38 protein-coding genes are annotated in these 46,879 nt (G+C 49.3%); 28 read left to right on the forward strand and 10 right to left on the reverse strand.

Annotated features, from left to right (window positions below; translation table 11 throughout):
• Positions 1–319 precede the first annotated feature (319 nt).
• The 3 genes from CAG64_RS01960 (at position 320) to CAG64_RS01970 (ending at position 2,702) form a co-directional block, all read left to right on the forward strand.
• Positions 320–1,624, forward strand: a complete 1,305-nt coding sequence (locus CAG64_RS01960) for a TolC family outer membrane protein (protein WP_161448017.1) — start codon at positions 320–322, stop codon at positions 1,622–1,624.
• Between the two features lies 1 nt (position 1,625).
• Positions 1,626–2,237, forward strand: a complete 612-nt coding sequence (locus CAG64_RS01965; RefSeq protein ID WP_161448019.1) for an OmpA family protein — start codon at positions 1,626–1,628, stop codon at positions 2,235–2,237.
• A gap of 108 nt (positions 2,238–2,345) precedes the next feature.
• Complete coding sequence (locus CAG64_RS01970) at positions 2,346–2,702, forward strand: DUF2750 domain-containing protein (protein WP_021705594.1); 357 nt, start codon at positions 2,346–2,348, stop codon at positions 2,700–2,702.
• Positions 2,703–2,749: 47 nt separating this feature from the next.
• Here CAG64_RS01970 and queC read toward each other — a convergent pair whose 3' ends face one another.
• Both queC and queE read right to left on the reverse strand, forming a co-directional pair.
• Positions 2,750–3,442 (reverse strand): 7-cyano-7-deazaguanine synthase QueC, encoded by a 693-nt coding sequence (queC, locus tag CAG64_RS01975; RefSeq protein ID WP_161448021.1) that lies wholly within the window; start codon positions 3,440–3,442, stop codon positions 2,750–2,752.
• An 11-nt stretch (positions 3,443–3,453) separates the two neighbouring features.
• A complete protein-coding gene (gene queE, locus CAG64_RS01980; RefSeq protein WP_161448023.1) occupies positions 3,454–4,104 on the reverse strand; it encodes a 7-carboxy-7-deazaguanine synthase QueE in 651 nt (216 codons plus the stop codon).
• Positions 4,105–4,278: 174 nt separating this feature from the next.
• Between queE and CAG64_RS01985 the strand changes: the two genes are divergently transcribed.
• A complete protein-coding gene (locus CAG64_RS01985) occupies positions 4,279–5,088 on the forward strand; it encodes a Cof-type HAD-IIB family hydrolase (RefSeq protein WP_161448025.1) in 810 nt (269 codons plus the stop codon).
• A 33-nt stretch (positions 5,089–5,121) separates the two neighbouring features.
• On the opposite strand, the gene CAG64_RS01990 is transcribed toward CAG64_RS01985, so the two are convergent.
• The 8 genes from CAG64_RS01990 to CAG64_RS02025 all read right to left on the reverse strand — a co-directional run bounded on the left by CAG64_RS01990 (position 5,122) and on the right by CAG64_RS02025 (position 15,769).
• Positions 5,122–6,561, reverse strand: a complete 1,440-nt coding sequence (locus CAG64_RS01990; RefSeq protein ID WP_021705590.1) for an NUDIX domain-containing protein — start codon at positions 6,559–6,561, stop codon at positions 5,122–5,124.
• An 11-nt stretch (positions 6,562–6,572) separates the two neighbouring features.
• Positions 6,573–7,052 carry a GNAT family N-acetyltransferase gene (locus CAG64_RS01995; protein WP_021705589.1) on the reverse strand — a complete coding sequence of 160 codons (480 nt, stop codon included), beginning with the start codon at positions 7,050–7,052 and terminating at the stop codon, positions 6,573–6,575.
• A 110-nt stretch (positions 7,053–7,162) separates the two neighbouring features.
• Positions 7,163–9,040 carry a propionyl-CoA synthetase gene (locus CAG64_RS02000; protein WP_161448027.1) on the reverse strand — a complete coding sequence of 626 codons (1,878 nt, stop codon included), beginning with the start codon at positions 9,038–9,040 and terminating at the stop codon, positions 7,163–7,165.
• A gap of 25 nt (positions 9,041–9,065) precedes the next feature.
• On the reverse strand, positions 9,066–10,259 hold the full coding sequence (gene prpF, locus CAG64_RS02005) for a 2-methylaconitate cis-trans isomerase PrpF (protein WP_161448029.1): 1,194 nt from the start codon (positions 10,257–10,259) through the stop codon (positions 9,066–9,068).
• A gap of 14 nt (positions 10,260–10,273) precedes the next feature.
• Positions 10,274–12,853 carry a Fe/S-dependent 2-methylisocitrate dehydratase AcnD gene (gene acnD, locus CAG64_RS02010; protein ID WP_161448032.1) on the reverse strand — a complete coding sequence of 860 codons (2,580 nt, stop codon included), beginning with the start codon at positions 12,851–12,853 and terminating at the stop codon, positions 10,274–10,276.
• Positions 12,854–12,912: 59 nt separating this feature from the next.
• Entirely contained in the window at positions 12,913–14,043 is a 1,131-nt protein-coding gene (gene prpC / locus CAG64_RS02015; protein WP_021705585.1) for a bifunctional 2-methylcitrate synthase/citrate synthase, read from the reverse strand.
• Positions 14,044–14,169: 126 nt separating this feature from the next.
• Positions 14,170–15,063 carry a methylisocitrate lyase gene (gene prpB / locus CAG64_RS02020; RefSeq protein ID WP_021705584.1) on the reverse strand — a complete coding sequence of 298 codons (894 nt, stop codon included), beginning with the start codon at positions 15,061–15,063 and terminating at the stop codon, positions 14,170–14,172.
• A gap of 10 nt (positions 15,064–15,073) precedes the next feature.
• Positions 15,074–15,769, reverse strand: a complete 696-nt coding sequence (locus tag CAG64_RS02025) for a GntR family transcriptional regulator (protein ID WP_021705583.1) — start codon at positions 15,767–15,769, stop codon at positions 15,074–15,076.
• Positions 15,770–16,321: 552 nt separating this feature from the next.
• Between CAG64_RS02025 and CAG64_RS02030 the strand changes: the two genes are divergently transcribed.
• The 24 genes from CAG64_RS02030 to CAG64_RS02145 all read left to right on the forward strand — a co-directional run bounded on the left by CAG64_RS02030 (position 16,322) and on the right by CAG64_RS02145 (position 46,309).
• Positions 16,322–18,304: a type VI secretion system Vgr family protein gene (locus CAG64_RS02030; RefSeq protein WP_161448034.1), complete on the forward strand. Its 1,983-nt coding sequence runs from the start codon at positions 16,322–16,324 to the stop codon at positions 18,302–18,304.
• Positions 18,304–18,873 (forward strand): DUF6931 family protein, encoded by a 570-nt coding sequence (locus tag CAG64_RS02035; RefSeq protein ID WP_161448036.1) that lies wholly within the window; start codon positions 18,304–18,306, stop codon positions 18,871–18,873. The genes CAG64_RS02030 and CAG64_RS02035 overlap by 1 nt, the downstream gene beginning before the upstream one ends.
• A 4-nt stretch (positions 18,874–18,877) precedes the next feature.
• Positions 18,878–19,180, forward strand: a complete 303-nt coding sequence (locus tag CAG64_RS02040) for a PAAR domain-containing protein (protein WP_161448037.1) — start codon at positions 18,878–18,880, stop codon at positions 19,178–19,180.
• Between the two features lie 221 nt (positions 19,181–19,401).
• A complete protein-coding gene (locus tag CAG64_RS02045; protein ID WP_161488748.1) occupies positions 19,402–20,760 on the forward strand; it encodes a type VI secretion system protein TssA in 1,359 nt (452 codons plus the stop codon).
• 28 nt (positions 20,761–20,788) lie between these two features.
• A complete protein-coding gene (locus CAG64_RS02050) occupies positions 20,789–21,310 on the forward strand; it encodes an Hcp family type VI secretion system effector (protein WP_021705578.1) in 522 nt (173 codons plus the stop codon).
• A gap of 19 nt (positions 21,311–21,329) precedes the next feature.
• Positions 21,330–21,836 carry a type VI secretion system contractile sheath small subunit gene (gene tssB / locus CAG64_RS02055; RefSeq protein ID WP_021705577.1) on the forward strand — a complete coding sequence of 169 codons (507 nt, stop codon included), beginning with the start codon at positions 21,330–21,332 and terminating at the stop codon, positions 21,834–21,836.
• Entirely contained in the window at positions 21,833–23,311 is a 1,479-nt protein-coding gene (gene tssC / locus CAG64_RS02060) for a type VI secretion system contractile sheath large subunit (RefSeq protein ID WP_161454042.1), read from the forward strand. The genes tssB and tssC overlap by 4 nt, the downstream gene beginning before the upstream one ends.
• Positions 23,312–23,343: 32 nt before the next feature.
• Positions 23,344–24,747, forward strand: coding sequence for a type VI secretion system contractile sheath domain-containing protein (locus CAG64_RS02065; RefSeq protein WP_161488759.1), 1,404 nt, complete (start codon positions 23,344–23,346; stop codon positions 24,745–24,747).
• Positions 24,744–25,166 (forward strand): type VI secretion system baseplate subunit TssE, encoded by a 423-nt coding sequence (gene tssE, locus CAG64_RS02070; RefSeq protein WP_161488749.1) that lies wholly within the window; start codon positions 24,744–24,746, stop codon positions 25,164–25,166. The genes CAG64_RS02065 and tssE overlap by 4 nt, the downstream gene beginning before the upstream one ends.
• On the forward strand, positions 25,159–26,910 hold the full coding sequence (gene tssF / locus CAG64_RS02075; RefSeq protein ID WP_161488750.1) for a type VI secretion system baseplate subunit TssF: 1,752 nt from the start codon (positions 25,159–25,161) through the stop codon (positions 26,908–26,910). The genes tssE and tssF overlap by 8 nt, the downstream gene beginning before the upstream one ends.
• Positions 26,901–27,836 carry a type VI secretion system baseplate subunit TssG gene (locus CAG64_RS02080; RefSeq protein WP_021705572.1) on the forward strand — a complete coding sequence of 312 codons (936 nt, stop codon included), beginning with the start codon at positions 26,901–26,903 and terminating at the stop codon, positions 27,834–27,836. Before tssF ends, CAG64_RS02080 begins: the two co-directional genes overlap by 10 nt.
• Positions 27,837–27,872: 36 nt before the next feature.
• Positions 27,873–30,479, forward strand: a complete 2,607-nt coding sequence (gene tssH / locus CAG64_RS02085; protein WP_161488751.1) for a type VI secretion system ATPase TssH — start codon at positions 27,873–27,875, stop codon at positions 30,477–30,479.
• A gap of 9 nt (positions 30,480–30,488) precedes the next feature.
• Positions 30,489–33,038, forward strand: a complete 2,550-nt coding sequence (locus tag CAG64_RS02090; RefSeq protein ID WP_161488752.1) for an MFS transporter — start codon at positions 30,489–30,491, stop codon at positions 33,036–33,038.
• The gene (locus CAG64_RS02095) at positions 33,035–34,024 is read left to right on the forward strand and encodes an ABC transporter substrate-binding protein (RefSeq protein WP_161488753.1); all 990 of its coding nucleotides are present in this window, start codon (positions 33,035–33,037) and stop codon (positions 34,022–34,024) included. The genes CAG64_RS02090 and CAG64_RS02095 overlap by 4 nt, the downstream gene beginning before the upstream one ends.
• A 23-nt stretch (positions 34,025–34,047) precedes the next feature.
• A complete protein-coding gene (locus CAG64_RS02100; RefSeq protein WP_161488760.1) occupies positions 34,048–34,749 on the forward strand; it encodes a transporter substrate-binding domain-containing protein in 702 nt (233 codons plus the stop codon).
• Between the two features lie 3 nt (positions 34,750–34,752).
• A complete protein-coding gene (locus CAG64_RS02105) occupies positions 34,753–35,688 on the forward strand; it encodes an FHA domain-containing protein (RefSeq protein WP_161488754.1) in 936 nt (311 codons plus the stop codon).
• Complete coding sequence (gene tssJ, locus CAG64_RS02110; RefSeq protein WP_161488755.1) at positions 35,688–36,173, forward strand: type VI secretion system lipoprotein TssJ; 486 nt, start codon at positions 35,688–35,690, stop codon at positions 36,171–36,173. Before CAG64_RS02105 ends, tssJ begins: the two co-directional genes overlap by 1 nt.
• 23 nt (positions 36,174–36,196) lie before the next feature.
• Positions 36,197–37,528, forward strand: coding sequence for a type VI secretion system baseplate subunit TssK (gene tssK, locus CAG64_RS02115; protein WP_161488756.1), 1,332 nt, complete (start codon positions 36,197–36,199; stop codon positions 37,526–37,528).
• Between the two features lie 4 nt (positions 37,529–37,532).
• Positions 37,533–38,729, forward strand: a complete 1,197-nt coding sequence (gene icmH / locus CAG64_RS02120; protein ID WP_161488757.1) for a type IVB secretion system protein IcmH/DotU — start codon at positions 37,533–37,535, stop codon at positions 38,727–38,729.
• Positions 38,729–42,121, forward strand: coding sequence for a type VI secretion system membrane subunit TssM (gene tssM, locus CAG64_RS02125; RefSeq protein WP_161489221.1), 3,393 nt, complete (start codon positions 38,729–38,731; stop codon positions 42,119–42,121). The genes icmH and tssM overlap by 1 nt, the downstream gene beginning before the upstream one ends.
• A complete protein-coding gene (locus CAG64_RS02130) occupies positions 42,118–42,918 on the forward strand; it encodes a protein kinase domain-containing protein (protein WP_161457906.1) in 801 nt (266 codons plus the stop codon). The genes tssM and CAG64_RS02130 overlap by 4 nt, the downstream gene beginning before the upstream one ends.
• 153 nt (positions 42,919–43,071) lie before the next feature.
• The gene (locus CAG64_RS02135) at positions 43,072–44,043 is read left to right on the forward strand and encodes a tripartite tricarboxylate transporter substrate binding protein (protein WP_021705561.1); all 972 of its coding nucleotides are present in this window, start codon (positions 43,072–43,074) and stop codon (positions 44,041–44,043) included.
• A gap of 205 nt (positions 44,044–44,248) precedes the next feature.
• Positions 44,249–44,761: a tripartite tricarboxylate transporter TctB family protein gene (locus tag CAG64_RS02140; protein ID WP_161457905.1), complete on the forward strand. Its 513-nt coding sequence runs from the start codon at positions 44,249–44,251 to the stop codon at positions 44,759–44,761.
• 21 nt (positions 44,762–44,782) lie between these two features.
• Positions 44,783–46,309 carry a tripartite tricarboxylate transporter permease gene (locus CAG64_RS02145; RefSeq protein ID WP_021705559.1) on the forward strand — a complete coding sequence of 509 codons (1,527 nt, stop codon included), beginning with the start codon at positions 44,783–44,785 and terminating at the stop codon, positions 46,307–46,309.
• Positions 46,310–46,879 lie beyond the last annotated feature (570 nt).

Genomic DNA, 46,879 nt, shown 5'->3' on the forward strand with positions numbered 1-46,879 from the left:
ATACGGTCAATAGAAAGTCAGAACGCAGTATTCATTAACAATTCAAGATCAAAAATCTGAAAAGGCCCACACTTTTTGTGAATGAACATCACGTTTTTTATTTGTAATACAAAATTATCAATAATATTCATCAGATCAATTCACTATCTGGCCACTTTTTGCTCAGTCTCATTTTTGTCTCATTGTTTTTTACAAACTTATTATGCTTTTAGTTTTATTGGTGTTATTTTATTGACGTTTTCGATGTCTTACCGTGAATATTCAGACATCTGGTATAGATCTGCCCACTGATCCGTGGTTCCTTTTAAGGAGATCGAGAGTGAACTGGAATAAAATGAAAACTCTAAGCTGTTTGATCGCTCTGAGTTTTCCGGCGCAAAGTCAAACATTAGAACAAGCCGTAGCCAATGCGCTAGCTACAAACCCAAATATAAAAGCTTCTTATAACGAGTTTGTTAGTAAAAAATACGACGCAGATGCTGCAACGGGAGCCTACCTGCCTAAATTAGATTTAGATGCGGGAATTGGCTACGAGAACGTTGATCTGACTTCAGGTACAGAAAACGAATTAACCCGAAAAGAAGCGTCTTTAACCCTGACCCAATTACTGTGGGATGGTAATGCGACTCTAAATGATATAGACAGAACGTCTGCCGATGCAGAATCTGTTAGATTTCAGTTGATCGCAGATGCTCAGGATATCGCTTTACAAATCGCCAAAACGTATTTAGACGCGACCAAAGCGTTTGAAGTATTACAATTGTCTGAAAGCAATCTTCGCGTGCATGAAGATATCTACGAAGATATTAAAAAACGCGTGGATTCAGGGATTGGTTCAACCGCGGATCTTTCTCAGGTAGAAGCTCGTCTGGCGAAGGCGCATGGTAATCTTCTGGCCGCCCAGAACAACCTTTATGATACGCATACCCAATTTAAAACTTTGGTCGGCGAGACGCCACAAGGGTTAACCTTCCCTCGTGCGGATCATGCAAAATTACCATTTACGGTTGATGATGCCCTTTCCAACGCATACAAACATCACCCAGTTATCAAAGTTGCGCAGGCTGATGTTGACTCGGCTCGTTTCCAGTATGAGCAATCGAAAGGTGTTAATTATCCGACCCTTTCTGTTGAAGCGGCACAAAGCTGGCGCGATGATGCCGCGGGGATTGAGGGAGAAAGCAAAGAGTTCTCTGCAATGTTGCGTATGCGTTACAATCTCTATAATGGTGGCTCAGACGCAGACCGTACACAAAGTGCGGCATACCAAATGAATAAAGCCAAAGATTTCCGCGATCGTACCTATCGTAGTGTGGAAGAAGGCCTGCGTTTATCCTGGAGTGCATTGACCTTCACCTCGAAACAAAAACAGTTTCTGGCGAATCACGTGGACTCCGCCTCGGACACCGTAATTGCGTACGAGAAACAATATAAACTTGGCAAACGTACACTGTTAGACGTGCTCAACACTGAGAATGAATTGTTTGACGCACGCAAAGGTTACTTGGACGCAAAATATGATGAGCAGTACGCCAAGTATCGAGTGTTGAACGCGACCGGTGGCTTGCTGGATGCCCTACTGGTTGACACACCAGAAAAATGGAATAAGCCGGTGGAGTATTAATATGAATAAACTACTATTGCCTGCACTGATTGCATCTTTGGTTGTCGCAAGTAACGCCAACGCGGAAGATGAATACGAATATACGCCGACCCCGGAAGCAACTCAGGTGTCTGATCTGCAAGACGACGACAACGATGGTGTCGTCAACGCGCGTGACCTTTGCCCAGAGACTCCGGAAGGAGCAGAAATCGATAACAATGGATGTGAACTTTATATCAATCAGTCCGAACAGCTACAGCTGCATATTCTGTTTGCTAACGATTCTTCCGTTATCGAACCTTTGTTCTATCGTCAGATCGATGAAATGGCAGACTTTATGAAGGAATACCCTGAGACAAAAATCGAAATTCAGGGTTACGCGAGTAAAGTCGGCTCAGCCAGCCACAACCTTGCACTGTCAAAACGTCGCGCGACGGCAGTTGAGCAGGTTCTGTTGCGTGAAGGTGTAGAACCCAATCGTGTAAAAATCGTCGGCTATGGCGATACCCATTTGTCAGAAATTGGCACCGATGAAACCAGCCATGCAATGAACCGTAAGGTCGTGGCCCGGGTTGTCGGCCATAAAGGCACATACAAAAAAGAGTGGACAATCTTTACCAAACGCGGCCAATAAGCCCGGACAAGAAAAGGAGCGCGAGTCGCTCCTTTCTTTTTATTTGGTAATGTGTTCCGAGCTTGAAAGTGTTACTCTTACGGCGTTTTTCACATCGAGAATTTCAAAATGAGCAAACTGACTGCAGATATCGAAGCAAACCTGAAACTTTTCATCGAAGAGACCAAACAAAGTAAACTGGTTTGGGGCCTGAGAAATGAAGACGGTTGGCTGGCTTGTGACTCTACTGAATTTGAAAACAGTGAAGTGATGCCTTTCTGGTCATCGAAAGAAGATGCAGTAACCCACAATGTTGAAGAGTGGGCAGACTTCGAAGTCCTGGAAATTCCACTGGATATTTTTGTTGAAGACTGGTTGATCACACTGGACGAAGACGGTGTTCTGGTTGGAACCAACTGGAATGCAAACCTGGAAGGCAAAGAGATGGAGCCAGCAGAGCTGGCAAAACTGTATCTGGCTGACTAACGAAACGCGTATTTGTGATAAAAAGCCTCTCAATTGAGAGGCTTTTTTTAATTCGCTCGTTGTTTTCTCAACAGCTCAGTCATCACGGTTTCGCGATTGTCCAGATAATCGTTCAGACCTGCCCTGCGCAGATCACACGATGGACAATCACCACAGCCATCACCGATGATGCCGTTATAGCATGTGAGCGTTTTCTCACGAATCAGGGATAACGCGTCATATTGATCGGCCAGCGCCCAGGTCTCTGCTTTATTCAGCCACATTAACGGTGTGCGGATCATCAGTTGACGATCCATGCCCTTAACAAGAGCATCGTTCATAGACTTCACGAATTCATCGCGGCAATCCGGATAGCCAGAAAAATCTGTTTCACAAACGCCGGTGATAACACAATCCGCGCCAATCTGATACGCATAGATACCAGCTAACGTCAGAAACAGAATATTGCGACCAGGTACGAACGAATTCGGCAGGCCATTCTCCTGTAATTCATGCGATACCGGAATATCATCACGTGTTAACGAACTGATCGCCAGTTCATTGAGCAGGCCAACATCCATCACTTTGTGAGCCTTCACCCCCAACTCACTTGCCAGCTTTTGTGCCACTTCAATCTCTAGCTTGTGACGCTGTCCATAATCAAAAGTGATGGCATGCACTTCATCAAACTCTTTGAGCGCCTGCACCAGACAGGTTGTCGAGTCCTGTCCACCGCTAAATACAACGACTGCTTTTTTCATGACGTGTTCCTTTATGCGATGCTTAAATATTTGTGTGTCTGAATCGACAGGCGCCAGTTGCGTTCAATACAAGTATCGATACACAGCTGCGTCGCGCGTGGTTTTTGACTGATTGGCTGTAAAGCTATGGGTGTCGATTCAGGCACTCCGGCACGCTGTAAGAGCACGTCAAGCTGATCGATGTCCTTTTGCGTCGCCACGGGATGTTTTACTTCATTCGCACGCAACAACGCGCTGTCGAGTACTGGCAGTTTTCCTTTCATGGCCACCTTGGGTGACACTGTCACCCAAGTTTTCTCTGACGTTAACACTTCAGATGTACCACTGGTTTCAATTTGACATTGACAACCGATCGCCTCGAAAGCTTCAGACAAAGGCCTCAAATCATAAATACATGGCTCACCGCCAGTGATAACAATATGCTTTGCACGATAGCCTTGCTGTCTATACGTAGCAACAATCTGTTCGGCCGTTTGTCGACACCAAGTGGGCGAATCTTCCGTTTTCAAAAGAATATCCCCGATTGTGCGCTCATCCTCTGCTTCCGCTGTCCAGGTTTGCTTAGTATCACACCACGCACATCCAACAGGGCAAATTTGCAGACGAACGAATACAGAAGGCACACCGGTAAAAATACCTTCCCCCTGAATGGTCTCGAACATTTCGTTAACTTTGTACAACTTACACTCAGCCTAATCAGTGATTCAAATTAGCAGGACGGAGACCTTAAATGACTCTCCGCACCAGGTCAAATTAAACCAGTGAGTATTTCATTATTTGATCCAAATCTCACTCTAAATTAAGCTGCAAGTTCTTTTTCATTTTTCGGGTAAGTCATGTTTAAACTCATCGCTCTGGATATGGATGGCACCTTGCTGAACAGCCAAAAAGCCATCTCTCCCCGCACTAAAGACGCTATTGCCAAAGCACGAGCGGCCGGGGTCAAAGTCGTACTGGCATCAGGTCGCCCATTAGAGGGCATGCAGGACAAACTGGATGAACTGGGTATTTCCGGTGATAACGAGTTTGTTTTGTTCTATAACGGCTCCATGGTAAAAGAACTCGGCAGTGGTGCCATTATCCACCAGAAAATCATTGATGGGCGTGCCGCTAAGCAAGTTGCCAAACTGGCTCAAGAGCTTGGTCTCAATACACATGCGTTTAGCCAGATTCACGGTTTAATTACGCCAAAGACCAGTGAATACACCCAAGTGGAAGCCAGTATCAATGACCTGCCAGTTACCGAAATAGACTTTGACACTTTGGAAGATGATCACCCGATCGTTAAAGCCATGATTGTCGCTGCGCCAGATAAACTTACCGCCGCGATCAAAACACTGCCACAAGAACTGCACCAAGATTTCACCATCGTGCAAAGCGCACCGTTCTTTCTCGAATTCCTCAACACTGGCAGCAACAAAGGTGTCGGTATTCAGGCAATCGCGGAACACTTAGGTATCCGTTCAGAAGAAGTGATTTGTATGGGCGACGCTGAGAACGATCACCATATGCTGCGGTATGCGGGATTGGGCGTTGCGATGGCCAATGCAATGGAAGAAACCAAAGCGATTGCTGACTACATTACGCTCAGTAACGATGACGATGGCGTCGCCTATGTGATTGAAAAGTTCGTCCTGAATATCTGATAGCAAAAAGCCTCGCTTCGGCGAGGCTTTTCATTATGCTGATTGTACGCTGAGACGCCTGACGCTCAATGCAAAAACCAAAATCAGTAACGGGAAACGAATCGCTTCCATCACCAAAGAATAAATACTGCTGTAAGCAACAAACCCAGCCATGTACAAAATCACCTCATTGAGCAATAGCAACAACAAGACCATAGAGATAAGACTTCGCCCACCAACCTGCCCCTCGGATTGATTCACTGTCACCACCAATCCTGTCATCGTCACCAAAATTGCCAGCCAGGCCGTAAACACTGGCAACGGCCAGATTGCCGTCAGGGTCGCCGCAGCTATCGTCAATGCGATCCATAAACCATTAGAGCAAAGTAAGGCGTCCACGTTGATATCCGGCTTCTTTTCCAAACGGATGACATGCCACGCCGTCAGAACACCGAGTAGGATTCCAGCCAGCATATCACTTAAAAACGCAGCACCAAGGTAAAACTTCGCCAATACCAGCCAAAACAAACTGGCGAGACTCAACGCGGTATAACGATTGAACGTTAATTTATCCAGCCCGTTTAAAACCAGCGTCACCACGCAAAACCACACCGCTACCGGTAAGCTTGGAAAACCATTGCCAAAACTTGAGCTCATCTGCAATTCAGGCACATACACATGAGGTCGCGGTAACGCAAACCCTTGCTGAGCGACAAGACACAACAGTGAGGTCAACGTAATGGCAAACATAGTCCGGTAGCACATTGCCTTACCAAATCGCCAATACAGAGCCGGAAAAATAACAATGAAAATCCACGGCTGAGCCAGTTGATTTCCCAGCATCATCAGTGCATTAACACCGGAAGCAATGTGTGGCGAGAACTCGGCAACCAGGCCCTGAAGCGTTGCAATCCAGTTAAGCTCAACCTGATGCCATGCCGGAGCAGCGTCTGCCAACTGGTTTACATAAGTCACCGACTGTTCTGTTGCTGCGTCAAACATGGATTGAATCACGGTCCACTGTTGTGGATAACGGTACAGTTCAGGCAACAAGCTTTCCGGAGACAACAGCATCGCGCCCGACACTTCGACGCCATAATGAGGCGCAAACCAAACCGGTAGCTCATAACCGTCAAACCGGTTATTGAAGCCGAACGCGATAATGTCCGAATCCGATACGCAGTCAAAAACGGCCGCTTTTTCCGTATACCCCAATAGATCGCCTACGGTAACCGCCAGCCCTGTTTCCTCCCAAGTTTCCCTTTGCGCGGCTTGCTTGGGGGTTTCACCTTTTGATATCAGACCACCAGGTAACGACAATTTTTTGGTCAGAATCTCATTGACCATGACGAGCTGGTTATTAGCTCGCACCAAACACAGAGCACCACGTACTTCGTTCGGGTGCTTCTGAACGGCAGCCGCTGTTGATGAAAACAGCGTAGAACACAGCAACAATACGGTGCCAAACAGACACCACAAAGATTGTTTATTCACACAACACCTTTTTAGGTTCGGATGGATTTGCGCAGCCAGTGTATATGGTGCTCAAATCCTAAATTCTTATAAAGCTCTACCGCTGAATCATTAAAATGCCATACTTCGACAAACATCTGCTCAACGCCACACTCTTTAAAACTGCGTTCGATGCGCTGGCATAACTGTATCGCGATCCCCTGCTTACGATACGCAGGCAATACATACAATTCATCAATACTCCCCATCGGCACAGGTTTGCTCACTGAAGACACCAGCTCACAAAAGTGGCCACTGACAAAACCGACCAGAGTTTCTTCAAACCGGGCCACAAAAACGAAGCACTCCGGATCATCCAGATAGCGAGCAATGCTCTTCTCCTGCTCGATCTCTTCCGCCGTTTTGAAATGCTCAGGGGATTGTTGATGATGCTCGTGGTGTAACTGAAACATCAGTTCATTGAGCTGGTTAAGGTCGTGGCTGTTCGCAGCCGATAGCCGGATAGGCAACATAACGCGTATTTATAGCAAGTTCAGTGTCAATTGATGTGATTCTAAGGGATCAAAAATAAAAAAGCCCCAATAAATCGGGGCTCCTCGGTGTTAAATGTGAGACATGGTCATTAGTCATGCAACACTCGTTCGATTTCACTCAGGCTTGCTGGGTCATCAATCGTGGACGGTATCGTATACTGCTCGCCATCGGCGATCTGACGAATGACTCGCCGCAAGATTTTACCTGAACGGGTTTTCGGCAGACGCTCCACAACCAGTGCATGCTTGAAACACGCCACAGCGCCAATTTCATTGCGCACTTTCCCGACCAGCTCATCTTCAAGTTGATGCTCGTCCATCTTCACGCCATCTTTCAGTACCACCAGTCCAAGCGGCAGCTGCCCTTTTAACTCATCGTGGATACCGACGACCGCACATTCCGCAACCGCAGGATGACCACCCACGACCTCTTCCATTTCACCGGTCGACAAACGATGACCTGCTACATTAATCACATCATCGATTCGCCCCATGATAAACAGATAGCCATCTTCATCCAGATAGCCCCCATCGCCAGAGACATAATAGCCAGGGAACTGGCTCAAATACCCACTCTCGAAACGATCATGATTACGCCAGACAGTCGGTAGACAACTGGGCGGTAACGGGCGTTTTAACGCCACATAACCTTGTTCATTCGGACCAACCACTTCCCCGACTTCGTTAAGTACATCGACCTGATACCCCGGAATCGGCTTTGTCGCCGATCCGGCTTTGATCGGCATCATTTCCAAACCGATGGGATTACCGGCAATGGCCCAGCCAGTTTCCGTTTGCCACCAATGGTCAATGACCGATTTACCCGTATGCTGCGCGACCCAATCCAGAGTGGGTGGGTCTAAGCGTTCACCGGCCATAAAAATGGTCTGTAACGAAGACAAGTTGTACCGACGAATATGTTCACCCTGCGGATCTTCTTTTTTGATCGCCCGAAACGCCGTCGGTGCGGAGAAGAGCGCGTTAACACGATACTCTTCACACACACGCCAGAATGCCCCCGGGTCTGGGGTACGCACTGGCTTACCTTCGAATAAAATCGTTGTACAGCCGTGAATCAACGGGGCATAAACAATGTAGGAGTGCCCGACTACCCAGCCAACATCTGACGCCGCCCAGAATACGCCATCCTGTGGCATATTATACACGGTTGCCATGGAGTACTTCATCGCCACCGCATGACCACCATTATCACGAACCACCCCTTTAGGTTTGCCTGTCGTTCCAGAGGTGTAGAGGATGTAAAGCGGGTCTGTCGAAAGCATAGGCACACACGCATGCGGTGTCGCCTGGCTCAGCTCTTCACACCAATCAACATCACGTTCCTGATTCAGATCGGCTTTAAGTTGCTCACGTTGCAAAACAACCACGGTATCGGGTTTCCAACGGCTGTCCATGATGGCTTTGTCGACCAGCGGCTTGTACTCAATCACTTTGTTGATTTCAATACCACATGACGCAGTGACAAGCACTTTGGGTTCTGCATCTTCAATGCGTACCGCCAATTCATTCGCCGCAAAACCGCCAAACACCACCGAATGAATCGCTCCAAGGCGTGCACACGCCAGCATTGTCATTGCGGCTTCCGGGATCATAGGCATATAAACTACAACCCGGTCGCCTTTTCTGACACCTTGTTTCGCCAACATACCAGCAACACGGGCAACCTCATCACGCAGCTCGGTATACGTGTAGTTACGCTTTACTCCGGTGACTGGCGAGTCATAAATCAGAGCGATCCGATCGCCTCGACCCTGTTCACAATGATAATCGAGCGCCAGCCAGGATGTATTAAGCAAACCATCGGGAAACCAGCGTTCAATGCCATTCTCATCAGCACCCAGAATTGTGCGGGGCTTTTCAAACCAGTCAATATATTCGGACTGATCTTTCCAGAATTGTTCCGGATGGTCGGTAGCGTGTTGATATTCATTCAGATAAGTAGACATCCGTCTCCTCCTTGAGTTTTCCTTGCTAAGCCAGAATATCAGCCGGGACTCTGACCCAGCCTTCCATTAATACTCTGGCGCTTCTACTCATACTGGCTTTCTCTACAACCCAACCGTCCTGAGTGTCTGTTGCCGTAGCCCCTACTTTCAACGTTCCTGATGGGTGACCAAATGTCACTGACTGGCGGCGTCCCCCTCCCGACGCCAGATTAACCAATGTACCTGGTACACAGGCTGCTGCCGCGATCGCCACTGCCGCCGTCCCCATCATGGCATGATGCAGTTTCCCCATTGACAGCGCCCGCACCAATACATCCACTTGTGACGCCGTCACCAACTCACCACTGGATGACGTGTAATCCTGCGGCGTCGCCACAAACGCAACTTTTGGCGTGTGTTGGCGAGACCCGGCTTCTTGTAGCGTCTTAATCAAACCCATTTTCAACGCGCCGTGTGCCCGTATCGCTTCAAACATCGTCAATGCCTGAGCATCGTTATTAATGTCATCTTGCAGTTCCGTCCCGCGATATCCGATGGCAGCTGCATCTACAAAAATGGTTGGTATTCCGGCATTGATTAACGTGGCATTTATGGTGCCCAATCCAGGCACCTCCAGATCGTCCACCAGATTTCCAGTGGGAAACATGGCTCCTTCTCCCGCAGCCGGGTCCATAAAATCCACCTGCACTTCTGCCGCAGGGAAAGTAACGCCATCGAGTTCAAACTCGCCCGTTTCCTGAACTTTGCCATGACGGACTGGCACATGAACGATAATGGTTTTACCGATGTTGGCCTGCCAGACCCGGACAGAGACCACACCATTTTGCGGTATCCGCTCTTGCTCTATCAGCCCGGCGTGGAGTGCAAATGGTCCGACTGCCGCTGATAAATTTCCGCAATTTCCACTCCAGTCGACAAAGGGTTGATCAATGGATACCTGTCCGAACAGATAATCAATATCGTGATCTGCCCGCTGGCTTTTGGACACAATTACAGTTTTGCTGGTACTTGATGTCGCGCCCCCCATCCCATCAATTTGCTTCCCGTACGGATCTGGGCTGCCAACAACACGCAGCAACAATTTATCCCGTGCCGGGCCGGCCTGTTGCGCGTCAGGGGGTAAATCATCCAGACTAAAAAAAACGCCTTTACTGGTACCGCCACGCATGTACATCGCCGGTATACGCATTTGACCGTTGGTATATTCTTTAGCTTGCATTCTCATCGAGCCCCTTATCCGGCCAAAAAGTCCTGTGCGAAGCGTTGCAACACCCCACCGGCACTATAAACGTCAACTTCATCAGCCGTATCTAGACGGCAAAGTACAGGCACCTCAATAATCTCGCCATTACGTCGAGTGATTACCAACGTCAGTTCCGCTTGCGGAGCTATGGTGCCTTTCACGTCAAATAGCTCCGTTCCGTCTATTTGCAAGGTATGGCGGTTTACTCCTGACATGAACTGCAATGGTAATACGCCCATCCCAACCAAATTCGTTCGATGAATGCGCTCAAACCCTTCTGCAGCAATGGCTTCAACCCCGGCGAGACGCACACCTTTTGCCGCCCAATCTCGGGACGACCCCTGGCCATAATCAGCACCGGCAATGATGATCAACGGCTGCTTGCGTTCCATGTATGTTTCGATCGCTTCCCACATGCGGGTCACTTTGCCTTCTGGCTCGATACGAGCCAACGAGCCCTGCACGACATCGCCATTTTCCTGCACCATTTCATTGAACAGCTTCGGATTAGCGAACGTTGCCCGCTGTGCGGTCAGATGATCACCGCGGTGAGTCGCATACGAGTTGAAATCTTCTTCCGGCACGCCCATCCGAGTGAGATATTCCCCCGCGGCGCTGGATGCCAGAATGGCGTTGGAAGGAGACAAATGGTCGGTAGTGATGTTGTCACCAAGGACGGCCAAAGGGCGCATCGCCGACAACGTCCGCTCTCCTGCCAGCGCTCCCTCCCAGTATGGCGGGCGACGGATATAAGTGCTCATCGGACGCCAGTCGTAAAGCGGGTTGGTGTTCAACAAACCTTCATCCGGTTTGAACATCTGGATATACACTTGTTGAAACTGCTCAGGCTTAACGTAGCGCTGAACAACGTCATCAATCTCTTGATCGCTCGGCCAGAGATCGTTGAGATAAATGGGCTTGCCCTGACTGTCAACGCCCAACGCATCCCGCTCAATATCAAACCGAACCGTCCCCGCCAGCGCATAGGCCACCACCAGAGGCGGAGAGGCAAGAAAAGCCTGTTTGGCATAAGGATGGATCCGGCCATCAAAATTTCGATTGCCCGACAACACCGCAGTGGCGTAGAGGTCGCGGTCGATAATTTCCTGTTGAATGTCTGGTGCCAGCGCACCGCTCATTCCGTTACACGTCGTACAAGCATACGCCACAATACCAAAGCCCAGCTTTTCCAGTTCAGGCAATAGACCGGATTCCTCCAGATACAACCTTGCCACTTTGGACCCTGGCGCAAACGACGTTTTCACCCAGGGTTTACGAACCAAACCTAATTGGTTGGCCTTTTTCGCCACTAAGCCAGCGGCAACGACATTGCGCGGATTACTGGTGTTAGTGCACGAGGTAATGGCCGCAATGATCACGGCGCCATCAGGCAGTTGCCCGTCTTTCTGCTGCCATTCACCGGAAATGCCACGCTCTGTCAGCTCAGATGTCGGTAATCGGCGATGCGGGTTTGATGGGCCAGCCATGTTGCGACCAACCGCGGACAGATCAAATTCCAATACACGCTCATATTTTGCCGTGGTTAAGTCATCAGCCCAGAGTCCGGCTGTTTTGGCGTATTTTTCTACCAGGTCGACCTGTTGCTCATCGCGACCGGTCAACTTCAGGTATTGGATCGTCTGTTCATCGATGTAAAACATCCCCGCTGACGCACCATATTCCGGTGTCATATTGGAAATGGTTGCCCGATCACCAATGGTAAGATCTTTTGCACCTTCTCCGAAAAATTCCAGGTAAGAAGACACCACGCGTTCATTGCGCAAAAATTCGGTGATCGCGAGTACAATATCGGTTGCGGTAATCCCCGGCTGCCGGCTGCCAGTCAGTTTGACGCCGATAATGTCTGGTAATCGCATCATTGATGGACGTCCGAGCATCACGGTTTCCGCCTCCAGACCACCTACGCCTATCGCGATCACACCCAGACAATCCACATGCGGTGTATGACTGTCGGTACCAACACACGTATCTGGAAATGCAACCCCACCTTTAACCTGAATGACTGGGGACATTTTCTCCAGATTGATTTGGTGCATAATGCCGTTACCTGCGGGGATGACACTGACATTTTGAAATGCCGTTTTACACCACTCAATAAAATGAAAGCGATCTTCGTTACGTCGCTCTTCTATTGCCCGGTTTTTTTCAAACGCATCCTGTTCATAGCCGGCATGTTCAACCGCCAGAGAGTGATCCACGATGAGTTGTGTTTCCACGACAGGGTTCACTTTCGCCGGATCGCCCCCCTGGTCAGCAATGGCATCACGTAAACCTGCGAGATCGACCAATGCCGTCTGGCCAAGAATGTCGTGACATACCACCCTTGCGGGGTACCACGGAAAGTCCAGGTCGCGCTTACGCTCGATGATCTGGCGTAGTGCTGCCTCCAGTTTTTCCGGCTCGCAGCGACGTACCAGATTTTCTGCCAGTACTCTTGAGGTATACGGAAGTGTCTCGTAGGCACCATCAGAAATGTCATTTACCGCGGCGCGAGTATCAAAGTACTCAACGCTGGTGCCCGGCAGTAACTTGCGATATTGGCTATTCATAACAACTTGCTCTTATAGACTTCGCGTCTGCCTCTCTTTTACGAGAGGCCGCTCGCTGATTAACCGCGCTGTTCGATGGGAACCCATACTTGTGCATCCGGGCCTTCGTAGTCAGCGCTCGGCCGAATAATGCGGTTATTGGCACGTTGCTCGTAAACGTGCGCCGCCCAGCCGGTTAATCGGCTCATCACAAAAATAGGCGTGAAAAGTTTGGTGGGTATGTCCATGAAATGGTAAGCCGACGCATGGAAGAAATCGGCATTACAAAATAAACCCTTCTCACGCTTCATAACCGCTTCAACCCGTTCAGAGACCGCATACAGCTGTGTGTCACCGACCGCTTCAGACAGTTCCTTCGACCAACGTTTGATAAGGGCGTTGCGAGGGTCGCTTTCGCGATAAATCGCGTGACCAAAGCCCATGATCTTTTCTTTGTGCTCGAGCATATGAAGAATATTGGTTTCAGCCTCTTCTGGCGTATTCCAATCCTGAATCATTTCCATAGCGGCTTCATTGGCACCGCCATGCAAAGGGCCACGTAATGTACCAATCGCCGCCGTGACGCAGGAGTGGATATCAGATAAGGTCGACGCACATACGCGCGCAGCAAAAGTGGATGCATTAAATTCATGCTCGGCGTACAGGATCAGCGAGCAATGCATGACTTTCTTATGGAGGTCACTCGGCACTTTGTCAGTGAGCATTTTCAGGAAATATCCACCGATACATTCTTCCGATTTGTCTTCAGTGTCGATCCGCACACCATCGTGACTATATCGATACCAGTAACAGATGATGGCAGGAAATAGCGCCAGCATACGCTCGGTGGCCGCTTGTTGTTCAGAGAAATCCATTTCCTGCTCGAGATTACCGAGTACCGAGCACCCAGTGCGCATTACATCCATGGGATGGGCATCGGCTGGGATCAGTTCCAACGCCTGCTTCAGCTCTTGCGGCAAACCACGCATCCCCATCAAACGGGTTTTGTAGATATCCAGTTCCTGTTGCGTTGGCAAATGACCAATCAGCAGAAGATGGGCCACTTCTTCGAACTGAGCATTGTTTGCCAGATCGGTAATATCATAGCCCCGGTAGGTCAGCCCCGTTCCGGTTTTTCCGACAGTACATAATGATGTGCTTCCGGCACTCTGACCACGCAGGCCAGCGCCGCCTAATTCTTTGTTAGGCATGTTGAACTCCTTTTCTGTCCGGCTCTTACCCTCTTTCGGGGTGTTATTGGTGCTCGGACGGTTTCACGTTATGGATTTAAGGCGATATTTCTTGAGCTTCCTGTTTGTTGCGATACCCGAATCTGGCTACTGACTAGAAAACAGTTTGTCTAGCTTGTCTTCATAATCGTGGTAATTGAGATGTTCATACAACTCTTTCCGCGTTTGCATGGAATCGAGCAATGCTTCCTGATTGCCATATTCCAGTAAATGAGCGTAGACCATTTCTGCGGCCCGGTTCATCGCCCGGAATGCACTGAGTGGATACAACACCATGTCAACTTTTGCCTGCGCCAGTTGCGCACAGGTGTACAATGGGGTTTGGCCAAATTCCGTGATGTTTGCCAGGATAGGTATAGGTCGACCAACCGCAGATTCAAGTGAGTTGGCAAACTGTACGTACTGATCCAGTTTGTTCATCGCCTCAGGAAAAATCATGTCAGCACCTGCTTCGACACAAGCAATCGCACGATCTATCGCTTTGTCGATCCCCTCAACAGCCAGCGCGTCTGTTCTGGCCATGATCACAAAGTTGTCGTCCCGTCTGGCATCAGCAGCAGCTTTGATTCTGTCGACCATCTCTTCCTGGCTGACAATGGCTTTATTCGGCCGATGACCACAGCGCTTTTGCGCAACTTGATCTTCCATGTGCACCGCGGCAGCGCCCGCTTTTTCCATCGATTTGATGGTCCGCGCGATATTGAACGCACCTCCAAAACCAGTATCAATGTCCACCAGCAACGGCAGATCACAAGCGTTCGTAATTCGGTCTACATCCACCAGCACGTCATTAAGCGTAGTGATGCCTAAATCCGGCAAACCATAAGACGCATTAGCAATACCACCGCCGGATAAATAGATCGCTTGATGACCAATATTTTTCGCCATCATGGCGCAATACGGGTTGATGGTGCCGACAATTTGCAGCGGATCATTATCGGCGACTGCCGCTCTGAATTTTGCTCCCGGGCTTAATGACATGGTAATTCTCCTAGTCGTCTGAGTCGGTTTGCAGGATCTGCTGTTCAATCAGCGTTCGACTGCCGGAAATGTGTCTGCGCATTAGCATTTCTGCTAATTCTTCATCCCGGTTCTTAATGGCCTGCAAAATAAATTTGTGTTCGTTCAACGCCTCATTGGGCCTTGAATGTGATCGTGGAGACTGGTAGCGATACATGCGTAATAAGTGATAAAGCTCATCACACAACAAGGCAACCAGCTTGCTATTTCGACTGGCTTTAATGATGCGATAGTGGAAATCAAAATCGCCATGTTGGTGAAAGTATGATGACCCTTCCACCTGATCAATATGTTCGGAATGTGTCGACAATAGCTGTTCCAACGCATGAATTTCTTCATCGCTGATGTAGCGCGCAGCCAACCGAGCTGCCATTCCCTCAAGCGCTTCTCGCACTGCGTACAGTTCAAGTAATTTTTCAAACGAGAAGGTAATGACCCGAGCACCAACATGCGGCACTCGCTCAATCAGCCCGAGCCCCTCCACTCTCATGATGGCCTCACGCAGTGGACCGCGGCTGACCTCGAAACGCCGTGCCAGTTCTGGCTCAGAGATTTTGCTTCCCGGCAAAATCTCCCCATTAACAATCGCCTCAATGAGATAGCCAGTTAAGTGTTCTGACTTCGTATTCTCTTTGGTCACCAAAGGTAACCTACTCTCTACATTCATGGTCTACCCGTTTCTTCCGCAGCTTCACTTCGCTTTATTTACATGTGCGAGACTGTGGCAACAACTTACTCTGCTTATAAAATAGACGATCACATTGTCGACAATCAAGAATATTGTCGACAATTTAGACTAAGGTCGAATTTAACCCTTGTTTCGTCCGTCTTACTAATTTCAATAAGAAGTATGGATTTATAGACAAGTAATAAAGGAATACGTGGCTTAACGACAGGAAAAACGAAATTGAGTTGATAGAACCAAAAACTGTTCAAAAGACAAGATTGTCAACAGTTCATACATAAGCTGCTTAGTCCACAGCACATTGCGCGTGATTAGTGAAAGGAAACCGCTTTGGCTTTGTACGTATGCATATTTTCCTGGCAGGTCTCAAAGATTGGCTCAGCAGCAGGCTCAAACTGATCAAATGTCCTAGACTGCTTTGCAGTGATATCGATGTGCTCACGCTCACTCAGCGCTCCCGATACTACTGTTTAATAACAAGACCAACGGGTAGATACACTACCAATAGACAAAGATCGCAATCAGGGATGATGTATGGCTGATCAATTTTCGGCGGCCGCAAGTGCCCTCTCCGCTAAGGATTACAGCGGAGAGGAACATAAAGCGACCGAACTGCGCGTCACCGAAGGAGTCTCTGCTCCATTTGAAATTCAGGTGACGATTGTTGCAAAATCGTTTGACGTTAAAGAGCAGCTCGGACAAGGGCTGACCATTACTCGCTACACCAATGAATCCGGCACTTTGACTGCGAGCCGAGTGTTTCATGGCATGATCATCAGAGCCCAGCAACTTGGGCTCGACAGCAGCTTGCAATATGCGTCCTATCAACTGACTCTTCGCCCTTGGCTGTGGCTGCTTAAACACACACAAGCCTTTCGTGTCTATCAAAACCAATCAACGCAAGACATAGTGACGGATATTTTTACCCAAGCCGGATTCAGTGGCTGGTATAGCACCAACAGTTTACCCTCCACCAAACGGGAGTATTGTTTGCAATACAACGAATCAGATTTTGATTTCGTCACTCGGTTGCTGGCAGAAGAAGGCATCAACTACTTTTTTACCCATAGCGACGGCAGCCATAAGCTGGTACTGCAGGATGCACAGACACCCTTTGATCAGGCTTCAACCAGTAAATTTGATATGTCGGAAACGCCTTCTGGAGACAATCCGTTGATTACTCACTGGCAGCCCGAATGCTCGTTTCATGGCACCAGTATTGAACTGGAAGCCTACGATTACACGCAATCCAAGCTGGTGTCCAGTAAAGCCAAGACGTCCTCACATTCAATAGCCAACAACAGTAAACTGTCAGCCGTGCACTACCCTCCGCTCGGCATTGTGGGAGACTATACCGATCTGGCAGATAATCTGGTCAAACGCCGCCTGGAACAACTGGAGCAAAACTATGAACGTGTTTTGCTCAGCGCTAGCCAGGACGAGTTCACCATCGGATCTTGGTTCTCTCTGGCCAGCCACTTAGACACTGTCCAATTGGGCGATTACGCAGTGGTTGAAACCCGGTTTTATTATTCCGAATCCGTCGAATGCGAGGCCCGAGTCACTGTCATTCCTAAAGCAGTGCCTTATTACCCAACCCCACAGCCCAAGCCGGTAGTACAAGGTTTGCAAAGCGCTTTGGTTGCAGGTTCGACTGCGGGCGAGATTAATCAGGATGATCAGGGTCGGGTTCGCATCCAGTTTCACTGGGATACAGACGCCAGCGGTGACAAGACCAGTTGTTATGTCCGAGTCGCTCAAATGATGGCGGGCAGCAGCTACGGCAGTCAGTTTGTCCCCAGAGCCGGCCATGAAGTTCTGGTCTCCTTTATCGATGGAGATCCGGATCAGCCCATCATCACAGGTTGTGTTTACAACAGCAAAAATACGCCGCCCTACAACGAAGAAAACACCACCAAAAGTGGCTGGAAAACTCAGTTATCCGGAGAGAGCAATGAACTCTATTTCGATGATAAACAAGACAACGAACTCATCTATCTGCACGCGGCTAAAGATCTGACCCGTGAAGTAGAAAATGATCTGACTGAAACCGTTCAGGGCGAGGTCAAGCAGACCGTCACTAAGGCCATGACGATCACAACAGAAGACAACTACTCGTTAACGTCCAGCAAAACCCTGTCGGAAAACGCGAAAACCATCACCATAGAAGCCGATGATAAACTCGAATTAATCGTCGGATCGAGCAAAATCACCATGTCATCGTCTTCGGTCACAATTGAATCAGAAAGCATCGATATCAAAGCCAGTAGCGATTTGTCTCTTGAGGGCACAAACGTCTCAAGTAGCGCAACCTCATCGAACACAATCAGTGGCGCAACAACATCACTGGAGGCCAGCGGCTCGAACTCCATCAGCGGTTTGAGTATTTCGATGGACGCAGACACCAGTCTGACTGCGCAGGGACAATTGAGCGCGGAATTTAAATCGGATCTCAAAGCCACATTCGATGGTGGCGTTATGGGTGAAGTCAAAGGCGCAATCGTTAAGGTGAATTAATGGAATATAAAAAAATCCCGTTTGCGGCAGGCATTCAGGTTCTCAATCGTTTCAATGCCAGTGACGAAGCCAAGGCACTGATCAACGACGAAATGTCGGTCACCAACAGCATTCAGACTTTATCCGAGCATGAACTGAACTTCGACCTGATCCAGTTTCTCGCTCATGCCTTGCCTGTACGCGAGTGCATATGGTGGGCCAGTCTGTGCTTACACAAACGGCACGATGATTGGAATGCCAGCCAACTTCAATGCATCAGTCTGGCAAAGCAATGGGTACAATCCCCCTCTGAAGAACTCAGGCGCAAAGCTGAATTGTTTGCCACCCGGTTACAGCTCAACTGTGGCCCGTCCTGGCTGGCGCAGGCTGTGTTCTGGAATGGCGCTGGCAGTATCGTTACGCCTGATTTACCCGTCGTTTTACCCGACCCAAATCTGTACGCAAAAGCCGCCGCTGGCGCTGTAAACCACGCCGCCGCTTTGCCGGTCTGGGACAACAGCGCACTCTATTATCAATATGCGCTGGATACCGCTTTAAAGATCGCACAAGGATACAACCCAGAGGAGTAGTACGATGAGCTTACCCGCAGCCAGAGTTGGTGACATGCACGTATGCCCCATGCAGACGCCTGCGGCCGTCCCAGTGCCTCACGTAGGAGGCCCGGTCTCAGGCCCGGGTGCAGCAACCGTCCTGATTGGCAGTTTGCCAGCTTCTACGTTAGGCGACGCATGTGTATGTGTAGGAACACCAGACAGCGCCATTCTCGGCAGCACGACTGTCTTGGTGAACAACAAACCTCTCGTACGTATGGGGGATACAACCAGTCACGGCGGCAGTATTGTTTCAGGCATGCCAACGGTACTGGTTGGTGGTTAAAGTTCAGAGGTATCAGAGATTTATGACAATCCAAGTCATCGGTCCAATTTTATAGATGCAGGTCAAAAATTAAACTAAAGGATGAAATTCTTTGAGACTTTCTGCAAATAACTTCTAGACTGCAATTTGTTAACAAACATTAATTAAATAAATGTTTGTAATAAGAGATGTTTTAAATCTCAATATTAAAAATAATTACAATAAGCAACGGATTGCAAATTATGGATGTAGAGGGTCTACTGTCGCCGATCTCCCAAGATCGGCCCGCTGGCGCATACTTGAAACTTGACCGCAGCGTGTATCGTGGTTTGAGAAATGCGTTTAATTCAGCACAGTCAACTTTTCGTCAGCTGATCGAAACACCCGAGGCGTCGGTCGATCCGGCATTACAAAACGCCAACCAAGACGCCTGGAAAACGCTGCGGGAAATGACCAGCGACGCCCTTCAGACTCAAACTAAAGACCTGGAGCTGACTGGCTGGCTAATCTCTTCTCAGCTATTTACCTCACAGCCCCTACTCAACCTTTCAGCGTCTTTAACCTTGCTGCCAGAATACGTCGAGCGTTTTTGGGACCATTTAAACCCCATGCTGCCTGAGGACAAACTCTCTTCAGAGAACGCCGATGAGCAACAAACCGAGCACGTAGAGTTTCGTCTCCGTCCTTTACAGCAACTGCTTGGCGAGTCGAATGAAACAACAGCACTTTACATGCCTCTGCAGATGGTGCCCTTAATCGACTCAATCACTTTGGCGGATTACCTGACCGCTGAAAAACACGGTTCTCTTGCGGAGTTAAAAACGCGAGCACATCGCCTGTTTAACCCCGACGTGATTGATACGGTAATGGCGCTGGCAGAAAGCTATCACACACTGACCCGTACAGACCTTCTGCTTCAGCAAAAGTGTCAGGACGCCAATCTGGCAAGCCCGAGCTTTCGCTTTATCAAGCACAATATTGAAGAGCTGCTCAAAGCCATTCAGTATCTTGCGGGAGATAAGTTCTCTCCCTGGCCACTCGATCAGGAATATGGTTTGATTCAGAGTCCAACGACCGAGATTCAGACCGCGCAACGCCCTTCCAACGCGCGCACTGATACACCAAATACAGAAAACAGTCAGTCAATCACATCGCAAACAACACCAGCGCCGACGCCCCCCACTTTCAATCAGTCTCCCATTACACAGCGGGAATCCGCATTCGTAGAACTGAGAAAGGTTGCGGAATACTTTCGAGAGTTCGAGCCTCACAGTCCGATATCCTTCTTGCTGGAGCGAGCTATCCGTTGGGGTCAGATGAGTCTGCCTGAATTGATGCAGGAAATGTTGCGTAACTATCCCGACGCGATGAACCAACTTAACCAACTCTCCGGGATGGATAATCTTGATCAGGTATCCATCGATACGACGCGCGTCTCTGTAACCAACGCGCCGACTCAACAAGTTCAAACGAATGTTGATGCAGTTACGACGTCAGTCAATGGCCCGGATACCGACATTCAATCATCAAGCGAAAAACAAACCCAAACTGAAGCAACTAACACTCATTCCGACCGTGGTATTACGGATTTTGAGTGGTAAATCATGCTACTAAGCAAAGGAGAACAGAATGGCTTCTATTTTTATGCGTATTGATGGCACGACACCCAAAGGCGCAGCGACCGTTGAAAAAATTGGTGGTAAAGATGGTTTCTTTGCTATCGGCAACGTGAGCTGGGGCGCCGTTCGCGGTGTGGGAATTGATGTCGGGAATGCCAACAACGCCGATCAAGGCATGGTTGCATTAGGAGAAATCAACATCAGCCGTGCTTGTGATGGTGCCTCCCCTTACCTGACAACATTTCTGTATGCGCCTGGTGCGGAAGGGAAAACGGTCGAAATCGTCATGACAAAACCTAATCGTGAAGGCTCAGGCGCGGATCCATACCTGATTCTGACACTGACCGCTGCGCGAATGGCGAGTTACAACATGACCGGCAGCGATGGTGCTTTGCCAAATGAAGCCTTCAGCCTGACCTATACCAAGATCTCGAAGGCGTACTACATCGAAGCTGAAGGTGGAAAAATCGAGAAAGGCCCGGAAGTTGGCTTTGATGCAACCACCGCGAAAGTCACCTCGACCGCATCCTAATGTATAAAGGAGAGTTCCCGTGCCATTGAATTCCCAACACAAACGCGTCAGTAAAAACCGCGTCAGCATTACATATGACGTGGAAACAAACGGTGCCGTAGAAACAAAAGAATTGCCTTTTGTGGTCGGCGTCATTGGTGATTATTCCGGCCATCGCGAAGACAAAGAAGCGATCGAAGAGCGCACGTTTTACAGCGTAGACAAAGACAACTTCGATACCGTCATGAAACGCGTCGGCCCCAAACTCAACCTGAAAGTCGATAACGTCCTGGCTGACGACGACAGTCAGTTTGAGGCAAACCTGACCTTCTCCTCAATGAAAGATTTTGAACCAGAAGCGATTGTTGAACAGGTTGAGCCACTGAAAAAACTGGTCGAAACCCGTAATCAGCTCAAAGTGCTTCTTTCTAAAGCCGATCGTTCGAGAGATCTGGAAAAGCTGCTGAAAGAAGTGTTGCAAAGCGCAGATACCATCAATGCTCTGTCTTCAGAACTGGGGATCAGTCAGGAAGGAGCTGAATCATGAGTACAGAAACCGAAAACCAGGCTCAGGCAGAAACCACCGAAGGCGAAGTGAGCTTTCTTGACCGTGCGATTGCCGCCACCACTCAAACGCCGGCAGACACGACCAAAGAGCTGTTCTCTGTTCTGGCAGAACAAGCCCTTTCCGGAACCGTCACCTGGGATAAAAACCTGACCAAAACCATCGAAAACGCCATTGGTGAAATCGACAAACAATTGTCAAAACAGTTGTCCGAAGTCATGCAACAAGACGAGTTCCAGAAGCTGGAAGGTTCTTGGCGAGGGTTACAAAAGCTGGTTAAAGAGAGCGAATTAGGTCGGGATTTAAAGATCAAAATGGTCGACTTCTCTCAGCAAGAGTTGCTTGAACAATTTGAAGATGCTCCTGCTATTGATCGCAGCCCGCTCTTCAATGCCGTTTATCAGGGAGAGTACGGCACAGCTGGCGGTGAACCTTATGGTGTATTCATCGGTGACTACGAGTTCAGCGCCAAAGATGAAGACGTCGCGCTGCTGCGCTATATGGGCGAAGTGGCCGCCGCTTGTCACTCGCCATTCATCGCTGCTGCCAACGCACAAATGTTTGAGTTCAATGACTTCACCACCTTTGACGAAGGTAAACCCGTTGCGGCAGGCTTTGATTCTCCAGCTTACGCTGCATGGAATTCGTTCCGTGAAAGTGATGATGCACGGTACGTCACTCTCACCATGCCTCGTACGCTGGCCCGACTGCCTTACGGCGCAAAAGGGCTGGATACTAAGCTATTCAACTATGAAGAGCTGGGCACAGACATGGATGGTAATCCGAAGCCAAGCAGCAACCAGCAACTGGTGTGGTCTAATGCTGCGTATGAGCTCGGTCTTAAAATGACCCAGGCTTATACCATGTCTGGCTGGTGCACTTCTATCCGAGGTTTGGACAATGGCGGTAAAGTGGAAAGTTTACCTAACCTAACGTTCAAAACAGAAGCCGGTGACCTGATCCAGCAATGTCCGATAGAGGTCAATCTCACCGACGAACGCGAGAAAGAGCTGAGTGACTTGGGCTTTTTGCCTCTGGTCCACTATAAGAATTCCAATTACGGGGTCTTTATTGGTGGCCAGACGACACAAAAGCCCAAAACTTACACTGACCCGGATGCAACGGCAAATGCGGCGATTTCCGCTCGACTGCCCTACATCATGGCCAGTAGTCGTATCGCGCACTACCTCAAAGTGATGGGACGCGACAAGCTGGGGTCTAACCTGGAAGCACCTGATATCCAGCGGGATCTGCAACTTTGGATCGATCAATACACCAACGCAGGTGCCATTGGCAACGAGCAGCGGGCTAAGACACCTTTGGCCGAATCTCGCATTGAAGTCGTGGAACAGCCGGGCCGTCCGGGTTCCTACTCTGCGGTTGCGCATTTGCGTCCATGGCTACAGTTGGAAGAACTGACCACTTCCGTGCGTATGGTCGCGAAAATTCCCGGTTAACTAATGGCGTGGCCGGAGCAATCCGGCCACGATTGACGATGACGTTAAATTCCGAATGGCAAACCCGTTTTAATCAGTTAGACAGCAAAAAGAGTGCATTTTTGGAAGATGCACTCTCTTTGTTGTCTGAAATCGATGTACAGATACTTCACTCACCATCAGAGCTGAAGTGCGCGATTCAGGCCTTGATCGTGTCTCTCGATCAGCAATTGTCCACGCAAATGGATAAGATTCTTCATCACCCTGCTTTCTCCGCGCTCTACAAAAACTGGCGACACCTCAATCAGTTGGCGGTCCTGTCGATCAATCATCAGCGAACCCGGCTCAAGCTGCTCGATATGGGTTGGCAGGACGTTTCCGCGGACCTTAATCAGGCGTACAGTATTCGCAGCAGCGAACTGTATAACAAGATCGGCAACAAAGAGCTGAATACCTTAGGTGGACATCCATTTGGCTGTGTGGTGTTTGCGCATTCAGTGTCACTCGACATCAGCATGCTAACGGATTACGACGATCTGTTTACATTAGAGTTGCTCAGCAAACTGGGGGAATCAACACTTTGTCCAATGATCCTGTCGCCCGACTCCCGCTTCTTTGCAAACAACGGGGCAGACTGGCTTTCTGACATCAACCGGATCGACAAAATCCTGAACGGACCGGATTACACCGCCTGGCAGTCGCTGCGAAACAAACCCAGTGCACGTTTTCTGGGGCTGGTTATGCCAAATATCCAGTTGCGTCCCCCGTATCTGAACGCTCAGGTTGGCTTCGTGTACAACGAGAACTCCGACGGCGTCTGGGGCAATAGCGCCTTTGCCTTCATCTCTGTGATCATGCGCGAACACCACCGGGTCAACTGGTTTGGATTTATCAAATCCCGCTGGAATGACAAACTACAAGGTGCTGTGGTCAATGTCTCCCAAGGGGATGACAGCGCGCAGTATCTTCAAATTCCCCAACCCGACATTCACCTGTTCGGCAAGTTAGCAACGTTTTATGCGTCAAGTGGATTTATCCCCCTAACCCGCAGCCCAATGACCGACAAGTATTACTTTAGCGGTAACAACTCTGTCTGGCAGGCGGGTGAAAACGACAATGAACGGGTATTGACGCAAATTCAAACCACCTTGATGTCCTGTCGAATCGCCCACTACTTAAAAGTTCAGGTACGGGAAATGATTGGTAGCTTTAACACTGCGGCCGAATGCGAGCAGTTTCTCTCGCTGTGGATTGAGAAGTACACCAGCAACGTGTCATACGCCAACGAAGATACACTGGCACGATATCCACTCAGTTTTGCCAAAGTTTCTGTCGGCACATCCGCCTCTCAAACCGGAACGTTTCACTGCACTCTACGCATGGTGCCGCAATATCAATTTGATCACTTTAGCGGTGAGGTGGTGCTGACCACGGAGCTAGAGGAGGCAAGCCGATGAGCTTCTGGAACGCCTTTGGCAGTGAAGAGCCAAGTCAAACCGGCCAAATTATTGATGACGTCCGCTACCATCTGACCAAGCTGCTTGAGTCTGAAGCAGCGCTGGTCGACTTTGATGACCGACTCACAGAGACCAATCGCTCCAACCTCAGGTTTGGTATTGAAGACGTCCAACTACTCAGTGCCAGCCTGGATCATGCCCAACTGGCACTGCGCCTTGAAACCTGGATACGGAATTTCGAACCAAGGCTTCACAAAGTTTCTGTGGAGATGACTGGCAGAAAAGCAGGAGAAAATGCCTTGACCTTCACCATCATCGCCAGGCTTGGCAAGGAGTATGGCGAGCAAGAACTGGTGTTCGATTCGAAAATTGCACTGTGTGACCTGACCTCATCACTAGAGGAAGAAAGTTATGACTGATCCTCTGTTGAGATATTACGAACAAGAGCTGGCGTTCGTGCGCCGCTCACTGGGTCTGTTCAGTAGCGAGTATCCCGAGCATGCCCGCAGCCTCAATCTGAATCAGGGAAAAATAGAAGACCCTAGCATCGCCCGCCTGCTTGACGGTGTCGCCCTGTTAAATGCCACCATAGAGAAACAACTGAGCGAGCAATTGCCCGATGTGGTCGAAGGTTTACTGGGGGTTCTTTATCCTTCCTATACCCAACTGGTGCCAAGTATTGCCTATCTGCAACCCACAACGTCAGACATTCCTCAGGAGTCAGTAACTTTACCTGAGAACAGTCGGTTTTCGGGCAGCGCCAACGGAAAAGAGTGCCAGTTTACGACAGTAGCGCCAATCACGATTGAACCGTATCAGCTGACCGATGTTCAAGCTTTGAGCGCACCGTTTGGCTTCAATCGTCCGAATCATGCAGCACAGACTACCGCCGTCATACAATTAACTCTGAGTACAGGAGATCCCGATGTACACTTTCGTCATCTGGATCTCAAAGACCTGGATTTTTTTGTGCAAGGCTTTGAAAGTAGTGCGGATTCCCTGGTCGACATTTTGTTGAGTGACGTGGCAGCGATATCGGTGTCTGACTCGCAGTGCGAAACGCATATCGCTGTGGACCGAGACAATCTGGTAAACCGGATAAGCGATCCTACTTTTTCTTTTCTTCCCCAACATGGCAATCAGTTCTCTGGTTACCAGTTAATGAGTGAATTTTTCTTTTTTAAGGAAAAGCGTCAGTTTTTCCGCCTAAAACAGTTTGGTTTGTATGCCACGCAATTGGCTAGCTCCGACATCAAGATCAACCTATTCCTCCATTCGCTCCCGTCTGAGTTCGTCCGTTTATTTGAGCCGGGCGTTTTCAAACTGAATGTCATCCCGGCTGCCAATTTGTTTTATCAAATGGGCGAACCGGCGATTTATGACCATAGAAAGCTGACCATTCCCGTCAATGCTGACGCCCATCAGCAAAGCGGAATTCAGGTTGTTGACGTACTCGACGTATTTGAAATCACTCCATCTGGCGAACGTCCTTTGGTGCCACTTTTTCGCAGTAAGTATGGCCAGCTGAACCATACCGACAGCTGGCAAAGTAAACGTGATATCAACGGTGATTTCCATTTAGCCATTTCTTTGCCTGAACCGCACAACGGCGAATTTAATAAGACCTACGGTACACACCTGCTGTGTACCAACGGTAAATATGCGTGCAGTATCCACTCTAGCCTGGAGTGCATGGAGAGCATTGATTTGCCAGTCGAATTTGCCCCCATATACCCGCCTTCGGCGCCTCTAGCTCGCGAAAGGGATCCAAACAGTCACTGGCAGTTTATTGGGCTGCTCAATGGCAACTTCTCATCATTGCTACAATCAACCAGGCCCGCCGATGATCTCAAGCAAATGCTGACGCTTTGCAGCCGGCCTCAAGTCAGTGCCAGCGAAATACAGACTATCCGACACGTTGTCTTTCATACTCAGGTTTCAGCAATCAGAACCATGGGGAGCAATGTCTTTGCTCCAGGCACCGAAATTGAAATCACACTGGATACAGACAAGCCTTTTCATGCATTCTGCGATGTCTTGAATCACTTTTTCCAACAGTTCTGCAGCTTCGATCGTTATATTCAACTCAAAATCCGCCTTTATGGGCATGACGGCGTTGTTAAAACTTACCCCAAAGTTCATGGGAGCCAGTTATGTCTCTGACACGTCTGCACGATCTAGCCAAAAACCCACAGCGATATGACTTCGTTCAAGCCATGCGGCTGCTCGAACAACTGTCCGCACAAGGCGGAAAGCGTTTGAATCTCACCTTGAAAGCAGAGGCCATGCCAAGCGGAACGTCGTCAGAGGTCAGTTACTTTTCCTCTGCCAATGGCGGCGCCAAACTGAGACTTGCCAAACAAGCCTTGTCCGGCGTTAAAGGTGTGATACCCGATTACATTTATGAAGAAATGCTGACCGCTCTGCACCGGGATGATCATGCCTTGAAAGACTTCTTGGATGTGTTCAATCAACGCCACTTTGAAATCAGCTACCGCCTTGAAAGCCAAGCGTGGCTATTACTGGAACGTGAGCAGCAACCAGCAAAGACTCAGTTGCTTAAACATCTGGCGACACTGGAGTATCAGCACAAACCTTACTTTCAGTACAGTTTGTTGCTGGGACAGAGAAGTCGTAATCCAGTGGCTCTGAGTCAGATATTAAATGACTACTTTCCCTACAAAATAACGGTTCAGTGCAGCCAGGCCGAACGACGCCAGCTCCCCACAGACTCCTTGACCCGGTTGGGTTGCCAAGAAGACTACAACAGCCGTGTTGGTCAGGGCTTTCTGCTGGGTAATACAGGGTTAGTTCATTTCAACCGTCTTACGCTGACGCTTGAGCCGTCGAATCGTGCAGAGTTTCTCCGCATACAATCTGACACTCGATTGGCGGACGAAATGGTTTCGCTCAGTAAACACTACCTACGCGACAACACCGTAATTTCGGTGTACCTCAACGTCAGACGTTCGTATCTTCAGCAGCCCAGTATTTCGGCAAAGTCTGCCTCGGCGCTCCGATTGGGCGAAGTCGATTGTCTCGCTCCTCAATACAAACCCAATGAGTTGGTCAAAATTCTGCTCAGGTAGATAACCAACACGTGATTGAGATACAAGGAATTCAGTATGGCTCAAGTAACTTTAACCAATCTGGTCAGCAAGCTTTCTCCGGAATTAAAACAGGCACTGGAAGTCTCGGCTGGAGCTGCGATGAATCAGGGAGTGGCCGCCATTGAAGTGGAACATTGGTTGTTGCAGTTGTTGTCTCAACAGGATGCGCATCTCTTGGACCTGCTTAGCAAACAGAACCTGTCTCAGGACGAGTGGGTGAATGAACTGAGTGACAAGCTCAGTCGCTTACCCAAAGGTAGCGAAGGCCAACCCACACTCAGTCAACCTTTAACGGAGCTGATCAAAGATGCCTGGATGCTTGCTTCGGTGAACTACGGACACAATCAGGTGATCAGCCTTCACTTGATTCAGGCGTTACTCCAACAGAGTGTTCTTGGCATGACGACGCACTCTTTCACATGCTTGAAGCCACTCTCTCTCGAAGCGTTACAAGGGCAAATTCGCCAGGCAAAAGTCGGACACTCAGTTTCCGTGCCAGGCGAAGTAAGGGCATCGACGCAAGAAGGAGCCGATGCGCTGAGCAAATACACCATCAACCTTACTCAGCAAGCACTCGACGGCCACATAGATCCTATCTCGGGACGCAATGCGGAAGTGCGTAAAGCCATCGATATTTTGTGTCGAAAACGCCAGAACAACCCAATTCTGGTCGGAGAGCCCGGCGTTGGTAAAACCGCCGTCGTTGAGGGGTTAGCGCTGCGTATCGCCGCTGATGAAGTCCCTGGCGCGCTGCAAGGCGTCCAAATTCACTCTCTCGATCTGGGACTGCTTCAGGCTGGAGCAAGTGTTAAAGGTGAATTTGAAAACCGATTGAAAGATGTCATTAACGAGGTCAAAAACGCCGAACAGCCCATCATCGTGTTTATTGATGAAGCCCATACCTTGATCGGTGCTGGCGGTGCCGCCGGACAAAACGACGCGGCGAATCTGCTCAAACCGGCGCTGGCAAGAGGTGAATTCAAAACCATTGCGGCTACCACGTGGGCAGAGTACAAAAAGTATTTTGAAAAAGATCCGGCTCTGACTCGTCGATTCCAGACGGTTTCGATTGACGAACCCAACGCTGATGACGCGATGCAAATGTTGCGAGGGATTGCGCAATCCCTACAACAACATCACGGCGTCTTCATTACCGACGCAGCCATCGAGGCTGCGGTACACCTTTCTATTCGATATCTGCCCAGTCGGCAGCTACCGGATAAAGCCATCAGTTTACTTGATACCGCCAGTGCCCGTATCGCACTGACTCAGGGCGCAAAACCTGAGGTTATTGAGTCTTTGGAACAAAAACTGCGTTATGAACAAAATGAGAGAGCTGCACTGGAAAAAGAACAGGCTCTGTTTGGTCAGCGTGACGACGCGATTCAGTTGCTCGACGAAAGCATCCTACAACATCAAAGTCAGTTGGCTGATTATCAGGATCAATGGCAACAGGAAATTCAGCTCGTCGACAAAATAAAGCAGCTTCAGGAGAGCATCTTCAATGCTGATGAGCAGAGCGAACACGCAGAGCCTCGCCAACAACAAATGAACGCGTTGCTTGATGAGCTTGCCGAACTCCAGGGCGAGACACCTTTGGTTAACGCCATGGTCGATGCCAATACCATTGCACAGGTCATTGCCAACTGGACCGGTATCCCTGTCGGTAACATGATGAGTGACGAAATTGCCAAGCTGCTCAATCTCGAAAATGAACTGGACAAACGCGTTATCGGACAAGACGTCGCCAAACAGGAATTGGCTAAAGCGATTCGCATTTCCAGAGCCGGTTTAACCGACAGCCGCAAACCCATTGGCGTATTTCTGATGTGTGGACCGAGCGGTGTCGGGAAAACAGAAACCGCGATGGCGCTGGCAGAGCAGCTTTATGGAGGGAGCAATGATCTGACCGTCATCAACATGACCGAGTTCAAAGAGGAGCACAAAATTTCCATGTTGCTCGGTTCTCCTGCTGGTTACGTTGGGTTCGGTGAAGGCGGTGTGCTGACCGAAGCCATTCGACGTAACCCCTACTCAGTGCTCTTGCTCGATGAAATGGAGAAGGCCCATCCGGGTGTGCATGACCTTTTTTATCAGATATTCGATAAAGGTCACATCAAAGACAGCGAAGGCCGTACCGTTGATTTCAAAAATACCATCATCATCATGACCTCCAACGCTGCCGATCAGGCCATATGCGACGTATGCAGTGAGAACACTGAACGATTGGATAGCAGTCAACTTCTTGATGCCATCCGTCCAGATTTGCAGCGTTACTTCAAACCGGCTTTCCTCGGGCGAACGACAATTGTGCCCTACTACCCACTTAATGACGCAGAATTAAGTCAGATCACCGAAATTGCGCTCAATCGCATCAAAAGGAAACTGGCCGAGCAATATCAAGCGAGCTTTACCTGGGATCAGGGATTTGTCGATCAGGTTGTCAGCCGGAATACCGACCCAACGACAGGCGGGCGTGCCGTTGAACAGATCATTAATCGCTCACTGATGCCCAGACTGGCGGAAGAGTGCATCGCCTGTTTGAGTGAGCGCAAACCGATCTCTCACGTGGTGGTCCGGGCCGACAACTCGGCTCAAGGTTTTGAGTTGCTGATCAGTTGAGCCTTGCATATGGAAACTAGGCTTCAGCCAACCAAAGTCACCTGGTCGCTCAGAACCAAACTGGTTCTGGCGATCATTGCTGTGCTGTTGTTTTCGTTATCACTCAACACAGTCCTGAATTACCTGAACTTTGAAAAGCGCCTGACTGAAACCAGCGATTCCTTATATCAGATAGTGGTAGAAGAGACCAAAAACGACATTCAACAGGCACTGAGTCTGGGTTTACCGCTGGCAGCCATCACGAATGTTCAGGCATTGCTGGAGCGACGCGCCGAACTGGTGGATGGCATTACCGAGCTGAGCGTGACAAATACGGCAGGTCACACCATTTTCTCAACTGGCCACCATTCAAAGGGGCTGGAGCGCCAGATTCGCGTGCCGTTGAGCAATGCCTTCGGAATGGAAGAAGGTATTCTGCAATTGCGCTATTCCGTCACGCATTTGAATCTGTTGCATAAAGAGTTGCTCAAGAGCCAGATTCTTGCGGCCATATTCTGGCTGAGTTCATGCGTTATTGTGGGCTACCTTGCGCTCAAAGTCGTGCTGCATAATGTACTTCTAAAGATCAGCGATACCACGACGATTCTGGCCAGTACGTCACAACACGATGCACGCCAAAGACTCGCTCTCGCACAGCAGAGAATGGGCTCGTCACACCACTCCTCCTGGTGGCGGCGCCTGCGCTCTCGAAATTACCCCTTGTTATTGATTCTACTTGCAATTCTGCTCACCATAGTGGCGAACCTTGGTGCTTCCTATCACTCCTTGCACGTATTCTCCGATATTTATGAACCCACCCTGATTCAAAAATCACAATTAATCGGTGACGCGCTGCGCTCCATGATTGATCGTTTATTGCAAAGCGGTATCCCACTCAACCAGTTAAATGGTTTGGAAGAAGAGTTTGCATTTTATATTCAGCGTCACGAAGAGTTAGTTTCCATCAGCCTCAACGCGCAAAATCAGCCGGTGTATACCTCGGCAGAGCAACTGACCGGTAGCCAGCAGCTCAATACCAGCCTGATCACTCTAAAACCGGACTCTCAAATTGCGCTAACGCTGACCACCGACAACAACATCATTGGCAAATTGATCGAAGAGAGCGTGATGGACATGTTAACGGTCCTGATCACCTCGTGTCTTTTCGTCAGTGAAATTATTCTCTTTCTGTGCCACTTTATGATTCTCTCACCGTGGCAACAAATTAAGCAGGTATTCGCGACAACCCGGCAACGTGGTGCTCTCTGTCTGGCGCGCAGAACCACTCGTGACGAACTGCGTTTACTGATAGACCAACTTAACAAAACCGTCCTAGAGATAAACCCAGCGCAAGATCGCCAACTTATCCGCAGCGCCGATTATCGTTTTATTCGTTTGCCTCTGTTTTTGCTGGTGTTTGCTGAAGCTTCGTCACTGGCCTTTTTCCCTAATTATGTGCTGACACTGGACAACAGCTCCGGCTGGATTCCCGACCACTTGACAACCAGCGTGCCAATTTCACTCTTCATGCTCTGCTGGGCGTTGTCTCTGCCCTTTGCCGGCGCCTGGTCAGATCGAGTGGGACGCCGCCGATCGCTCGTAACGGGATGTCTGGTCACCTGTATCGGGTTAGCCGCTACAGCCGCCGTCAATAGCCTGGAAATGCTCCTGCTGACACGCGCGTTTACTGCCGTTGGTTACGGTATCGTTTTTATCTCCGCACAAGGTTATGTCACCGACACCACGACAGACACCACCCGCACCAAAGGCATGGCCACGTTTCTCTCTGCCTTTTTCTCCGGCTCATTATGTGGTGCCGCGATAGGTGGCATTCTGGCAGACAAGCTTGGGTATCCCGAAACGTTCCTTTTCGCAGCGTTTCAGGCGTTGTGCAGTGCGATTTTGGTAGGGGCTATCTTCACCAGCCAAGAGCGCGGCCTACAAGCCAATCCAGTTAAACTGAGTGATTTTCGCTTGTTGCTCAATAATAAATATTTCGCCCTGATCACCTTATGCAGCGCGATTCCGGCCAAAATCATACTAACCGGATTCCTCTACTTTCTATGCCCCATATATTTACAGTTTCTGGGGGAAAGCAGTTCAGTGTCTGGCCGGATCATGATGACCTATGGATTGGCCATCATCCTCATATCACCGCTTTGTGCAGCAATGATAGACAGACAAAACAATAAAATCGCCTTCATTGTTGCGGGTGGCCTGATGGCAGCAACAGCCATGATAAATGTCCAGTTACTTCCCGGCACACTGGGGTTACTTCTGATTGTGGTACTAATCGGCATCGCCCATGGCATCAGTATTTCGCCGCAACTCCCGCTGGTGATTGAACTGCTGGGCAATCAGGGCATAGAGCGAGGCAAAGTGATCGGCATTTTTCGCCTTACCGAACGGGTGGGCAACATATCCGGGCCACTGCTGACCGGAATGCTGTTAACGCTGTTTAGCTACAATCAAACCATTATGTTGTTTGGCGTCGCCTTACTGCTCAGCACCATGGTGCTGGCTCTAGGGTATGCATGGTTTATCCGCGTCGACAAAAATAAACTGGAGGTGACCGGATGAGAAACCGAATCCTGTTGCTTCTGACGCTGATGGTCGTCACACCGAGCTGGGCGACACAAACCCACAAACAAGTGGTTTTGCTGCTTTGGCGAGGTGTGACAGACGCTGAGCGTGGCTTCGTCGACTACCTTTCGGAACGTGTCAACGTCGAATTCACTTATCTCAATGCCGATAAAGACATTCAGCGTCTGCGTCACCATATCGCTCATCTTGAAACACTCAGGCCCGATCTGGTTTATACGTTCGGTACCACCGTCACCCGTGAGTTATTGGGCACCTCTTTGCAACCCACCGAGTTTCGCAGTCGTCACTTGGCGCCAGTGGTGTTCAGTGTGGTCTCAGATCCCCTTGGCTCTGGCCTAATCTCTTCCGATCCAGACGAAGCACGTCCTTTCACCGGCGTCAGTCATATCGTGCCGCACAAGGTACAGCTCAACGCCATATCACGACTGAGTCACGTTAAATCCTTAGGAGTGGTGTTCAACCCCCAAGAAAATAATTCGGTCATCACCGCCAATAAAATTCATCTGCTGGCGCACAAGTTCGGACTCGATGTGCACTTGTATCCATTTGCGTTGGTGCAAAATAAGGTCGACCTGAACTCACTCAATAGCATCATTAAAACCATGCAGCACGATCACGTCGACCTGGCGTATCTGCCTCCGGACTCGTATGTCATTTCAAATGGTAAGCCGATTGTGGATGCCCTCCACCATGCCGGGCTGCTGACATTCTCAGCCACTGAATCACCAATTCGGAACCACGATGCCCTAATGGGAATTGTCAGCCGCTATTACAACGTAGGTCAGTTTGCGGCCCATAAAGCCGAATTAATCTTGCATGGCCAGCAAACCGCGGAACAAATCCCGATAGAAGCACTCAGTCAGTATTCCTATATTGTCAATATCAGGGCGGCTAAACGGTTGAACTATTTTCCACCGGTTTCGATATTAAAAATTTCTGAATTAATAGGGACAGAGCAATGACGCCTGGAAGAACACCCAAATTGATGTACCTGTTGGCCTGCTTACTCCTGACAACGTTAAGCCCAGCACCTGCGTTGGCTCAACAAACAGTAGGCCCTGCACGACTGATGCTGACCACACAAGACTGGCCACCCTACCAGGTTTATCAGAACGGAGAAATGCAAGGATTGGCACTGAACAAGATTAAGTGCGCGCTCGGAAAACTCAGCCAGCCCTATCAAATTACCATGACGGACTGGTCCGAAGCGCAATTGCGTGTCCACAGCGGCGCGCAGCATGGCTTTTTCGTCGCAACCCAAACGCAGGAACGCGATGAATACGCCACCCTATCGACGCCGGTCGCCCAACAAACATTGCAGTGGTATTTTGGCCCTGGAGTTGAGCCAAAGATCACTGAATTGTCTAAAGTGAATCTCAAGTTTTCAGCCAAATTTGGCTCAAGCAAATGGTTTTGGCTCAAACGTAACGGCTACAACGTCGTAAAGCAGCCCAGAGATGCTAAAGTTTTATTAACGCTTTTAAAACAAAGGGAAATTGACGTCGCTCTGGAAGATGAACTGGTATTTCGAGCCGAACTGAACAGCGCCGCCCTTCCGGTCGACTACTTTACGCATCAATTACTGGAAACCAAACCCATGGGAGTTTATTTCTCCAAGCGTTTCCTCAGTCAGTACTCAGGCTTTTTAAAAAGCTTCAATTCCGCCGTAACTCAGTGTAAGGGATAGCCTGTGACCATAAGCATTCATTTAATCGCCATACCCGACGATGAAGTTGTCGCCTCCCGCGTCATTTATCTGCCTAAAAGCGGCGGCACATTCGGAAGAGACACAAACTGTGACGTTGCCTTACCCGATCAGGGGAAGCGCATTTCTCGCGTACATGGTGACATTCATCTCAGCGAGCATGGCTATCGCATTCGTAGCCGTGGGAAAAACAGCGCTATCCTCAACGATAAACCGCTGATGGCCGAAAAAGACTATCCACTCAATGACGGCGATATTCTCAAAGTAGAAGGTTATACCATGCTCATCAGCACACTGGTCAGCTCCAACAATATTGATGAGCGCATTCAGCAAGATACCGGCCCTAGACTTGAACGGGGATTCAACCTCAATCTGGATGATGAAACGGACTTTCTGGAAGACATTGAAACGGCAGCAGCGGAACGGGCTGCATCTGGGTTCTCTACACACAATGTCATGAGTGACGACCCCTTTGCCTCAGATCCGTTTGAAGATCTTGATGAAGAACAAGTGGCGCCTCACGTCGAAGATAGACAAGACAACCTCTCACATCAGGCACATCAACTCGAATTCCTTCCGGTGGAAACACGACAGACATCTCAACTGGAAAGTGCCATTGACAAATTGATCACGCTTACTGAAAAAAACCAACAGTATCTGCACAATCCTATGTTGCAACACGACGCGTTGTTTTCCGCGCTGGAAGCCACTGTGGACCAATTTCTTGATGATCTGGCCCCAGAACAATTAGAGATACAATTCAGTGAATACCTCCACGGTAGCCTGTTTGCCAGCAAAGAGAAAAAGTATTGGCGAATCTATCGCAAGCACTTTACTCACCGTCATGAGAACGGTGATTTTCGTCGCCAGTTCAAAGCGTTGTTTCTCGAGAACATGCAGAAACAGAGGGAGGAAAGCTGATGAAGTTCGGGGTATCTCTGATGTGTCTGATAATCCTTACGGCTTGCTCGTCAGATCCAACGCCAACTATCACGCAACGTTCACTGACCGTGACGGCGGACGCTTCCGTCAACCCCAGTGCAACCAGTAAAGCCAACCCGGTGGTCGTCAGGTTGTATCAGCTCAAGGATCAGCAGATGTTCAAACAGTTGGCTTTCATCGACCTTTACAATAACGATGTTCAGTTGCTGGCCGCCAACCTTATCTCCAAACAGGTGTTGCCCGTTGTCATGCCAGACAGCAAAACCTCACAAACTATCGATATCAACAAAGACACCCAGTATTTGGCCGTACTGGCAGAGTTTTCCAATTATCAGGATGGCGAAGCGAAAGCGGTCTCAACCCTGCCGACCGAAGATGATCAGTACCTGCAAATATCTCTCAACGATGATGCGGTGACCATCGAAGTGATCACACCTGAATCCAGTTGGTGGCAGATTTTCTGAGACGATGACTATAGGGATATTACGTGGACGCATTTAAAAAAGTTGTATGGCAGGAAGGGATGTTCATCGCGCCGCAACATTTTCAGCAACAAGACCGGTATGTACAAAATTACATCCGTCAAAATGTTGAAACACTGGCGGGATACGCTCCGTTCTTTGGTATTACCGCACTCAGCATTAATCATGATTTACTAAAGATCGGCAAACTCTCGGTCACCTCGTGTGCCGGATTGTTCCCCGATGGTACGCATTTCGATTTGAACCATGAAATCACGGTCGATATTCCAGAAGGTACGGTAGAGAGCGTAGTGTATCTCGCGTTGCCACTTTCATTGCAAGGAAATAATGATTTCAGCAGTGACACCGAAACACAGAGCCGCTATCAAACTCGCGGTATCAATGTCTTCGACACCTCAACAACAGACAATACCAGCGTCGAGGTGGACATTGCCCAGCTCAATATCAGCCTGAGATTAGCCAGCAGTGACAGTTCTGGCTTTACTCTGATTCCTGTGGCTAAAGTTCTTGAGTGTGGTGATAACGGCGACGTGATTCTCGATCGCGCATTCATTCCGGCTTGCCTTCATTACGGCGCCTCACAATTTCTGACAGAGCGCCTCAAAGAGATCCACGCTCTGTCTTACAACCGTGCCCAGACTTTGCTCAAACGCATAGAAGCCGGGCAAGGGCAAAAAAGCACCCAGTCGCTGATGCAAGATTATCTCTGGTTGCAGACACTCAATACCTGGCTGCCCTGGTTTGATCTCACCATCATCAACCCCAAAGTACAGACGCACAACATTTACACTCAATTGCGCCGCTACGAGGCGCAAATTCTTGCATTGACGCCAGCGGTGCCACCAAGCTGTCCAGAACTGAACTACGCGGCACTCTACGAGAGCTTTAACCCGCTGTTTTCCAGCTTAAGAAATATGCTCACGCTGGTACAACAAGATTCCGTCCTGGAGTATCACTGGGATCATTCCCTGTTCGAAAAACGTCGTTTACTGAGAACCGTGGTTCGGGATCCTGCCAGCGTCACCAATCGCCGTTTTGTGCTCAGCGTTAAATCTGCACTTAACACCAGTGAACTCAATGATCTGTTTCCGATTGCAGCAAAGCTAAGCAGCAATACCCGTATTGTTGAACTGGTGCGCAATGCCCTGTCTGGAATCAAAGTGACCCCACTGCCTTTGGCCCCGAGTGAACTAAAACCCATGCAGGGAACGGCGTATTTTGAAATCGACACCACGGACAGAAGCTGGCTGGACATGCTGGAGACACGAGACGCGCTGGCGCTTCATGTCGATGCACGAATTCCAGACCTGGATGTGGTGCTGTACGCGTTGAGGTAGTGCAATGAATTATCTGGATGAAGAAACTCTGGTTTGGGACACCAAACAACAAAGCGTCGTCGACCTCAACAATGAGGCGGCTGGACCAGAGATGGTCAGAATCAAAACCTCAACCAGTCAGCTTGAGTTCCTGCGCCATTTTGACAAAGCAGAAAATCAGCTCATTAATATCAGCGCTGAACTGCTTACTATCGCTCTGAAAGTCAGCACCATGCCCGAGCCGGATGATATCCATGTACTGCGCGAGGAATTGGTAAGCCAAATTAATGAGCTAAAAGCGAAAGGTGCCGAGCTCACCTACCCGGTAGCTGTGATCGACAAGCTGTGCTTTTTATATGCCGTCGTTTTGGATGAGTTCATTATTTACACTGAGTGGGGAGAGCAACGTAGTTGGGAGAACAAAACCCTGCTCAGTGAACTGTTCGGCATGCGAAATGGCGGTGAGCTGTTTTTTACCGTGACAGAAAAAGCCATGCGCCAACCCCACAAACTGATCGACTTATTGGAGGTCATCTATCTGTTCCTCAATATCGGCTTTAGGGGGCAGTACCGTGAAGCTGGTTCAGATCAGTTAAAGCGCGTTATTCATCAGTTGGAGCAACTCATCAGTCAGTACCGTCAGTCTGGTGCGCTCTACTGCCACACCAAGACGAATCTGCCGAAATGCCGTAAACCAACACGAAGAAAACGTTACCTTGTCACCACCATTTTCTTTGTCTGCTTGATCGCCACCAGCGTCGGTTTTACCTACTTCTGGTATAACAAGACCTTGCCTCATCGTGCCCGGGACTTCCAGAACCTACCAGACTATAGCCAGCGGTATGTTCTGTCCGGAGAAGTCAACGACATCGTTTTCATCAGTTCAGACAGTGATCTGGCGCAGCCTCCTGCCAAAGCCAGTAAAGTGGAGTTGGTCAACACAACGCCTCCCTTATCAATCGCCACCAGCCACTCTGACTGGTTGGTTCAACTGGCCACCTTCAGCACTGAAAAGAACGCAACTCGTTTTATCAGCACTCTATCGCCCAATTCTTACGAGCCTGTTGTCGACAAATACAAGGCGTATTTCCGAGTGATTATCCGCACTACATCATCCCAGCAAGCGCAAACGATTCAGGCCTGGTTTAAAGATAAAGACAGCATTAACGCCATCATTGTGCAAGGTCTCGGTGAGACAGCACGTAAGCAAGGAAGCCAATAATGACATCCGTGGAAGCCACCGCTTCAAAGCAACGCCGAAACATCCTGTTCGCCATACTGACGGCGCTGATCGTTGTCATCCTCGGTCTGACTCTGACCTGGTTCACCCGCATGTACGCAGACTGGAGAATATCCGCGGCTGTCAGCCTTACTCTGGCGTTGCTCATTGCAGGGCTCGTTTACTGGGGGTTGCAGCGTCGCCAGTCTGGTCAGGAAGACGCGGATAAGGAAGCACTGGCGGTTATTCGTCAGCGTCAGCGACGACTTGCCGAACATTTCCAACGAATGTTGAAAAGCCAGAGAAGCAAAAAACGTCTCAGCAGCCGATATGATTTACCTGTCTATCTGTTGCTCAGTGCCGACATGGAATCTGATAAGCCAATCATTACCCAGATGGGTTACGACGCTTATAAAGTGGATGATTTTGGTAATGATATCGAGTTTCCGATTCTTTTCTGGCAGAGCGAACACTCGATTCTGATCTCAATCAGCCGGGCAGATGACCAACACCCGGACTATATCCGAACACTGTGTAAACAACTGATGAAATGGCGGCCGCGACAAGCTGTCAACGGTCTGTTGGTCACAACGGACGTCACTCAGTTGATTGATAGCAATGAGCAAATAGAACATCAGGCTGACGAAGTCGCCGGTCTAATCAAAGCGTATAACCAGCAATTTGGTCTCAACCTGCCGGTTTATAATCTGATCACCGCCATGGGAGGTATCGCCGATTTCTGTCAGTTTTTCTCCGGATTTGAAGAAGCTCGGCGTGACGACGTTTTTGGCGCCACGATGCCATACAGAAAACACGGCGGTATTGACGCCAATTGGTTCAATGACGAGTTCGATCATCTGATCAGCCAGCTTATCGCGCACAGCAGCAGTGCCATGGCCAACCAGTTAAATCAGGATTACCGAAATGCCATTGGTAGCGCCCCTTTCCAACTTGGTCTGCTCAAACAAAAGCTGTGGCTGTTTCTGCAACGTTTGTACCGGGGCGAACAACTGACCGACGCGCTTCAGTTCCGCGGCTTCTACTTTACCCATCATGGCAAAGAAGGCATGCAGTCAGATTTACTTGCAGCGACAGTTAACCAGTCTCTCGGCAGCGATGCCTATCTCCGACAAGTTCAGTTACCAGTCACGCAGAGCTTGTTCGCACAAAACCTGATGTCACACGTGATTTTAAATGAGCAGCAACTGGTGGGTGTCAACCGCCGCAAAGAAAACATGCTCTGGCTTAGCCAATCTGCGTATACCGTGTTTTGGCTCGCGCTATTTGGCTTTATTCTGTTGGTGATCAAACTGGATTTTGATTATCAAAGTCAACGGGAAGCGCGGGCAGACAATATGTTGGAGAGCTATAAGGAAGCGATCGCAGCCTCACCTTATAACGTTGAAAACATGGCAGACAATATCCCCAACCTTTACGCGCTACACAGCATTTATGCGCTGTATAAACAGCCTGAGCCATGGTTCAACTTACCGTTTTTACCCAGTGCGACCATCAAACCTGCCGTCGAGCAGGCTTACTTTAATGAGTTACGTCAAGTGTTAATACCATCCATGGAAAACACACTGGAAAAAGACTTGTTTGTCTACGTAAATCTGGAAGATCAATCTCAGACACTGGCCTTGCTGAACAACTACCGGATGCTGTTTGATAAGCAGCGCTCCAATATCGAAGAGCTGAAAACCTATTTTGTCCGGACACTGCAGGATCAGGGCGAAGCCGACAGCATTAATATCGCCCAACTTGACCGCCTGCTTGATGATGTCTTCGCTCAACAGATGGTGCCGGTCAAAGTGAACTACGAGCTGGAAACACTGGCCAAAAAAGTGATCAGTCAGAGCGGCATTGAAAATCTGCTGTATCAACATATTCTCAACGCACATCACGACAAACGCATCGACGTGCGTAAAGAGTTAGGTAGCCGTTTTTCCAGCCTGTTCAACTTTGCACCGGACTATGTAGGCTACATGGTGCCCTACCTGTATACGCCTGCTGGATTTAATGAATTGGACTTGTCGGTAACATCACCAATCATCAAAGATGCGTTGCAGGCATACGAAGGAGTTGCAGGCAATACGCCCAGTGCCGCCGAACTTTATCGCATCAGTCGGGATCTCAAGCTCAAGTATCAAAACGATTACATCAATTACTGGCGCAACTTTACCCGTCAGATAGAGCTGGTGCCGATCACCAACACTGAAGAGCTCAATCGCACACTGACTTTACTGTCCGATGCGTCAGACAACCCACTCAGCAACCTGTACACACTGATCAACAAATACACCTCCGTCGAGCTGAGTGTTCCGGCCCCCAAAGACGGCAAAGACAACGCGCAACCAGATCTGAATATTGATGCGGATAAAAAAGAGTCAGCTCGCCAGATCACGTTGAGTTTTCAGGCTTACCATGATTTGCTGACCACCAACGAACAAAACCAGAAACCACTCGACATGGTGATGGCCGATTTAGCCTCAGCCCAAACCTGGTTGAAACAGTTTTATCAGAGTAAAGAGCCACAAAAGCTGGCGTTCCAAACACTTGCAGCCTCACTGAAAGCCGACAATCCAATCACGACATTAGCCTCTGCGTCACCAAGCTCAGACACTCTGTTGCAAAGCCTGTTGAGCCGGATAACGAAACAGAGCAATGACATGGTGATGTCATTGGCCCATGACTACCTCAATACGACGTGGCGCGAACAAGTGTTTCAGCCTTATCAACAGACACTGGCCGCATTTTATCCCTTTGATACGCAATCCGACAGCGATGCCAGTATCGCTGACGTTAAAGCCTTTTTTATGACCAACGGCACCTTGGACACTTATCACAACGCTATGCTCAAAACCTTCACCGCTTCGACTCCCGATAGCAGCCCATACTTACCGGGTTTACTGCCCGACAGCAGACTGGCACTCGACCCTCAGGTATGGCAAATGCTGAGCAAAGCTAAGGACATTCGCCAGGCGCTGTTCATCAATGACCCCACCAAGGTTTCAGTGCAATTCCAAGTGAAAGCGGTCGCCATGTCATCCGATTTAACCGAGTTCTCTATTTCCTCAGAAAAACCGCTGTTCACCTACCGTCATGGCCCAGCGTTGTGGACTCAGTACAATTGGCTGGGCGATGCCCAGACAGAAGATAAACTGGACGTCGCACTCAAAGCTCAGAGTGCGTACGTGGCGAAAGCGAATTACGCTGGCAACTGGAACTGGTTCCGGCTGATTGAGCCCAGAGTCACCAACACCAGCGCGCAAAACATACAAATTGAGTTCGATTACGGCGACAGCAGCGTGAAACTGGCCATCAAAACGCAAGGTCAAAACAACCCGTTTGTCCCCGGCTTTTTCTCCGCATTTTCGTTGCCCGGTAGTCTATGACGACAGTGAAACCCTGCGCTGCTGAGTGGATAACAAATGAAGGAATTCGTCCTCTGTTGCGCCACCTCGGCTGTACTCTGATTAAACCAATTAACCCACACGTCGCCCATGTCCGCAGAAGTAGCGGGGGCGACGCGATACTCAAAACGGCCCGCTTTACGCATCAACGTCAGGCGCTGATGAATGAGGCGAGGTTTCTAAAAAATAACGCAGCAAACCACTGGCCAGAGTATCTCGAGTACGCTCGTTTTCGAGAAATGGACTACCTTTTGTGCACACGTTTGCCCGGTGTGACGCTCAACCGGTATCAACCCAACCGTTCTGACGACTGGCTGAGTATGCTCGGGGCTTTCGAATCCATCTTGCATCAACTGCATCTGTCCGGATTTATCCATGCCGACATCAAACCCGCTAACCTTCTCTTCGATCCTCATACCCGGCGTGCCAGCCTCATCGATTTCGGTTGTGTCATTGAGGTATCTCACCCAATATCCATGAATTCTGTTCGTGAACTGACGCCGCTTTATGCCAGCGCCGAGCAACTCAGAGGCATGCCACTGACACCGACAAGTGACTGGGTCGCACTCGCATTGACCTTTGCCACCTTGATGCATCAGCATCCCTTCCGCGGCCGCACGATTTATCAAGCGGCGGCTGAGGGATGGAAACCAGATCCCCCTCTTCTCCCAAGCCGCTACCATCAACTCTTAGTCAACCAGTTGAGAAATATCCGGCAAGAAGCTGAACATGGTCGAACAACCTGCCGTGAACAGAATGAACAAAATGCATCAATATGACCAATATTCTTTTTATCTTCGCTTTAGAGACAAAGTGTTAACACGTTCGTAACCTTAATCTATCTTTTTGCACACACTCCTGCGCTCTAAGAGAAATAGATAACTATAAACATCAGATCATGAATTTGATGTGCCTACATAAGGAACGTGAACATGTTTAAATTCTTCAAACCTACTCTGGCCGCTTCGATCATTGCAGCCTCCTTTTCGGTAAACACTTTTGCTGCTGATCTCGAAAAAATCCACTTTCTGATCCCTGGGGGCGCTGGTGGTGGTTGGGATATGACTGCCCGCGGTACTGGTGATGTGTTGGTGAAAGAAGACATCGTTGAAAATGTCTCCTTCCAGAACTTATCTGGCGGCGGCGGCGGTAAAGCCATTGCACACCTAATCGAAACCGCCCAACGTCAGGAAGACACCCTAATGGTGAACTCGACTCCGATCGTCGTACGCTCACTCAGCGGTATTTTCCCACAATCTTTTCGTGATTTAACGCCTGTCGCGGCGACGGTTGCCGATTATGGCGCGATTGTCACAACTCCAGACTCCCCTTACGCGACATGGGAAGATGTTGTCAAAGCATTCAAAGACAACCCTCGTAAAGTGAAGGTTGCCGGTGGCTCAGCCCGAGGCAGCATGGATCATCTGGTTGTTGCGGCTGCGTTCAAAGGCGAAGGTTTTGAGCCGAAAAGCGTGCGTTACATCGCCTACGATGCAGGCGGTAAAGCGATGGCAGCCCTGCTATCTGGCGAGACACAACTGCTCTCTACTGGCCTCGGCGAGGTTTTGGAAATGTCGAAATCCGGTCAGGTGAAAGTGCTGGCGATAACGGCACCAAAACGTATTGAGGCCGCGCCAAACATCCCAACTCTGGCGGAATATGGCAACCCAACCGTGTTTGCAAACTGGCGCGGATTCTTTGCCGCTCCGGGTGCCAGCCAGGAGAAAATTAACGAGTGGAACGCTGCACTGACCAAGATGTACAAAACCGACGAGTGGAAAGTCGTCCGTGACCGCAACGGTTGGATTGACAACTACAAAGCGGATAAAGACTTCTACGCCTTCCTGGAAGATCAGGAGAAACAAATGGGCGACCTGATGCGCGAGCTCGGCTTTATTCAGTAATCCTAAACAGGGCTGAATTGCACCAGCCCTATCCTGTTTTGCCGTACAAGAGACATTACACACTCCTTTGTTTATTGAAGATAGACAAGTAAGCCAATTGACTAGCAGCAATGACTTACCTTGGTTAACCCGTGCCATGAACATCACTGGTTAGCCCTCTTCGTACGGCCTTTTTCTTCCCCTGTAAAATGAACTGGAGTTGGATATGTCGGATCTGCCAACGAACTCTCTCAACCAAAATAAGTTCAGCAAGGAGTATTTGCTGTACCGTGATCGTGTTGGTGCGCTTATCTTCTTGCTGGTATGCCTGTGTTATGGCTATCAGACTTATCAGATTCCCCTCTTTCCGGGCGATGAGTATGAACCCTTCACCGCGCGCACACTGCCTACTATTCTGACATTTGTCGGGATCGGTTTGTCGCTTTTGTTACTCATCACTGGCCAGCCTGACAAACAAAGCGGCGCGGTGCTCGATTTCAACTGGAAACTGCTGATCGCCTTTCTGGTGCTAATGGCAGCGTATGGTGTGGGCCTGACGTACCTCGGATTTGTAATCGCTACCGGACTGTTTCTGATGGCAGGTTTTTACCTGCTCGGCGAACGCAACAAGAAAATACTGTTTGGCGCGTCATTTCCGTTTGTGATTGCGTTCTACCTGTTACTGACTCAGGGGTTAGATATTTATCTGGAGCCCGGCCTGATTTTCACCGCCTGGTAACCTCACTCAAGGATAAAGATTATGTTAGATGGAATTTTGCAAGGTCTTTCGACCGCTGTAATGCCGATGAACATCCTGATGGTGATAGTCGGTTGTTTTGTCGGTACATTTATTGGCATGTTGCCAGGTCTGGGCCCGATTTCAGCGATTGCTCTGATGATACCCGTGACCTACGGACTCGACCCGTCATCCGGCCTGATCCTGATGGCAGGTGTCTACTATGGCGCCGTGTTTGGTGGTTCAACCTCCTCCATTTTGATCAACGCACCGGGTTGCTCTTCGACCGTTGTTACCGCGTTTGATGGTTACCCAATGGCCCAAAAAGGTCAGGCCGGTAAGGCACTCGCGCTGGCGGCTTACTCTTCATTTACCGGCGGTACGCTGTCTGCAATCATGCTGTTGGTCGCCGCTCCGGCGCTGGCAAGTGTATCACTCAGCTTTCAGTCCTCAGACTACTTCGCTCTGATGTTGCTTGGCCTGTCGGCTGTCGCAGCGTTTGCTGGCAAAGGACAAGTGCTCAAAGCGTGGATGATGACCATTCTAGGCCTGATGCTGTCAACCGTTGGTATCGACAAAGGCGTTGGCGTTGAGCGCTTTACCTTCGGCCTCACCGATCTGATGGACGGTTTCAGCTTCCTGTTGCTGGCCATGGCGACCTTCGCTTTGGGCGAGACGCTCATGGGCATCCTGAAACCTTCTGCCGATACCAGTGACGACGAACAAGAGAGAATGCGGAACCTCGGCAGCATGAAAGTCACAAAAGAAGAAGTCAAAGAAGTCGCACCGGTGTCGATTCGCTCTTCCATCTTGGGCTTTTTCACTGGTGTATTGCCGGGCGCAGGTGCCACCATTGCGGCTTTCCTCAGCTACGGTATGGAGCGTAACCTGGCACCAAAAGACAAACGTGAAGAGTTTGGTAAAGGCAGTATTCGCGGCCTGGTGGCTCCGGAATCGGCCAATAACGCTGCGTCCAGTGGTTCTTTTGTCCCATTGCTGACTCTGGGTATTCCGGGTTCAGGCACCACGGCCATCATGTTGGGAGCACTGATTGCTTATGGTATTCAACCAGGCCCCCGCCTGTTTGTAGAGCACCCAGATGTCTTCTGGTCTGTGATTATCTCCATGTACTTTGGCAACATCGTGCTGGTTATCCTCAACTTGCCACTGATTCCGTATATTTCGAAGCTGTTAGCCGTCCCCAGAACAGTGCTGTTACCGATGATCCTGTTCTTCTCCATCACAGGCGTGTATCTGGTGTCTTTCAATACTATGGACGTGTTCGTGATGCTGCTGATTGCCATGGGAGCCATTGCTTTGAGGCTGGCGAACTTCCCGCTCGCACCTTTGCTACTCGGCTTCATTCTCGGCGGCCTGATGGAAGAGAACCTGCGCCGCGCCCTGATGATCAGCGACGGAGAGCTGAGCTTCCTGTGGGAACGCCCTATCACACTGGCGTTTACCGTGCTGGCCGTCTTGGTTTTAAGTAGCCCATTACTGGTAAAACTAATCAGCAAATTAAAGTCAAACCCCACAAAAGTAACTCAATAAACTCAGGCCCTCCGGGGCCTTTTCTCTTTTTCTTTGGTAAATTTTTAGTCTTGTTGTCAGCTCACCTCGCTCAAGGACACTCAAACAAATACGGACGTTGTCACGTGTTTCGATAGAACTTAAAGGAACTGTCTAAATATCTGGACACATTATTTTACCCTTGTTGCCCTTTACCACCATGGAACACTCTGTTTTAGGTGATCAGATATCCTAAGTATCGGTTGTAAAGAACCCTGTAATTTGGGCATGAAGCGGGACAGCTTCTACAAACGTTCATTCCCTGGATCAGCTATATATAAAAAGCCAGATTCAATTCAGGCCTAAGCTACTAAGATGCAATTATGTTTATCAGTACAAAATCCCTAAGTATTGAGAAAAATGTGACATTAATCCCATCATTATTTTTTATGGCAAAATAACTAGCAAATTGCTCTTTTTTACTACCCCACCAAGAAGTGACTTAGAGTTAAAATAACGCCATTGCAGTTTGTAATACGTAGAGTGTAGCAATGACCAAAGATAGAGCAGCTAAACATGATGAAATGGGTTATCCATTTCCCCCACCACATT

This window comes from Vibrio sp. V38_P2S17PM301 (assembly GCF_009904845.1).
GTDB lineage: Bacteria > Pseudomonadota > Gammaproteobacteria > Enterobacterales > Vibrionaceae > Vibrio > Vibrio proteolyticus.

What these genes read in the sequence shown, in the direction of transcription:
- CAG64_RS01965 (WP_161448019.1), top strand. Translation starts at nt 1,626, where the DNA reads ATGAATAAACTACTATTGCCTGCACTGATTGCATCTTTGGTTGTCGCA.
- CAG64_RS01970 (WP_021705594.1), top strand. Translation starts at nt 2,346, where the DNA reads ATGAGCAAACTGACTGCAGATATCGAAGCAAACCTGAAACTTTTCATC.
- queC (WP_161448021.1), bottom strand. Translation starts at nt 3,442, where the DNA reads ATGAAAAAAGCAGTCGTTGTATTTAGCGGTGGACAGGACTCGACAACC.
- queE (WP_161448023.1), bottom strand. Translation starts at nt 4,104, where the DNA reads ATGTTCGAGACCATTCAGGGGGAAGGTATTTTTACCGGTGTGCCTTCT.
- CAG64_RS01985 (WP_161448025.1), top strand. Translation starts at nt 4,279, where the DNA reads ATGTTTAAACTCATCGCTCTGGATATGGATGGCACCTTGCTGAACAGC.
- CAG64_RS01995 (WP_021705589.1), bottom strand. Translation starts at nt 7,052, where the DNA reads ATGTTGCCTATCCGGCTATCGGCTGCGAACAGCCACGACCTTAACCAG.
- CAG64_RS02000 (WP_161448027.1), bottom strand. Translation starts at nt 9,040, where the DNA reads ATGTCTACTTATCTGAATGAATATCAACACGCTACCGACCATCCGGAA.
- prpF (WP_161448029.1), bottom strand. Translation starts at nt 10,259, where the DNA reads ATGCAAGCTAAAGAATATACCAACGGTCAAATGCGTATACCGGCGATG.
- acnD (WP_161448032.1), bottom strand. Translation starts at nt 12,853, where the DNA reads ATGAATAGCCAATATCGCAAGTTACTGCCGGGCACCAGCGTTGAGTAC.
- prpC (WP_021705585.1), bottom strand. Translation starts at nt 14,043, where the DNA reads ATGCCTAACAAAGAATTAGGCGGCGCTGGCCTGCGTGGTCAGAGTGCC.
- prpB (WP_021705584.1), bottom strand. Translation starts at nt 15,063, where the DNA reads ATGTCATTAAGCCCGGGAGCAAAATTCAGAGCGGCAGTCGCCGATAAT.
- CAG64_RS02025 (WP_021705583.1), bottom strand. Translation starts at nt 15,769, where the DNA reads ATGAATGTAGAGAGTAGGTTACCTTTGGTGACCAAAGAGAATACGAAG.
- CAG64_RS02030 (WP_161448034.1), top strand. Translation starts at nt 16,322, where the DNA reads ATGGCTGATCAATTTTCGGCGGCCGCAAGTGCCCTCTCCGCTAAGGAT.
- CAG64_RS02035 (WP_161448036.1), top strand. Translation starts at nt 18,304, where the DNA reads ATGGAATATAAAAAAATCCCGTTTGCGGCAGGCATTCAGGTTCTCAAT.
- CAG64_RS02040 (WP_161448037.1), top strand. Translation starts at nt 18,878, where the DNA reads ATGAGCTTACCCGCAGCCAGAGTTGGTGACATGCACGTATGCCCCATG.
- CAG64_RS02045 (WP_161488748.1), top strand. Translation starts at nt 19,402, where the DNA reads ATGGATGTAGAGGGTCTACTGTCGCCGATCTCCCAAGATCGGCCCGCT.
- CAG64_RS02050 (WP_021705578.1), top strand. Translation starts at nt 20,789, where the DNA reads ATGGCTTCTATTTTTATGCGTATTGATGGCACGACACCCAAAGGCGCA.
- tssC (WP_161454042.1), top strand. Translation starts at nt 21,833, where the DNA reads ATGAGTACAGAAACCGAAAACCAGGCTCAGGCAGAAACCACCGAAGGC.
- tssE (WP_161488749.1), top strand. Translation starts at nt 24,744, where the DNA reads ATGAGCTTCTGGAACGCCTTTGGCAGTGAAGAGCCAAGTCAAACCGGC.
- tssF (WP_161488750.1), top strand. Translation starts at nt 25,159, where the DNA reads ATGACTGATCCTCTGTTGAGATATTACGAACAAGAGCTGGCGTTCGTG.
- CAG64_RS02080 (WP_021705572.1), top strand. Translation starts at nt 26,901, where the DNA reads ATGTCTCTGACACGTCTGCACGATCTAGCCAAAAACCCACAGCGATAT.
- tssH (WP_161488751.1), top strand. Translation starts at nt 27,873, where the DNA reads ATGGCTCAAGTAACTTTAACCAATCTGGTCAGCAAGCTTTCTCCGGAA.
- CAG64_RS02090 (WP_161488752.1), top strand. Translation starts at nt 30,489, where the DNA reads ATGGAAACTAGGCTTCAGCCAACCAAAGTCACCTGGTCGCTCAGAACC.
- CAG64_RS02095 (WP_161488753.1), top strand. Translation starts at nt 33,035, where the DNA reads ATGAGAAACCGAATCCTGTTGCTTCTGACGCTGATGGTCGTCACACCG.
- CAG64_RS02100 (WP_161488760.1), top strand. Translation starts at nt 34,048, where the DNA reads ATGTACCTGTTGGCCTGCTTACTCCTGACAACGTTAAGCCCAGCACCT.
- tssJ (WP_161488755.1), top strand. Translation starts at nt 35,688, where the DNA reads ATGAAGTTCGGGGTATCTCTGATGTGTCTGATAATCCTTACGGCTTGC.
- icmH (WP_161488757.1), top strand. Translation starts at nt 37,533, where the DNA reads ATGAATTATCTGGATGAAGAAACTCTGGTTTGGGACACCAAACAACAA.
- tssM (WP_161489221.1), top strand. Translation starts at nt 38,729, where the DNA reads ATGACATCCGTGGAAGCCACCGCTTCAAAGCAACGCCGAAACATCCTG.
- CAG64_RS02130 (WP_161457906.1), top strand. Translation starts at nt 42,118, where the DNA reads ATGACGACAGTGAAACCCTGCGCTGCTGAGTGGATAACAAATGAAGGA.
- CAG64_RS02135 (WP_021705561.1), top strand. Translation starts at nt 43,072, where the DNA reads ATGTTTAAATTCTTCAAACCTACTCTGGCCGCTTCGATCATTGCAGCC.
- CAG64_RS02140 (WP_161457905.1), top strand. Translation starts at nt 44,249, where the DNA reads ATGTCGGATCTGCCAACGAACTCTCTCAACCAAAATAAGTTCAGCAAG.
- CAG64_RS02145 (WP_021705559.1), top strand. Translation starts at nt 44,783, where the DNA reads ATGTTAGATGGAATTTTGCAAGGTCTTTCGACCGCTGTAATGCCGATG.